General features: G+C 47.3%; 34 protein-coding genes and 1 tRNA gene. 31 read left to right on the top strand and 4 right to left on the bottom strand.

Annotated features, from left to right (window positions below; genetic code table 11):
* The first annotated feature begins 153 nt into the window (after positions 1-153).
* From tgt to WMO75_RS11270, 7 genes are all read left to right on the top strand, one after another.
* Positions 154-1,296 carry a tRNA guanosine(34) transglycosylase Tgt gene (gene tgt, locus WMO75_RS11300; RefSeq protein ID WP_303223352.1) on the top strand — a complete coding sequence of 381 codons (1,143 nt, stop codon included), beginning with the start codon at positions 154-156 and terminating at the stop codon, positions 1,294-1,296.
* A gap of 106 nt (positions 1,297-1,402) precedes the next feature.
* A complete protein-coding gene (yajC, locus tag WMO75_RS11295) occupies positions 1,403-1,708 on the top strand; it encodes a preprotein translocase subunit YajC (RefSeq protein ID WP_022214566.1) in 306 nt (101 codons plus the stop codon).
* Between the two features lie 197 nt (positions 1,709-1,905).
* Positions 1,906-2,991 carry a 3-isopropylmalate dehydrogenase gene (gene leuB, locus WMO75_RS11290; RefSeq protein WP_022214567.1) on the top strand — a complete coding sequence of 362 codons (1,086 nt, stop codon included), beginning with the start codon at positions 1,906-1,908 and terminating at the stop codon, positions 2,989-2,991.
* Positions 2,992-3,061: 70 nt separating this feature from the next.
* Positions 3,062-4,735: a dihydroxy-acid dehydratase gene (ilvD, locus tag WMO75_RS11285; RefSeq protein ID WP_022214568.1), complete on the top strand. Its 1,674-nt coding sequence runs from the start codon at positions 3,062-3,064 to the stop codon at positions 4,733-4,735.
* 38 nt (positions 4,736-4,773) lie between these two features.
* Positions 4,774-6,465, top strand: coding sequence for a biosynthetic-type acetolactate synthase large subunit (gene ilvB, locus WMO75_RS11280; RefSeq protein WP_118251357.1), 1,692 nt, complete (start codon positions 4,774-4,776; stop codon positions 6,463-6,465).
* Positions 6,449-7,531, top strand: coding sequence for a 3-phosphoserine/phosphohydroxythreonine transaminase (serC, locus tag WMO75_RS11275; protein ID WP_227221754.1), 1,083 nt, complete (start codon positions 6,449-6,451; stop codon positions 7,529-7,531). Before ilvB ends, serC begins: the two co-directional genes overlap by 17 nt.
* Entirely contained in the window at positions 7,531-8,694 is a 1,164-nt protein-coding gene (locus WMO75_RS11270; protein ID WP_022214571.1) for a phosphoglycerate dehydrogenase, read from the top strand. The genes serC and WMO75_RS11270 overlap by 1 nt, the downstream gene beginning before the upstream one ends.
* A 78-nt stretch (positions 8,695-8,772) precedes the next feature.
* Here the strand turns inward: WMO75_RS11270 and WMO75_RS11265 are convergent, their stop codons facing one another.
* Complete coding sequence (locus WMO75_RS11265; RefSeq protein ID WP_118698319.1) at positions 8,773-9,744, bottom strand: carbohydrate kinase family protein; 972 nt, start codon at positions 9,742-9,744, stop codon at positions 8,773-8,775.
* Positions 9,745-9,947: 203 nt separating this feature from the next.
* On the opposite strand from WMO75_RS11265, the gene glgB reads away from it, so the two are divergent.
* The 9 genes from glgB to WMO75_RS11220 all read left to right on the top strand — a co-directional run bounded on the left by glgB (position 9,948) and on the right by WMO75_RS11220 (position 20,637).
* Positions 9,948-12,239 carry a 1,4-alpha-glucan branching enzyme gene (gene glgB, locus WMO75_RS11260; protein WP_349078037.1) on the top strand — a complete coding sequence of 764 codons (2,292 nt, stop codon included), beginning with the start codon at positions 9,948-9,950 and terminating at the stop codon, positions 12,237-12,239.
* A gap of 100 nt (positions 12,240-12,339) precedes the next feature.
* Positions 12,340-12,412: transfer RNA gene (locus tag WMO75_RS11255), tRNA-Thr, on the top strand.
* Positions 12,413-12,656: 244 nt separating this feature from the next.
* Positions 12,657-13,964, top strand: a complete 1,308-nt coding sequence (locus WMO75_RS11250) for an amidohydrolase (protein ID WP_349078036.1) — start codon at positions 12,657-12,659, stop codon at positions 13,962-13,964.
* 24 nt (positions 13,965-13,988) lie between these two features.
* Positions 13,989-15,080: an ABC transporter ATP-binding protein gene (locus WMO75_RS11245; protein ID WP_349078035.1), complete on the top strand. Its 1,092-nt coding sequence runs from the start codon at positions 13,989-13,991 to the stop codon at positions 15,078-15,080.
* On the top strand, positions 15,077-15,931 hold the full coding sequence (locus tag WMO75_RS11240; RefSeq protein ID WP_022214578.1) for an ABC transporter permease: 855 nt from the start codon (positions 15,077-15,079) through the stop codon (positions 15,929-15,931). Before WMO75_RS11245 ends, WMO75_RS11240 begins: the two co-directional genes overlap by 4 nt.
* A complete protein-coding gene (locus tag WMO75_RS11235; protein ID WP_022214579.1) occupies positions 15,928-16,719 on the top strand; it encodes an ABC transporter permease in 792 nt (263 codons plus the stop codon). The genes WMO75_RS11240 and WMO75_RS11235 overlap by 4 nt, the downstream gene beginning before the upstream one ends.
* A 91-nt stretch (positions 16,720-16,810) precedes the next feature.
* Positions 16,811-17,845, top strand: a complete 1,035-nt coding sequence (locus WMO75_RS11230) for a polyamine ABC transporter substrate-binding protein (protein WP_302247311.1) — start codon at positions 16,811-16,813, stop codon at positions 17,843-17,845.
* A gap of 21 nt (positions 17,846-17,866) precedes the next feature.
* On the top strand, positions 17,867-19,495 hold the full coding sequence (ptsP, locus tag WMO75_RS11225) for a phosphoenolpyruvate--protein phosphotransferase (protein ID WP_022214581.1): 1,629 nt from the start codon (positions 17,867-17,869) through the stop codon (positions 19,493-19,495).
* 2 nt (positions 19,496-19,497) lie between these two features.
* Entirely contained in the window at positions 19,498-20,637 is a 1,140-nt protein-coding gene (locus WMO75_RS11220; RefSeq protein WP_022214582.1) for a DUF362 domain-containing protein, read from the top strand.
* A 284-nt stretch (positions 20,638-20,921) separates the two neighbouring features.
* Here WMO75_RS11220 and WMO75_RS11215 read toward each other — a convergent pair whose 3' ends face one another.
* Positions 20,922-21,791, bottom strand: a complete 870-nt coding sequence (locus tag WMO75_RS11215; RefSeq protein WP_302247306.1) for a homocysteine S-methyltransferase family protein — start codon at positions 21,789-21,791, stop codon at positions 20,922-20,924.
* Positions 21,792-22,198: 407 nt separating this feature from the next.
* Here WMO75_RS11215 and WMO75_RS11210 point away from each other — a divergent pair, with 407 nt between their 5' ends.
* The 11 genes from WMO75_RS11210 to WMO75_RS11160 all read left to right on the top strand — a co-directional run bounded on the left by WMO75_RS11210 (position 22,199) and on the right by WMO75_RS11160 (position 35,353).
* A complete protein-coding gene (locus WMO75_RS11210; protein ID WP_022213565.1) occupies positions 22,199-22,939 on the top strand; it encodes a DUF3825 domain-containing protein in 741 nt (246 codons plus the stop codon).
* Between the two features lie 221 nt (positions 22,940-23,160).
* A complete protein-coding gene (locus tag WMO75_RS11205) occupies positions 23,161-24,234 on the top strand; it encodes an ABC transporter ATP-binding protein (RefSeq protein WP_118251369.1) in 1,074 nt (357 codons plus the stop codon).
* Positions 24,224-25,039, top strand: coding sequence for an ABC transporter permease (locus WMO75_RS11200; protein WP_022215665.1), 816 nt, complete (start codon positions 24,224-24,226; stop codon positions 25,037-25,039). Before WMO75_RS11205 ends, WMO75_RS11200 begins: the two co-directional genes overlap by 11 nt.
* Complete coding sequence (locus tag WMO75_RS11195; RefSeq protein WP_349078033.1) at positions 25,036-26,916, top strand: extracellular solute-binding protein; 1,881 nt, start codon at positions 25,036-25,038, stop codon at positions 26,914-26,916. Before WMO75_RS11200 ends, WMO75_RS11195 begins: the two co-directional genes overlap by 4 nt.
* Positions 26,913-27,569 carry a DUF3786 domain-containing protein gene (locus WMO75_RS11190; protein WP_118698314.1) on the top strand — a complete coding sequence of 219 codons (657 nt, stop codon included), beginning with the start codon at positions 26,913-26,915 and terminating at the stop codon, positions 27,567-27,569. Before WMO75_RS11195 ends, WMO75_RS11190 begins: the two co-directional genes overlap by 4 nt.
* 273 nt (positions 27,570-27,842) lie before the next feature.
* Positions 27,843-28,325, top strand: a complete 483-nt coding sequence (locus tag WMO75_RS11185) for a complex I 24 kDa subunit family protein (protein WP_118698313.1) — start codon at positions 27,843-27,845, stop codon at positions 28,323-28,325.
* A complete protein-coding gene (locus tag WMO75_RS11180) occupies positions 28,325-30,193 on the top strand; it encodes an NADH-ubiquinone oxidoreductase-F iron-sulfur binding region domain-containing protein (RefSeq protein WP_118698312.1) in 1,869 nt (622 codons plus the stop codon). Before WMO75_RS11185 ends, WMO75_RS11180 begins: the two co-directional genes overlap by 1 nt.
* Before the next feature lie 26 nt (positions 30,194-30,219).
* The gene (gene fdhF / locus WMO75_RS11175; RefSeq protein ID WP_118698311.1) at positions 30,220-32,925 is read left to right on the top strand and encodes a formate dehydrogenase subunit alpha; all 2,706 of its coding nucleotides are present in this window, start codon (positions 30,220-30,222) and stop codon (positions 32,923-32,925) included.
* Positions 32,926-33,150: 225 nt separating this feature from the next.
* Positions 33,151-34,356, top strand: coding sequence for a molybdopterin molybdotransferase MoeA (locus WMO75_RS11170; protein WP_118698357.1), 1,206 nt, complete (start codon positions 33,151-33,153; stop codon positions 34,354-34,356).
* Between the two features lie 13 nt (positions 34,357-34,369).
* On the top strand, positions 34,370-34,915 hold the full coding sequence (gene mobB, locus WMO75_RS11165) for a molybdopterin-guanine dinucleotide biosynthesis protein B (protein WP_118698356.1): 546 nt from the start codon (positions 34,370-34,372) through the stop codon (positions 34,913-34,915).
* Positions 34,916-34,951: 36 nt separating this feature from the next.
* On the top strand, positions 34,952-35,353 hold the full coding sequence (locus WMO75_RS11160) for a winged helix-turn-helix domain-containing protein (protein ID WP_022215657.1): 402 nt from the start codon (positions 34,952-34,954) through the stop codon (positions 35,351-35,353).
* A gap of 73 nt (positions 35,354-35,426) precedes the next feature.
* Here the strand turns inward: WMO75_RS11160 and fdhD are convergent, their stop codons facing one another.
* Positions 35,427-36,230 (bottom strand): formate dehydrogenase accessory sulfurtransferase FdhD, encoded by an 804-nt coding sequence (fdhD, locus tag WMO75_RS11155; RefSeq protein WP_349078032.1) that lies wholly within the window; start codon positions 36,228-36,230, stop codon positions 35,427-35,429.
* 156 nt (positions 36,231-36,386) lie between these two features.
* Here fdhD and moaA point away from each other — a divergent pair, with 156 nt between their 5' ends.
* The 3 genes from moaA to WMO75_RS11140 are packed head-to-tail and all read left to right on the top strand — an operon-like array spanning position 36,387 to position 40,249.
* Positions 36,387-37,361, top strand: a complete 975-nt coding sequence (gene moaA / locus WMO75_RS11150; protein ID WP_349078031.1) for a GTP 3',8-cyclase MoaA — start codon at positions 36,387-36,389, stop codon at positions 37,359-37,361.
* Between the two features lie 21 nt (positions 37,362-37,382).
* Positions 37,383-37,976 carry a molybdenum cofactor guanylyltransferase gene (gene mobA / locus WMO75_RS11145; protein WP_298089462.1) on the top strand — a complete coding sequence of 198 codons (594 nt, stop codon included), beginning with the start codon at positions 37,383-37,385 and terminating at the stop codon, positions 37,974-37,976.
* Positions 37,977-37,999: 23 nt separating this feature from the next.
* Positions 38,000-40,249, top strand: coding sequence for a glycoside hydrolase family 95 protein (locus WMO75_RS11140; RefSeq protein WP_349078030.1), 2,250 nt, complete (start codon positions 38,000-38,002; stop codon positions 40,247-40,249).
* On the opposite strand, the gene WMO75_RS11135 is transcribed toward WMO75_RS11140, so the two are convergent.
* Complete coding sequence (locus tag WMO75_RS11135; protein ID WP_022215653.1) at positions 40,237-41,070, bottom strand: helix-turn-helix transcriptional regulator; 834 nt, start codon at positions 41,068-41,070, stop codon at positions 40,237-40,239. The two genes, WMO75_RS11140 and WMO75_RS11135, sit on opposite strands and share 13 nt — an antisense overlap.
* A 192-nt stretch (positions 41,071-41,262) precedes the next feature.
* Between WMO75_RS11135 and gnpA the strand changes: the two genes are divergently transcribed.
* On the top strand, positions 41,263-42,884 hold a 1,622-nt coding region (gene gnpA / locus WMO75_RS11130; protein ID WP_349078029.1), incomplete at its 3' end, for a 1,3-beta-galactosyl-N-acetylhexosamine phosphorylase.

The following is a 42,884-nucleotide window of genomic DNA, read 5'->3' as shown; positions in this document are numbered from 1 at the left end:
GAAAAGAGTTATGTCTTGAACCTCGCCCCACCCCGCACACCTCATCTCCGTAACATACATACCATCCACCCATCCAAACATTCCCCTTTACCATTTTCCTTCTGTCTGGTATACTTAAAATCAAATGCAAATCATACAGAAAGAGGAACAAAAATGGCAAAATATACATTAATGAAAACGGAGGGGCGTGCGAAGAGGGCTCAGTTTGAGACTGTGCATGGTACGATCCAGACACCGGTGTTTATGAATGTGGGTACGATCGGGGCGATCAAGGGAGCTGTTTCTACGCAGGATCTTTATGAGATCGGAACACAGGTGGAGCTTTCCAATACTTATCATCTCCATGTACGTCCTGGTGACAAGATCGTGAAGCAGCTTGGAGGACTTCATAAGTTTATGAACTGGGAGCGTCCGATTCTGACGGACTCCGGCGGATTCCAGGTGTTTTCCCTTGCAAAACTCCGCAAGATCAAAGAAGAAGGCGTACATTTCCAGTCACATATTGACGGACACAAGATCTTTATGGGACCGGAGGAGAGCATGCAGATCCAGTCCAATCTGGGATCTACGATCGCCATGGCATTCGACGAATGTCCGAGCAGCGTGGCAGACAGAGACTATGTACAGCAGTCTGTAGAGCGAACCACCCGCTGGCTTGCACGATGCAAGAAAGAAATGGACCGTCTCAACAGCCTGCCGGATACTATCAATAAAGAACAGTTACTGTTTGGAATCAACCAGGGAGCCGTATATGAAGATATCCGTATCGAACACGCCAAAGAAATTTCCAAAATGAATCTGGACGGCTATGCAGTCGGCGGACTTGCCGTAGGCGAGACCCATGAAGAGATGTACCGCATCCTTGATGCTGTTGTACCATATCTTCCACAGGATAAGCCGACTTACCTTATGGGTGTCGGAACACCGGCGAATATTCTTGAGGGCGTAGAGAGAGGAATTGATTTCTTTGACTGCGTATATCCGAGCCGTAACGGTCGTCATGGTCATGTATACACCAACCACGGCAAGATGAATATGTTCAATGCAAAGTATGAACTGGATACCCGTCCGATCGAGGAGGGCTGCGGCTGTCCGGCATGCCGCCATTACAGCAGAGCCTATATCCGCCATCTTCTCAAGGCAAAAGAAATGCTTGGAATGCGTCTCTGCGTTCTGCACAACCTGTACTTCTATAATCATATGATGGAAGAAATCCGCGATGCACTGGATGAAGGCAGATTTGCTGATTACAAAAAAATGCGTCTGGAAGGATTTGCAGCAGGAGAACAGAAATAACACACAAAATGCAGAAAAATACTTGAAGTAAAAGGCTTTTTTGTGTATGATAGTGTATAGTGTTCCTGAATAGCAGGAATGTAAGTTAGAACAGGAGGAATCATAAATGAGCAGCACAGCAAGCAGTACCGCAAGCATGGGTATGATGATTTTATGGATGGTTGTTATCTTTGGAGTAATGTATTTCCTGATGATCCGTCCTCAGAAGAAAGAGCAGAAGAGACTTCAGGCAATGCTCAACAGCATGGAAGTCGGTGACAGTATCGTTACCACAAGCGGCTTCTATGGAGTGATCATCGACATGACAGAAGAAGATGTGATTGTAGAATTCGGCAATAACAAGAACTGCCGTATCCCAATGAGAAAACAGGCTATTGCAGAGGTGGAGAAGGCAGAACAGGCATCCGCATAACTGCAAATAAGAAAGTAAGTGCTGCGTCAGATGCGGCACTTCTTTTTTTATAAAAATCGTTTACTTTTATAACACGTTCTAACTTTTACGTAGTAAAGGGTTGAAAAGTGCCAGAAAGTGCGTTATTATAATAACAATATCCATGAGGAAAGGACTCTGCGCAAGATTCGTGTGATGCAGAGAGAGGAAATGAAAAGATGGAATACAAGATTGCATTGATTCCAGGAGATGGAATCGGACCGGAAATTGTCAGTGAAGCCAAAAAAGTTCTCGATAAAGTATGTGAGAAATACAACCACACCTTTACTTATTCAGAGGTACTGCTTGGAGGCGCATCTATTGATGTCCACGGCGTACCGCTTACAGATGAGGCAATTGCTACAGCCAAAGCCTCTGACGCAGTTCTGATGGGCTCTATCGGCGGTGATGCAAAGACATCCCCATGGTACAAACTGGAGCCGTCCAAACGTCCGGAAGCAGGACTCCTTGCTATCCGTAAAGCACTGAACCTTTTTGCAAACCTTCGTCCGGCATACCTTTACAAAGAACTCGAAGAAGCCTGCCCGATCAAAAAAGAAGTGATCGGAGACAACGGATTTGACATGATCATCGTCCGTGAGCTGACCGGCGGTCTTTACTTCGGCGAAAGAAAGACCATTGAAGAAGACGGTGTAAAGAAAGCAATCGATACACTTTCCTACAATGAAAATGAGATCCGCCGTATCGCGATCAAAGCCTTTGACATCGCAATGAAGAGAAGAAAGAAAGTCACAAGCGTAGACAAGGCAAACGTTCTGGATTCTTCCAGACTCTGGAGAAAAGTCGTAGAAGAAGTTGCAAAGGATTACCCGGAAGTAACTCTGGAGCATATGCTGGTTGACAACTGTGCAATGCAGCTTGTACATGATCCGGCACAGTTCGACGTTATCCTGACAGAGAACATGTTTGGCGATATTTTATCTGATGAGGCAAGTATGGTGACAGGTTCCATCGGAATGCTTTCTTCTGCAAGCCTCAATGAGACCAAATTTGGTCTGTATGAGCCAAGCCACGGATCCGCACCGGATATCGCAGGACAGAATAAAGCAAACCCGATCGCAACGATCCTTTCCGCAGCAATGCTGCTCCGTTACTCACTCAACCTTGACGAAGAGGCAGACGCAGTAGAGGCAGCTGTACAGAAAGTCCTGACAGACGGATACCGTACAGGTGACATCATGTCCGAAGGATGCAAAGCTGTCGGAACAAAAGAAATGGGAGATCTGATCGCAGCAGCGGTGTAAGATACCAGGAGTGCTATGCACGGAACAATCCGTAGGTATCGTATAGATTGAATAAAGAGGAGATAATAAAATGAGAAGTGATTCAGTAAAAACAGGCTCACAGCAGGCACCTCACCGTTCCCTGTTTAATGCCCTTGGATTAACAAAAGAAGAGATGGAACGTCCGTTAGTCGGAATCGTAAGTTCCTACAATGAGATCGTACCTGGCCATATGAACCTTGACAAGATCGTAGCAGCCGTAAAACAGGGGGTTGCAATGGCTGGCGGTACACCGATCGTATTCCCGGCGATCGCTGTCTGTGACGGTATCGCAATGGGACACATCGGAATGAAATACTCTCTGGTAACAAGAGATCTGATTGCAGACTCTACAGAGGCAATGGCAATGGCTCATCAGTTTGATGCCCTTGTTATGGTTCCGAACTGTGACAAAAACGTACCTGGACTTCTGATGGCAGCAGCCAGGATCAACGTTCCGACTGTATTCGTAAGCGGCGGTCCGATGATGGCAGGTCATATCCACGGACACAAGACAAGCCTTTCCAGTATGTTCGAAGCTGTTGGATCTTATGCAGCAGGCAAGATCACAGAAGACGAACTGACAGAATTCGAGAACAAAACATGTCCTACATGTGGATCCTGTTCCGGTATGTACACTGCAAACTCCATGAACTGTCTGACTGAGGTTCTTGGTATGGGACTTCGTGGAAACGGAACCATTCCGGCAGTATATTCCGAACGTATCCGTCTTGCAAAACATGCAGGTATGCAGGTTATGGAAATGTACCGCAGAAACATCCGTCCGAGAGACATCATGACAAAGGAAGCAATTCTGAATGCCCTGACGGTAGATATGGCACTTGGATGTTCTACCAACAGTATGCTTCATCTTCCGGCGATCGCTCATGAAGTCGGAATGGACTTTGATATTAGTTTCGCAAACGAGATCAGTGCAAAGACACCGAACCTCTGCCACCTTGCACCGGCAGGCCCGACTTACATGGAAGATCTCAATGAAGCCGGCGGTGTTTACGCAGTCATGAACGAGCTGAACAAAAAAGGACTTCTCCATACAGAATGCATGACAGTAACAGGCAAAACAGTAGGCGAAAATATCAAAGACTGTGTAAACCTCAATCCTGAAGTTATCCGCCCGATCGACAATCCATACAGCCAGACCGGTGGACTTGCAGTCCTCAAAGGAAATATCGCTCCTGACGGCGGTGTCGTAAAACGTTCCGCAGTCGTAGAAGAAATGATGGTACACGAAGGACCGGCAAGAGTCTTTGACTGCGAAGAAGATGCGATCGCAGCGATCAAAGGCGGCAAGATCGTAGCCGGAGACGTTGTAGTCATCCGTTATGAAGGACCAAAAGGCGGTCCTGGAATGAGAGAGATGCTGAATCCGACATCTGCGATCGCAGGTATGGGACTTGGATCTTCTGTAGCTCTTATCACAGACGGACGTTTCAGTGGTGCATCCCGTGGAGCTTCCATCGGACATGTTTCACCGGAGGCAGCCGTAGGTGGACCAATCGCCCTGATCGAAGAAGGCGACATCATCAGCATCAACATTCCGGAACTCAAACTGGAAGTCAAAGTATCTGATGAAGAGATGGCAGCAAGAAAAGCAAAATGGCAGCCACGTGAACCAAGAGTCACAACCGGATATCTTGCAAGATATGCTGCAATGGTTACCTCAGGCAACAGAGGAGCGATCCTTGAAGTGCCGAAAGCAAAATAACTGAAATCATTCATTTTATATACACAGGAGGAAACACAATGCAGCTTACAGGTGCAGAGATCATCATTGAGTGCCTTAAGGAACAGAAAGTAGATACTGTTTTCGGTTATCCGGGAGGCGCGATCCTCAATGTCTATGATGCTCTCTATAAACACAGTGATGAGATCCACCACGTTCTGACTTCTCATGAACAGGGTGCATCTCATGCGGCAGACGGTTATGCCCGTGCTACAGGCAAAGTCGGAGTGTGCCTGGCAACCTCCGGACCTGGAGCTACAAACCTGGTTACCGGTATCGCGACCGCATACATGGATTCTGTTCCAGTCGTAGCGATCACCGCTAACGTAGGCAAACCACTTCTCGGAAGAGATTCTTTCCAGGAAGTTGATATTGCCGGTATTGTAATGCCGGTCACAAAACACAGTTTTATCGTAAAAGACATCTCCATGCTGGCAGACACACTCCGCAAGGCATTTTATATTGCCAAGAGCGGACGTCCGGGACCAGTACTGGTGGATGTGACCAAAGATGTAACAGCAGCAACTTATGAATATTCCCTGCGCCGTCCGGCTACGATCAACCGTGAGACTGAGACGATCCGCAGAGAAGATCTGGAAACTGCTGCACAGATGATCGAGGAAGCAAAGAAGCCGTATATTTTTGTCGGCGGCGGATGTGTGATCTCCGGAGCTTCCAAGGAGATTAGCGAACTGGCACATAAGATCCAGGCTCCGGTCTGCGATAGCCTTATGGGCAAGGGCGCTTTTTCCGGAGAAGATCCTCTGTATACAGGAATGCTTGGCATGCATGGAACCAAGACTTCCGACCTTGGCGTGACACAGTGCGACCTTCTGATCGTTCTGGGTGCACGTTTCAGTGACCGTGTCACAGGAAATGCCAAGACCTTTGCAAAACAGGCAAAGATCCTGCAGATCGATGTCGATGCGGCAGAAATTAACAAGAATGTTGTGGTAGATGCGTCTGTAATCGGAGATGTAAGAGAAGTTCTCCGCAGACTTCTGGAAATGATTCCGGAAAAACAGCATCCGGAGTGGATCGAGCATATTCAGGAGATGAAAGCCAAATATCCTCTGAGTTATGATCATTCCCAGCTCACAGGACCATACATTATAGAGAAACTCTACGAAATCACAGGTGGAGATGCAATTATCTCAACAGATGTCGGTCAGCACCAGATGTGGGCCGCACAGTACTTCAAGTACAAAGAACCTCGTACCTTCCTGACTTCCGGTGGTCTCGGAACGATGGGATACGGACTTGGAGCTGCAATCGGTGCCAAGATGGGAAGACCGGACAAAACAGTTGTCAACATCGCTGGAGACGGCTGTTTCCGAATGAACATGAATGAGATCGCGACAGCAGTACGCTGCCATAAACAGCTTTTACAGATTGTCATGAACAATCATGTACTGGGTATGGTACGTCAGTGGCAGACCTTATTCTATGAACACAGATATTCACACACCGTTCTTGACGATGCCGTGGATTTTGTGAAAATATCTGAGGGCATGGGAGCGAAAGCGATCCGTGTTACGAAGATGGAAGAAGTAGAGCCGGCGATCCGCGAGGCTCTCGCAACAGACGGACCTGTAGTACTGGACTGCTGGATCGATCAGGATCTCAGCGTGTTCCCGATGGTACCGGCAGGCGCAAGTCTGAATGAAGTTTTTGACGAGGAGGATATGAAGAACAATGAGCAGAGTGTATAATTTTTCTGCAGGACCGGCCGTACTGCCGGAACCTGTGCTGAAAGAAGTAGCAGATGAGATGATGGATTATCAGGGAACAGGCATGTCCGTAATGGAGATGAGCCACAGAAGTCCTGAATTCCAGAAGATCATCGATGATGCAGAGCAGGATCTCAGAGACCTGATGAACATCCCGGATAACTACAAGGTATTATTCCTTCAGGGTGGTGCTTCTCAGCAGTTTGCCATGATTCCGATGAACCTTATGAAAAACGGAGTAGCTGACTATATCGTTACCGGTCAGTGGGCAAAAAAAGCATATCAGGAAGCACAGAAATACGGAAAGGTAAACAAGATCGCCTCTTCCGAAGACAAAACCTTCTCTTATATCCCGGACTGCAGCGATCTTCCGATCAGCCCGGATGCAGATTACGTATACATTTGTGAAAATAATACAATTTACGGAACAAAATTCAAAACTCTTCCGAATACAAAGGGAAAAACTCTGGTAGCAGACGTTTCTTCCTGCTTCTTATCTGAGCCTGTAGATGTAACCAAATACGGCATCATCTACGGTGGTGTCCAGAAAAATATCGGACCTGCAGGTATGGTAATCGTCATCATCCGCGAAGACCTCATCACAGAGGATGCCCTTCCGGGAACACCAACCATGCTTACATATAAGACACATGCAGATGCAGGTTCCCTGTACAACACACCGAACGCTTACTGCATCTATGTATGCGGCAAAGTCTTCAAATGGCTCAAAGCTATGGGCGGACTGGAGGAAATGCAGAGAAGAAACATCGAGAAAGCCAAGATCCTCTATGATTTCCTGGATCAGAGCAAACTCTTCAAAGGCACAGTAGAGCCGGCTTCCCGTTCTCTGATGAATGTTCCTTTCGTTACAGGTGACAAAGACATGGATGCCAAATTCGTCAAAGAAGCAAAGGCAGCAGGTCTTGTAAACCTCAAAGGACACAGAACTGTAGGCGGTATGCGTGCAAGTATCTACAATGCAATGCCCAAAGAAGGCGTAGAAGCCCTTGTTGCATTCATGAAAAAATTCGAGGAGGAAAATGCATAATGTTCCAGTATAAATGCCTCAATCCAATCTCCCAGACAGGTCTCGGCCTGTTTGGAGATGATTACAAACAGACAGAAGAAATGAACGATGCCGATGCAGTCCTGGTAAGAAGTGCCAAAATGCATGACATGGAACTTCCGGAAAATGTCAAAGTCATCGCCCGTGCAGGTGCAGGTGTCAACAACATCCCGGTTGATGTATGCGCAGAAAAAGGTATCGTAGTATTCAACACACCAGGTGCAAACGCAAACGGTGTTAAGGAGCTTGTTCTTGCAGGAATGCTCCTTGCTTCCCGTGATATCGTTGGTGGTATCGAGTGGGTAGCACACGAAGAAGACAAAGAACACATCGACAAACTGGCTGAGAAACAGAAAAAACAGTTTGCAGGCTGTGAGATCAGTGGCAAGAAGCTTGGTATCATCGGACTTGGTGCGATCGGAGCCATGGTTGCGAACTCTGCAACACATCTGGGAATGGAAGTTTACGGATATGACCCATTCATCTCCATCGATGCAGCATGGAACCTTTCCAGAACCATCAAACACAGCAAATCCCTGGATGAGATCTACAGCCAGTGCGACTACATCACCATCCATGTACCGCTTACAGACAACACACGCAAGATGATCGACAAAGAAGCTTTCACAAAGATGAAAGACGGTGTCGTTCTTCTGAACTTCGCAAGAGACCTTCTCGTTGACGAGGATGCCCTTGTAGAAGCTCTTGACAGCGGCAAGGTTAAGAAATACGTAACAGACTTTGCAAATGCAACCGTAGCAGGCAGACCGGGAATCCTCGTAACACCACATCTTGGTGCATCCACAGAGGAATCTGAAGAAAACTGTGCAGTTATGGCAGTCAAAGAAGTCAGAGATTTCCTCGAAAACGGAAATATCAAAAACTCCGTAAACTTCCCGAACTGCGACATGGGAACCTGCGTGGCAGTCGGACGTATCACCATCGCTCACAAAAACATCCCGAATATGATCAGCCAGTTCACCAAGATCCTCGGAAGCGAGGGACTGAACATCGCGGATATGACCAACAAGAGCCGTGGTGGATATGCATACACCATCATCGACCTGGAAAGCGCAGCATCCAAAGAAGCTCTGGATGAACTCAGAGCAATCGAAGGCGTGTCCAAAGTACGTGTGATCAAATAAGAATATACAGACAAAAGAATCCCGGATGATCCGAAATGGACCGTCCGGGATTCTTTTGTATATAAATGGCGTTAAAAATTATTTACGGCTTGCGATAAAGCTTTCCACTTCCTCACGTGTCGGCATAACTCTCAGGGCACCTTTGCGTGTGGTGATGAGGGATGCGGCTGCGTTTGCGAAGGTGAGAAGTTCTTTGAGGTTTTCTTCTGTGAGGTTCTCAAGGCCGTGGTCGAGAACGTAGTTCAGGGTGCTTGCGCAGAAAGTATCTCCGGCACCGGTGGTCTCGATGGTGTTTTCCTGGAGGAAAGGAGCTGCCTCTACGATCATGTCCTTGTAGTATGCGCGGCTTCCGTCCTTGCCCATGGTGATGAGGATGAGCGGGATGTTGTATTTTTCCTGGATCATGGCAGCACCCTTGTCATAATCTGTGGTTCCGCACATGAACTCTACCTCATTGTCAGAAATCTTTAATACATCACATTTGGACATGCCATATTCGATCTCCGCACGGGCATCCTCGAGAGATTTCCAGAGAGGCGGACGCAGGTTCGGGTCAAAGGTGATGATGCATCCGGCTTCTTTCGCAAGATCGATCGCGTGGCGTGTAGCTTCACGTACACCCTCATGAGTAGAAGAAAGTGTTCCAAAGTGGAAGATACGGGAAGCTTCGATCAGATCCTTCTGAACTTCTTCTTTGGTGAGCATCATATCTGCGCCCGGATCACGATAGAAAGAAAAGTCACGGTCACCATCCGGATAAGTATGTACGAAAGCGAGCGTGGTGTGGCAGTTTTCATCCATGATAAGGTTACGGGTGTCAATGCCGACTTCCTCAACAGCAGTCTTTAACTGTGTACCAAACATGTCTTTGCCGACTTTGCCGATGAAAGCAGTCTTTTTGCCAAGACGTTCCAGCATGGCGAGCACGTTACATGGAGCACCGCCAGGGTTTGCTTCCATCAGGGGATTGCCCTGAGAACTGTTTCCGTTTTCTGTAAAGTCGATCAGTAATTCACCGAGAGCGGTTACGTCAAATGTTTTGTTTTCCATAACGAAAAACCTCCTTGGATTTCTGAAATTTGTTTCCTGGATATCAGAAAAACTCTAGTTTCAATTTATCGTACCAGAGCAGTTTTGTCAAACAAATTTCGTTCTATTCTTTATTTTTATTGGAAAAAATGATAAACTATTATCAAAGAGATGACATTTGCAGAAACGTTTGACAGCAGCATCTCAGAATGGAGGCAGTAGTTATGGAAAGCAAAGCATACGAATATATGGACTGGCCGAGAATTGAAGCAGTGGTTTACGGAGAGGAAGCATCTCCGAAGGATGTCATGGCTCCGCGTCTTACGACAGACGGCGTTCTGATCCAGGGATTTTTCCCGGAGGCAGATAAGGCAGAAGTTCTGGTCGGCTCCCGTAAATATGAAATGGAGCAGGAAGACGAAGCAGGCTATTTTGCAGCAATGATCCCGGGAAGAAAGATCCCGGATTATAAATATCGCGTCACCAAAGGAGAAGAAACAAAGGAATTTGCAGATCCTTATGCATTCTCCGGTCAGATCACAGAAGCAGAGGAAAAAGCTTTCTGCGCAGGCGTTTATTATCACGCGTATGAGAAACTGGGCGCACATCCGATGGAGATTAATGGCGTTAAAGGAACCAGCTTTGCAGTATGGGCACCGAACGCGATGCGTGTCAGTGTTGTAGGTGATTTCAATGCGTGGGACGGAAGATGCCATGCGATGCACAGAATGCCGATGTCCGGTATCTTTGAACTTTTTATCCCGGGTGTGAAAGCAGGGGATATCTACAAATATGAACTGAAACTCAAGGGAAACAGGATCGAGCTGAAATCTGATCCATACGCAGCATGCACCGAGGTTCCACCGGCAAATGCATCTGTTGTGGCAGACACCAGCGTATTCCAGTGGGAAGATGAGACCTGGATGAAGGAGCGTAAGAAATTCAGCGACCGCAAACAGCCGATCTCCATCTATGAAACTTCTCTGACAGAATGGAAGGATGCCGCAGAGCTCGCAGATTTTGTAAAGAAACTGAACTATACTCATGTAGAGCTGCATCCGGTCATGGAATACCTTGATGACGAAGCAGGAGAATACAGCACATTTGCTTATTATGCACCGACCAGAAGATTTGGCACACCAGAGGATTTTCAGAAGGTTGTCAATGAACTTCACAAGGCAGGGATCGGTCTGATCCTTGACTGGACACCGTCTCATTTCCCGAGAGTGGAGGGAGGTCTTGAGCTTTTTGACGGAACACCGTTGTATGAGAATCCAGATCCGTCCATGGCGATCCATCCGATCTGGGGAACCCTTCTTTACAATTTCGACAGCCCGATGGTTAAGGATTTCCTTCTGGCAAACGCTTTTTACTGGCTGGAAGTTTATCATGCAGACGGACTCCGCCTGGACGATGTAGATTCCATGCTGTATCTTGATTTCGGCAGGGAATACGGACAATGGAAGCCGAACATCTACGGAACAAATGAAAACCTGGAAGCAGTAGAATTCCTGAAACATCTGAATTCCATCCTTGATAAGAAACTTCCGGGAACCCTCACGATCGCACAGGAGGACGGCCTCTGGTCCGAACTCACCGGAAGCGTGGAGGATGACAACATCGGATTCGACTACAAATGGAACAACAACTGGGCAGGAGATTTTCTTGCTTACCTTTCCAAAGATCCGATCGAGAGAAAATATGTCCACGATCAGCTCACTCTGTCCATGATCTATGCTTACTGTGAGCATTATGTACTGCCGCTCGGAAACCGTGAGGCAGGAAATCTCGCTGAATTTATGGAGAAACTTCCGGGAGATGAGGCACAGAAATTAAGCCAGGTTCGTGCGGCATATGCCTATATGATGATGCATCCGGGCTGTACCATGATGGCTCCGGGCAAAGAACTTCCAGAGGAGATGGAGAAATTTATCCATGACCTCAATGAGCTGTACCGCACCCATCCGGCACTGATCCAGAAGGATGATGAGTACGATGGATTTGAATGGATCCAGCTTATGAAATATGAGGAAAACGTCCTGACTTTCATGAGAAAGACAGACAAGCCGGAAGAAACGCTTCTCGTTGTATGCAACTTCGCGGCTGTTCCATATACAGACTATAAAGTAGGCGTTCCGTTCTTCGGCAAATACAAAGAAATCTTCAACACCGACGCCAAAGAATATGGCGGACAGGGAACGGTAAATCCGAGAGGAAAGACTTGCAAGCAGGATGAGTGCGATGAGAGAGAGTATTCCATCAAACTCAAAGTTCCTGCACTTGGCGTGACAGTATTTTCCTGCACACCGACCAAGAAAAGAGAAGCAGTCTCTGCCCCGGTGAAGAAAACTGAGAAAAAACCTGTGGCAAAGAAACCTCGCGTTTCCAGAAAATCTTCCAGGGCCGCTGTCAAGGAACCGGCGGCTACAGTGAAAGAGGAGAAGAAAGTTCTTGTAAAAGAAGCAGTTACTGCACCAAAGAAAACCAGAAAAACTGTAGCGAAAGAAACAGCATAAAAAATAATTCGCTGTAAATGAAGTTACAGCATAAAAATTAAAATTTGTTCTTGATTTTTCTGAGAAATCAGGTATAATAATGGTTGTGTTTCAGGCACAGGCTGGAATAGCTCAGTCGGTAGAGCACTTCACTCGTAATGAAGGGGTCGTGAGTTCGAGTCTCATTTCCAGCTTGCCATTATTGAATCCGGATACTTTGAACAGAGTATCCGGATTTTTGCGTTATCCGGCGTTTTTTTTGTGATTTTTCAGTGCTTGCATTGCTGAAAATTTATGTTATCATAAGGGGATAAAGGTTTATTGCTTTTATAACGTATTAACTTATGAAAGTGAAGGCTTTTGATCCATGCTCTATACCTGAGAAAGCTGTACAGATTTTGATGGATATAGAGGATATCAAGAGAGGATGTTAAACAAATGTTAGATAAAATAGAAGAAAAGATTCTTCAGAGAATTGATGCATACAGAGAGCAGATCATAAATTTTGCAGAAGATATCGCTTCACATCCGGAACCGGGATTTGAAGAGATACGGACAGCACAAAAAACAGCAGAGTGTCTCAGACAGCTGGGATATGAGGTGACGGAGCATCTTGCACGGACTGGTGTACGTGGTGACAGTCATCCTGCAGAAGGCCCGCATCTGACGATCATCGGAGAGATGGATGCAATCGGCTGTAAGGCACATCCTGTGTCGGATCCTGTCACCGGTGTGGCACATGCCTGCGGGCATCACGCACAGATGGCAGCAATGATAGGCTGTGCAGCGGCACTGGCAGATACAGAAATCCAGAAAGAGCTTGGCGGAAGCCTTTCTTTTCTTGCAGTTCCTGCTGAGGAATATATTGATGCAGATAAACGTGTCCGTCTTCAGAAAGAAGGAACAGAATTCTGCTGCGGCAAGAGCGAGATGATCCGCACAGGAGTTTTTGATGATACGGATATTGCGCTGACGACCCATGTGCATATGGTTCCGGTCGAGGAGGATTTTTACCTGGGAAATCCGGCGTGCAACGGTTACAGTGCAGAACGGGTCACTGTCAGAGGCAAGGCCGCACACGGGGCGATCGATCCGTGGAACGGTGTCAACGCCCTCAGCATCACGACCAGCGCGATCCAGATGATGGGACTGATGCGAGAGACTTTCCGCGAGGAAGACCATGTACGCCTCCACAATGTGATCCGCAAGGCCGGCGATGTCATCAACAGTGTGCCGGATGAAGCTGTTATCGAGACGAAGGTGCGGGCGGCTTCCCTTGAGAAGATCGAGGAGATCACCGACATGGTCAACCGTGCTTACGACGGGGCTGCTTATGCATTCGGCGGCAGGATCGAGCGGGAAATACTCCAGGGCTATATGCCGATCCTTCCGAGAGAGGCAGATACGGCACTTCTGGAGGCGGCAGAGGATCTGGAACTTGAGTATCGCACTGTACAGAAGGGCGATTTCAACAATGCCTGCACGGATGTAGGCGATCTGAGCCACCTGATGCCGGTCGTGAATTTTACATTCAAGGGCTTTGAAGGCAAACTCCATGGGGCAGACTTCCGTATCACAGATCCGGAAAAGGCATACATCCTTCCGGCAAAACTGCTTGCCCTGACCGTGTACAAACTCTTAAGAAACGGCGGAGAGCAGGCCGGAAAGATCTGCACAGAGTTTACCCCGGTTTTTGACAGAGAAAGTTATACTGCTTATATCAGAAAGCAGACAGAGCAAAAATAAAACAGCAGGAGGACAGGCAGAAAAATGGCAGAAACATGTTTGGAATTAAAAAAGATCAAGAAATCTTTTTCAAAGGATGAAACCGTTCTCAAAGAGATCAGTCTTTCCATCGGAAAAGGCGAATTTATTACACTTCTGGGATCTTCCGGATGTGGCAAGACGACAACTTTGCGTATCATCGCGGGCCTTGAGACACCGGATTCCGGTCAGGTATTTCTGGACGGTAAAGATGTGACAGATCTTGCACCGGAAGCGAGAGACGTAAACACAGTATTTCAGAATTACGCCCTGTTTCCGCATATGACCGTTGCAGACAACATCGGCTACGGACTGAAACTTAAGAAAGTTCCGAAAGCCGAGATCAGAAAACGTGTCGCCGAAATGCTGGAACTGGTACAGCTTCCGGGATATGAGAAGCGTAAACCGTCAGAGCTCTCCGGTGGACAGAGACAGCGAGTTGCGATCGCACGTTCTCTGGTAAATAATCCGAAGGTCCTTCTTCTCGATGAGCCTCTGGGAGCATTGGATCTCCAGCTCCGCCGCGCGATGCAGCTGGAACTTAAGAAATTACAGAAAAAACTTGGCATCACGTTTGTCTACATCACACATGACCAGGAAGAAGCGATCAATATGTCAGACCGTATCGCAGTCATGAACCAGGGAAGATTTGAGCAGATCGGTTCCCCGGATGAGATCTACAATCATCCAAAGACCAGCTATGTGGCAACTTTTGTCGGAAATGCAAACATCCTTAAGGGAACTGTAGAAGCAATGGAAAGCGATCAGGTGCGCGTAAGCCTTGCAGGAGGAACTGTTCTAGCAGCGGCAGACGGCAATGTTTTACAGGCAGGAACACCGGTGACACTGGCAGTCCGGAGCGAAAATATCGTTCTTGACGAAACCTGTCAGAAAGGTCTTGACGCAGAAGTAGTCGAGAAGAGTTTTGCCGGAGGTCTTCTCCGCGTTGTACTGGAACTTACCGACGGAACAGAAGTGATCGCAAGCAGATACGGCATCGATGCGAGCGTGCAGCCAGGACAGAAAGTAACCTGTTTCTTTGAACCGGAGAATGCCGTTCTGGTAGATCTTGACACAGAAAGCGGGGCAGAATCATGAAAAAAAAGAAATCCGGCTCTGTCTGGATGATCCTGCCGTTATACATCTTTACGATCATTTTTGTGGCAGGACCGCTGCTTTATATGCTGGCACTGAGCTTTGCACAGCCAAAAGCAGGACACGGCGTGGAGTGGACATTTACACTTGCAAATTATAAAAAGATCCTTGACCCTGTCTACATGCAGACCTTTACAGGATCTTTCCAGCTTGCCCTGACCAGTACCCTGATTATCTGCCTGGTCGGATATCCGTTTGGATATTTTATGGCAAAACTTTCCGACAAATGGAAAAAACGCGCGATGATCTTTCTGATGCTGCCGTTTTGGGTAAACTCCCTGATCCGACTTTACGGATGGATGATCATCCTTCAGACCAAAGGGCTTCTGAACCATGTGCTCAAAAGCCTTGGGCTGATCGAGAAGCCGCTTCGTATCCTTTACAGCTATCCGGCGATCGTGATCGGTATGACCTATGTGCTGCTTCCGTTTATGATCCTTTCTGTCTATTCCAGCGCGGAGAAACTGGACTGGTCGCTCGTCGAGGCGGCAAGAGATCTCGGAGCGAGCCCGTTTAAGGCTTTTTGGACAGTATCTTTCAAACTGACTCTGCCAGGTCTTCTTTCCGGTGTGATCCTGACATTTATCCCGTCCATGGGACTGTTTTTCATCGCAGATATCCTGGGTGGAAACAAGATCGTGCTTGTTGGAAGTCTGATCCAGGAACAGATGACAAGAGGAAATAACTGGCCGTTCGCGGCGGCACTGGCTGTGGTATTGATGATCCTTACGACACTGATGATCATGCTGTACCGCAAAGTCACAAATGCAAAAGAATTGGAGGGTGTGGGATGAAAAAGAATTCAAAACTCTCCAGGTTTTACCTTGGATTGATTTTTGTACTGATGTATCTGCCGATCGCAGTCGTCATCGTATTTTCTTTTAATGAATCAAAACTTCCGGTGCGTTTTACCGGATTTTCCCTGAAATGGTATCAGGAGCTTTTTTCTGACAGCGCAATGATCGAGGCACTTGGAAATAGTTTGTTCCTTGGAGTGGTAAGCTGCTTTGTATCGGCGGTGATCGGAACTCTTGGGGCAGTCGGGCTTTCCAGGATCCACTGGAAGACAAAGGGAATCTTGGAATATATTTCCATCCTGCCGCTGATGATCCCGGAAATCATCCTTGGTATGGTCCTGATGGCTTTTTTCTATATGATGAATCTGCCGTTTGGTATGCTGACGCTCCTGATCGGACACACCGTTTTCTGCGTGCCGTATATTCTTATGGAAGTAAAAGCACGCCTTGCGGGAATGGACCCGTCGCTTGAGGAAGCGGCGAGGGACCTTGGTGCAGGACCGTTTCGGGCATTTTGGGATATTATCCTTCCGCTCATCATGCCGGCGGTAATGTCAGGTTCCCTTCTGGCATTTGCAATGTCCATGGATGATGTGGTCATCAGTATTTTTATTAACGGACCGCGTCTTTCTACTCTGCCGATCAAGGTCTACACACAGATCAAGACAGGCGTGACCCCGGAGGTCAATGCACTCTGTACGATCATGCTGGCGGTTACCCTTCTGATCCTGCTCGTTTATACCGCAATAGGAAAGTTTACAGGCAGAAATCAGAAAAAGAATTAAGAAAGTCTTTTCAATGAAACAAAAGTAAGATATACTAAACATGTCTGGAGTTTGTTAAAATCGAAACAAGACAAGAAGAGGAGAAAAAGTTATGAAAAAATTAGTGGTATGTGCATTATGTGCGGCACTCGTAGTTCCGACACTGGCAGTTTCTGTCTCGGCAGATGACTCCAAAGAACTTGTACTTTACACATGGGAGAATATGTTCCCACAGGAAGTTCTGGACGGCTTTGAAGAAGAAACAGGTATCAAGGTTGTCTATTCCAATTTTGATACAGATGAAAATATGCTGGAGAAGCTTTCCATGGCAAAGGGCGGAGATTATGATGTTATTGTAGCAGACGATTATATCATCCAGACAGCAATCGAGGAAGGTCTGGTAGAGAAGCTTGACACATCTAAGCTGACAGGCTGGAAAAACATCAATCCGCTTTATCAGGGACAGTTTTATGACCCGAACAATGAATATACAGCACCATACGGTGCAGGCATTCCGCTGATCGTTTACGATCCGGAGCTGGTGGACATCGATATCAAAGGCTATAATGACCTCTGGGATGCCTCTTTAGAGGACAGCATTGCCCTGACTGCCAATTACCGTGTGCTCAACGGTATCACAAATCTTGCTCTTGGCCAGGACTTTAATGACCAGAATACAGATGATATCGCCAAAACAGGGGAGAAGCTTCTGGAGTTAGCACCAAACGTGCGTCTGATTCAGGATGACAATACACAGGATGCGCTTCTTAATGGGGAAGCAAGTGTTGCCTTCCTTTATACATCTCAGGTAACAGCAGCCCTTCAGGAAAATCCGGATCTCAAAGTGGTATATCCGGAAGAGGGACTTGGCTTTGGCGTTATGGGAATGTTCATCCCGAGCCAGGCACCGGACAAGGATGAGGCTTATCAGTTCATGGACTACATCCTTCAGCCGGAAAACGCAGCAAAATGTTTCGATTATATCGGATATTACTGCACAAACAAAGCAGCAGATTCCCTGCTTGAGAATCAGGACCTTGTTGTTCCGGATTCTGTAACAGAAGGATCAGCAGTAGAAAACATCAGCGCGGAGGCAGATGAGGCCTACAATAAGAACTGGACGGAGTTCAAGGCTGCCTGCAACTGATAGAAACAAGGGGGAAGCAGGATGGAAATCTACAAAGGTATTGCTACCTTTTCGGGAATTGCCATCGGAAAAATCTTATATTACAGCAGAGGGGAATATCAGATACGTCAGTGTCTGGTAAGCAACATCAAAAAAGAGATCGAGGATTTTCGTAAAGCGAAGGAGCAGGCGGTAGCGAAGCTCAAAGAACTTTACGAAGCCAATAAATCTCTGAATGAGCAGGAGGCCAGGACTTTCCTTAATCAGGCAAAGCTCCTGGAATCCGGAAGCTTCCAGAATGCGATCGAGAGCAGCATTGCCAACGAAAAGGTCAATGCTGCTTATGCAGTTATGACAAACCGTGATGAGCTGGTAGAGACCTTCCGCAACCTGGAAGAACCGGTGATCCGTAAGAGGATTTCAGACATTCAGGAAATATCCAACCGTCTGATCCAGATCCTCGGCGGAGCGGCGATCCGGATCAATCTGGGAGAGGAACCGGTGATCCTGGTGGCAGAGGCTCTGTCACCGACTGAGATCATGGAGATGGACAAGGAGAAACTTCTTGCCGTTGTCATGCATCATGGATCAGCCGTTTCTCATGCCTCCATTATGACAAAGACAATGGAGATCCCAACTCTGGTAGACATTGCACCGGATGACGAGTGGGATGGTATGACCGCGATCGTGGATGGTTATACAGGAACCATGTATCTGAATCCGGATGCAGAGATCAAGAAAGAATACGAGATCCGTCTTGAGGCGGATCGAAGAGAACGAGAAGAACTTCTCAAACTCAAGACACAGAAGGATGAGACGAAGGATGGAACAAAGATCGGTCTGTACGCAAATATCGGCAACATGAGCGATCTGAGCAGTGTCCTTTTTTACGGGGCTTCCGGCATTGGGCTCCTTCGAAGTGAATTCCAGTATCTTGGAAGGGAAAACTATCCGAGGGAGAATGAGCTGTTTCATGCGTACAAGAAGCTGGCAGAGACGATGGGAGAGCGTACAGCAGTGATCCGTACCGCCGATCTCGGAGCTGACAAGCAGGCTTCTTATCTGGATATTCCGGCGGAGACCAACCCGATCATGGGAAACCGTGGCATCCGTCTCTGTCTTGACCGTAAGAAGATGTTCAAGGCACAGCTTCGTGCAATCTACCGTGCCAGTGCCTATGGTAATCTTGCGATGATGTATCCGATGATCGATTCCGAAGAAGAGATGGATCAGATCGAGGAGATCATTCAGGAGGTCAAGGCAGGACTCGATGAAAAAGAAATTCCTTACCGTAATATCAGGACAGGTATCATGATCGAGACACCGGCAGCGGTTATGATCAGCCAGGAACTGGCAAGGAGAGTCAACTTCCTGAGCATCGGAACAAATGACCTGACACAGTATACACTTGCTATGGATAGGCAGAATCCTCTGCTCAAGGACAAATACAACGATCATCACCCGGCGGTGCTCCGTATGATCAAGATGGTAGTGGAAGCTGCACATCAGGAGAACCGTCAGGCAGGGATCTGTGGTGAGATCGCAGCAGATACGGAACTGACAGAAACCTTCCTTCAGATGGGGGTTGATTTCTTGTCTGTAGTGCCGGCGTGCATCCTTCCGGTCAGAAAGGCGATCCGCGAGACAGATCTGAGTTCTCAGCGAGGGTGATTATGAATAAAAAAAGCAAAGTGATCCTTCTTCCCTGTAATTCTTACAGGGAAGAACTTGTTTATGAGAATCTGGAGACCGGCCTTGAACTTCTGGGCAGTCTCGAATCTATTGTCGGCAAAGAAGAATCGGTTCTTCTGAAACCTAACCTTCTCAAGAAAGCAGAAGTTGATAAAGCTGTTATCACACATCCTGTGATAGTTGGCATGTTTGCGAGGCTGATGCGGGAGAAGGGGTATCAGGATATTATTCTGGCAGATTCGTGCGGCAATGGAACAACAACGAAAGTCATTCACGGAACAGGTATGGATACCTATCTTGATAAATTTGATATTCCGGCGATCGACTATACCAAGGGGGTCCATGTGGAGAATCCGGATGGGATCCAGGCGAAAGAGTTTGTCCTTCCTGCGGAACTTCTGGAGAGGGACTGCGTGATCTCTCTGTGCAAGATGAAGACGCATGCACTGGAACGTATCACAGGGGCGGTCAAGAACAGTTATGGATTCATCTATGGATTTCACAAGGCGAAGGGGCATACTCTGTATCCGAGCGCGGACAGTTTCGCCAGAATGCTGGTGGATCTGAACCAGTATGTGAAACCACGGCTGTATATCATGGATGGAATTGTTGCGATGGAGGGGAACGGACCTGGCTCCGGCGATCCGGCTCCGATGAATGTGATATTGATGTCGCAAGACCCGGTCGCACTGGACAGTGTGTTTTGTCATCTGATCCATCTGAAACCGGAGATGGTCCCGACAAATTATCACGGTGAGAAGATGGGACTTGGAACCTGGAAGGAAGAAGAGATCGAGCTTCTGACACCCGGCGGTCCGATCCGTATGGAGGATGCGGTGGCACAGTACGGGAACCCATACTTTGATGTAGACAGGAGAGTGGCGCGTTCTGGTATGTGGGAGCGTCTGGCGAAGGCTCTGAATATTTTTCAGAAGAAGCCATATATCCAGTCAGACAAGTGTATCCGCTGCGGGATCTGCGTCAAGAGCTGCCCGGTCCCGGAGAAAGCTGTGAATTTCCGAAACGGCAGAGAAAACCCGCCGGTCTATGATTACAGGAAATGCATCCGCTGCTTCTGCTGCCAGGAAATGTGCCCGGAGAAAGCGATTCATGTGAAATGAGAGGCGTGGCTGGCATGAGGCATCGGGATGCGCGAGATACTTGTGTTCGATGCCGATTATTGTTGGAGACTGGGGTGTGTGGCATCGGAATTCCTAATGCCTCCTGAACTCGATGCTGAGTGTGGGGAAATGGATGGCACTAGACATCGGATTGTGGGAAATTAGAAACAGGGAACGGGGGCTTTTGGAGCTGCAAACCACGTTCCCTGTTGATTGTATTGAATATTGAGGAGGTGCTAGTGGCGCGTCCCCAGATAGGATGATGTCCTGTGAACAGGTGCGAGTTATCGGATGCTATCGTGCAGTGCCTTGATAAATGCCGGAGTTGTTCCGCAGCATCCACCGACGACGGATGCGCCGCTTTCAATCAGAACTTTCATATAAGATGCAAAATCTTCTGCATTCATGCTGTATACGGCCTGTCCTTTGTCATCGATGGTCGGCATGCCGGCGTTTGGTTTGGCGATGACTGGGATGGATACATTTTCTTTGATGCTTCGTACGACGGATACAAGCTGGTCCGGTCCGACGGAGCAGTTGATACCGACTGCGTCTGCACCGGCTGCTTCAAGAGAAACAGAAGCTTCGATAGCATTGCCGCCGCTGAAGATACTTCCATCCGCCTCTACAGTCATGGTGCACATGATCGGAAGATCACATACAGAACTTGCAGCGTCGACTGCGGCGAGAGTTTCTTCGATGTTGATCATGGTCTCTGCTGCGATCAGGTCAATGCCTGCATCGGCAAGGATACGAACCTGTTCCTGGTACATATCAAAAGCTTCTGTGTAGGTATAATTACCATCTGCAGTGATAAAAGAACCGGAAGTCGTGATATCACCGGCTACGTAGACACCATTTCCGGCGAGTTCTCTGGAATATCCGACGAGAGTACGGTTGATCTCCTCGATACGGTCTGTCAGTCCATGTTTGGCAAGATTCATACGGTTTCCGCCAAAAGTCGGAGTATAGATGACCTGGCTTCCAGCCTGGATATAGGCGCGCTGGAGATCCTGGATGACATCCTTATGGTCAATAACCCAGGTCTCGGTACAGATGCCGCGCGGCATGCCGCTCGCCATCAGATTGGAACCGGTAGCTCCATCCAGAATCAGGATATTTTCGGTCAGTTTACGGAATTCTTCTTTTGTCATGAGTTTGTTGCCTCCTTGATGAAAAATAAAATGTATAAGCAACTTACCTGGCAAGCTCCGCATTTCCGTCGGAAGGTGCTTATTTCAGTTTCCTATTATAGCATGGGATGTTTTGAATGTCGAGATGTGGTTCCTATTTACAGGTAATATCCCGCGAGGTGTTTTGCCATGAATATGACAAAATCCCGATAACGAGATGCGATATCTGTCGACATTTGTCGATGGAAAAAAGTTGCTGTTTTTATCAAAATATGGTAGCTTAAAAATATAATCTTTACCCGGCAGTTCTGTCGGTGAATTTCCCAAAATAATATTATATCAGGGTACAAAATTTCAGAGTCCATTCCTGCCTGCGGGAAATGGAAACTGGTTTTGCAGAAAAAATAAAAAGTTTATAAGGAGGCATCATGAATTTATTCGACTATACGTACTGCGGGAATTATAACCGGCAGATACAGAATCTCTCCAGGATCGTTCCGGAGAAATGGAGTTTTGGCAGCACAGAAGACAATGGAATCCTCAAAGGTTATCTGGAGCACACTTTTCAGAGGGTATATGAGGAAGGCAAAATACTGGAAACAGATAACTATGCAATTTTTAATACAGGATTATTTAATCGCTATTATCAGCCGGTCTATGTTTATTTTATCCCAAATCTTGTCCCGGACAGGCAGAGATGGTTCCTGGAGGGATTTTATACGGAATACAATCTTCTCAAAGCTGGAATTGTAGACCTTCCGGAACGTGCAGAATATGTGCAGAACCCAGCAGAGCTTGTCTTTGATATCGGACTGGATATTGTTCCACAGTATGAGCACATTTTTGAGGAAGCAGAGAATAGCCAGCGTCTTCCGGAAACGATCCGCAACAGCGTCATGAAAGTCCAGCTTTTTGACGGGGCACTGCGGCAGACGAAGCGGATGCTGGAAGCAGATTACCGCACTGCGATCCCTCAGTATTATAATCACGGCATTCAGTTTCTCATCCCTGTATGTCTGCAGGACCCTGCAAAAGCAGACCTCGCCCTCGCCTGCGTCAAGACAGAAGACGGCAACAAATACCTCGGCAGGACGTGCCTCACCCTCAAAATGGCCTATCACAACGCAAGACTTCTGGCAAAGATCCACAGCAGCTGGCTATGTCCGTAACTAAAGCAACACTGTAAAAACCACTCGTTCATAACGAACGTGGTGGCTTTTACAGTGTGCTGGCAAACAAGAGAAAGCACGTGTGAACTCCATATAAATAAAGGTTGTAAAAATATCGTAAAATCTATTGAAATCGAAATGTTTTTGTGATACAAAAGTAAAGTTACCATTCATATATTTTTCATTTCAAAAGAGGGGATATTTTTAGGGAGGAACAGCCAATGAGCAATAAGCTGATCGACTTGATCGACATTTCCAAATCCTACGGGATGCAGACAGTTCTGGATGAACTGAATCTTTATATCAGGGAGAATGAATTCCTGACACTTCTTGGACCGAGTGGATGTGGAAAAACTACCACACTTCGTATTTTGGGAGGCTTTGAGATGCCGGATAAGGGTCGTGTGATCTTTGACGGGCAGGATATCACTGATCTTCCGCCTAATAAGCGACAGCTGAATACCGTATTTCAGAAGTATGCGTTATTTACACATATGAATATTGCGGAGAATATTGCCTTTGGATTAAAGATAAAAAATAAAAGTAAACAATATATCCATGACAAGATCAAATACGCACTGAAACTCGTCAACCTGGACGGCTTCGAGAACCGTATGCCGGACTCCTTAAGTGGCGGCCAGCAGCAGCGTATCGCTATCGCAAGAGCAATCGTAAATGAGCCGAAGGTCCTTCTTCTGGATGAGCCTCTGGGCGCTCTGGACCTCAAGATGCGCCAGGATATGCAGTACGAGCTGATCCGTCTCAAGAATGAGCTGGGGATCACTTTCCTGTATGTAACACATGATCAGGAAGAAGCCCTTACCATGTCTGACACTATCGTAGTTATGAACCAGGGTTACATCCAGCAGATCGGAACTCCGGAGAAAATCTACAACGAGCCGGAGAATGCTTTCGTGGCAGATTTTATCGGTGAGAGTAATATCATTTCTGCAACGATGGTGCAGGATCGTCTTGTCAAGATCCTCGGAGTGAATTTCCCGTGCGTGGACGAAGGATTCGGACAGAACAAACCGGTTGACGTTGTTATCCGTCCGGAGGATATCGACCTTCTCAAACCGGGTGAAGGAAGCATCGACGGTGTTGTCACACACCTGATCTTTAAAGGTGTTCATTATGAGATGGAAGTCATGGCAAATAACTATGAATGGCTGGTACACAGCACAGATATGTTCCCGGTTGGAACGGAAGTCAGCATCCATGTAGATCCGTTTGACATCCAGATCATGAAAAAACCGGAATCAGAAGATGAGGAGGCGGTAAACATTGAAGAATAAGCGTCTGCTTGCCGGACCTTATCTTTTCTGGTCCGCATCTTTTGTCGTGATCCCGCTTCTGGTGATCGTTTATTATGCATTTACCAGCGATGAGGGAACTTTTACATTTTCAAACCTGGCACAGATCACGACACCGGAGAATCTGAAGGCTCTGGGAATGTCCATCCTTCTGTCTTTCTTAAGTACCGCGATCTGTCTGATCCTTGCCTATCCGCTGGCAATGATCCTGAGCCAGAATAAAGTCAGTCAGACAAGTTTTATCGTGCTGATCTTTATCCTGCCGATGTGGATGAACTTTCTTCTCCGCACCCTGGCATGGCAGACACTGCTTGAAAAAAACGGTGTCATCAACAGCGTGTTGAGTTTCCTGCATCTGTCGGCACTGGAGATCATCAATACACCGTATGCGATCATCCTTGGTATGGTGTACAACTTCCTGCCGTTCATGGTGCTTCCGATCTATAACGTACTGATCAAGATCGACAGCAATGTTATCAACGCGGCACGTGACCTGGGAGCAAATCCGGTACAGACTTTCTGCAAGGTTATTTTTCCGCTGAGTATCCCGGGCGTGATCAGCGGTATCACTATGGTATTTGTACCGGCACTGACAACATTCGTTATCTCCGACCTTCTGGGAGGCGGTAAGATTCTCCTGATCGGAAACGTGATCGAGCAGTCCTTTAAACAGAACAGCAACTGGCATGTCGGAAGTGGACTTTCTCTTGTGCTGATGGTATTCATCATTGCAAGTATGGCACTTGTGGCAAAATACGACAACGAAGACGGGGGTGCGACATTTTGATCAGAAAATACTTACAGAAAATATACCTGGCTCTTATTTTTATTTTGCTGTATGCACCGATCGTGACGCTGGTCGTGCTGTCCTTTAACCAGTCCAAGACGAGAGCGAAGTGGGGCGGATTTACCCTGAAATGGTACAAAGAACTGTTCCAGAACGAACAGATCATGAGTGCCTTTTATACGACACTGATCATTGCCTTTGTCTCAGCGGCGATCGCAACGATCATCGGAACGGCAGCAGCAATCGCCATTCAGGGAATGAAGCAGAAATGGAAGACCATGTACATGGGTCTTACCAACATCCCGATGATGAATGCAGAGATCGTTATGGGTGTGTCATTGATGCTTCTCTTTATTGCTTTTCACATGACACTTGGTTTCGGCACCATCCTGATCGCGCATATTACGTTCAATATTCCGTATGTGATCCTGAGTGTGTCACCGAAGCTGAAACAGACAAACCGTTATACATATGAAGCGGCAATGGACCTCGGGGCATCCCCGATCAAGGCTTTCTTCAAGGTGGTTTTCCCGGATATCGTGCCGGGAGTCCTCTCCGGATTTATGCTGGCGTTTACCATGTCCCTGGATGATTTCGTTATCACCCACTTTACCAAGGGACCTGGGATCGACACACTTTCCACCAAGATCTATACAGAGGTACGAAAGGGAATCAAACCGGAGATCTATGCACTTTCCACGATCATGTTCGTGACGGTGCTTGTCCTTCTGATCCTGGTCAACTATTCTCCGAAGGAAGAAGAGGAGACCACAGCCAGAAAGAAAGTCCGCAGACCATCCAAAGTCAAGAAGATCATCATCCGCCGTGTAATCCCGGTGACGATCTGCATCCTCTTTATCGGAGGCGGATTCTACTATGCGGAAGAAAGTGGTGTCGTGAATGATGATAAACTGGTTGTTTACAACTGGGGTGAATACATCGATCCGGAAGTCCTGACCATATTTGAGGAAGAGACAGGGATCAATGTTGTTTACGAAGAATTTGAGACAAACGAGATCCTTTATCCGAAGGTAAGTTCCGGTGCAATCGCATACGACGTGGTCTGCCCGAGTGATTATATGATCCAGCGAATGATCGAGAATGACCTGCTTACAGAGATCAACTTTGACAACATTCCGAATATCAAGAATATCGGCAAGCAGTATATGGAACAGTCCAGACAGTTTGACCCGGAGAATAAATATTCCGTACCATACTGCTGGGGAACTGTCGGTATCCTTTACAACAAGACTATGGTGGATGAGCCGGTCGACAGCTGGTCGATCCTCTGGAATCCAAAATACAAGGACAACATTCTGATGCAGGATTCTGTCCGCGATGCGTTTGGTGCGACACTGAAATATCTCGGATATTCTCTGAACTCCACCGACCTTGATGAGCTGACGGAAGCTAAGAACCTTCTGATCGAGCAGAAACCTCTGGTGCAGGCTTATGTCATCGACCAGGTGCGTGACAAGATGATCGGAAACGAGGCAGCTCTTGGCGTGATCTATTCCGGTGAGGCAATCTACACACAGAAAGAAAATCCGAACCTGGAATACGTGATCCCGAAGGAAGGCTCCAATATCTGGATCGATTCCTGGGTAATTCCGAAGAATGCAGAGCACAAGGAAAATGCAGAAAAATTCATCAACTTCCTCTGCAGACCGGACATTGCGCTGATGAACTTTGAATATATCACTTACTCCACACCGAATGAGGCCGCAAGAGAGCTGATCGAGGATGAATCCATCCGAAACAGTGAGATCGCTTTCCCGGATCTTTCCAAGTATGACAATCTGGAAACTTTCCAGTATCTTGGAACAGAGGCGGATCAGGTATACGGAGATCTGTGGAACAAGGTAAAATCATCATGAAAACAAACGAAAAAGTATCCAATTATATAAAACTCTGCAGCGAATGGGCAGAGAAATTCCTTCAGATGGACAAAGAAGAATTAAAGAAAAGACTTCCTGAACTGAAAGAAGAGGACGGTTATCTCAAGATCACACACTTCGGAGTCCCGTTTGGGATCCGCCTGGATGATGGCAGGATCGACCGCTTGGATGGAAAAGGCGAAGCAAATGCGACGGAGATGCTGAACATCTATACGCTTCTCGGCTATGTCAGGGAAAATGCTTTCTTCATGGACAAGTGGGTGCCGTTTGCGGATCTCCGTGATGCGAGACCTTTTGGACCCGCATACAAGATCGGTGTGACGGATGTGTTCGCGGCGACTTTTTCCGGCCATGCGAAGAAACTTAAGGAGGCTTTTCTTAAGCTGAACGGTACAGAACTTCCGCAAGGAGATGTCGGCTACCAGATCAATGCTTTTGAATGCGAACCAATGCGGTTCTATTTCTGGGACTGTGACGATGAATTTGAGGCACAGGGAAATATCCTGTTTGATTACAGCGCGACAGATTTTAACCATGTGGAGAGCGCTGTCTCCACGGCAGAGATGGGCGTAAAGAGACTGGCAGAGCTGGCGGGACTTCCGCTTCGTGGGAAATCCTTCGGTATGCAGTAAGCTGCCATAAAATCAAGAAATATCAACAGACAAAGACACTGGAATGAAAAAAGACATTTCAGTGTCTTTTTGTGCATTATTTTGAAAAAATGTCGAGTTAACTATAACTTACCGAGTTGTTTTGTAAAATTATACAAAAAGCAACTGCAAAATCAGGACTAAAATAAGCAAAATACACAAAAAATACTTGAAATATGAAAAAACATCTTCTATAATAAAAATATATGTGGGAGCAATGCAAAAACACAGTGAACGTGAAAAGGAGGGAACTGAATGTTAGACAAATCATACTATGATAAGGCAGATGAGGTCATTGCTGTTTATGGACGCAAGCCGGATTCTCTGATCCCGATCATGCAGGATATTCAGGCTGCGTATCGTTATCTGCCGAAAGAACTTCTGAACTATGTAGCAGATGAGATCGGGGTAACCCGTTCAAGAGCATATAGTGTGGCAACATTCTATGAGAATTTTTCATTCGAAGCAAAAGGTAAATATGTGATCAAGGTATGTGACGGAACTGCCTGTCATGTAAGGAAATCCGTACCGGTCAGAGAAGCCCTGATGAAGGAGCTTGGACTGAATGACAAGAAGCACACCACAGACGATATGCTTTTTACAGTAGAGATTGTATCCTGTCTGGGTGCGTGTGGACTTGCACCAGTCATGATGGTTAATGATGACGTTCATCCGAAGATGACCCCGGATCTGGCAGTAGAGCTGATCCACAAACTGCGAGAGGGAGGTGCCGAGTAATGTTTTTACATAACAGAGAAGAACTTCAGAATCTGCGCAAAGAAGCAGAGGAACGTCTGCATGCAGCGAAGCTCCGCGTCCTGGTCTGTGCAGGAACCGGATGTATTGCCAGCGGCTCCAAGGAAATTTATGACAAGATGGTAGAACTGTCCGAGGGAAACGGACAGGTTTCTGTAGAATTTGAAGGAGAAGTTCCGCATCCTGAGATCAGAAAGAGCGGATGCCACGGATTCTGTGAGATGGGACCTCTGATGAGGATCGAGCCTCTCGGAATCCTCTATATCAAAGTCAAAGTTGAGGACTGCGAAGAAATTTATGAGAAGACGATCTGCCAGGGACAGCCGATCGAGAGACTGCTGTATCATAAGGACGGACAGGTTTACCAGAGTGAGGAATCCATTCCGTTCTATGCTGGACAGATGCGTTTGGTACTTAAGAACTGCGGACATATCGACGCAGAGAATATCGAGGAGTATATCGCTGTAGGCGGCTATTCTGCACTGGAGAAGGTACTTTTTGACATAGACAAGGATACAGCACTGGATATGATGGAAGAATCCGGTCTCCGTGGACGAGGCGGCGGTGGATTCCCGGCCGGCAGGAAATGGAAACAGGTTGCCCGCCAGAAGGAAACCCAGCGTTACGTTGTATGTAATGGTGACGAGGGTGACCCGGGTGCATTCATGGATCGAAGCATCATGGAAGGTGACCCGCACAAGATGCTCGAGGGTATGCTGATCGGTTCTTATCTGACCGGTGCACAGAATGCATACATCTATGTACGTGCCGAGTATCCTCTGGCAGTAGAGCGTTTGCAGAAGGCAATCACACAGGCAGAGGAGCATGGTCTGATCGGTGACAATGTCCTCGGAACAGATTTCTGTATCCACTTCCACATCAACCGTGGAGCAGGAGCTTTCGTCTGTGGTGAGGGTAGTGCCCTGACAGCTTCTATCGAAGGTAAGAGAGGTATGCCGCGTGTGAAGCCGCCGCGTACAGTAGAGCAGGGACTTTTTGCAAAACCAACCGTATTAAACAACGTTGAGACTTATGCCAACGTACCGATGATCATCACCAATGGTGTTGAGTGGTACAGAAGCATTGGTACAGAAGGAAGCCCGGGAACCAAGGCATTCGCACTTACCGGTAACGTAAACAATACCGGTCTTATCGAAGTTCCGATGGGAACCACACTCCGTACCATCATTTATGATATCGGAGGCGGTCTCAAGGGCGGCGGTAAATTCAAAGGTGTTCAGATCGGTGGACCTTCCGGCGGATGTCTCGTAGAAGAGAATCTGGACGTTCCGCTTGATTTTGACCAGGTTAAGAAATACAATGCGATCATCGGTTCCGGCGGTCTGGTTGTTATGGACGAGAGCACCTGTATGGTCGATGTTGCGAAATTCTTCATGGGATTCACTCAGAGAGAATCCTGCGGGAAATGCGGTCCGTGCCGAATCGGAACGAAGCGTATGCTCGAACTCCTTGAGAAGATCACAGACGGCAAGGGCGAGATGGAAGACCTTGACAAACTGGAAGAAACAGCGAAATTCATCCAGGCGCGTTCTCTCTGCGGACTTGGCAAGAGTGCACCTCTTCCGGTCCTCAGTACGCTCAAGAACTTCCGTGACGAATATATCGAACATATCGTAGAGGGTAAATGCCGTGCCCATGTCTGCGAGGCAATGAAAGTTTACGAGATCGATCCTGAGAAATGTAAAGGATGTACGAAATGTGCACGTAACTGTCCGGTTGGTGCGATCGCAGGCGAGAAGAAACAGCCGCACAAGATTGATCCGTCCAAATGTATCAAATGCGGAAGTTGTATGGACAACTGCCCGTTTGGTGCGATCGGCGTGAAATAAACAGATGCAGAAAAGGAGGGAACGACATGATTCATTTGACGATTGATGGCAAGCCTGTTGAAGTCGAGAAGGGTACGACCATCCTTCACGCAGCCAAGAAGGTAGGGATTACGATTCCTACTCTGTGCTATATAGAAGATCTACTGCCGGACGGTTCCTGCCGTTTATGTGTAGTTGAAGTAAAGAATAATGGAAGAACAAAAATAGATACCGCCTGTACGATGCAGGTTTCTGAGGGTGACGAAGTTTTCACCATGTCAGAAAAAGTAGTCGAGTCAAGAAAACAGACACTGGATCTGCTTCTGTCCGACCACAACACTCACTGTTTCTCCTGTCCGGGCAACGGTGACTGTAAACTCCAGGACTATGCTTATGAGTATGGTGTAGAAACATCAAGTTATACAGGAGCGAAGAGCGGTGGAGAGATTGATGATTCCAACAAATTTTTTACCTATGATCCAAGCCTCTGTATCCTGTGCCACAGATGTGTCAACACCTGTAACCAGATCGTAGGAAGAGGCGCGATCGCAACTCTGGAACGTGGTTTCCAGTCCGTGATCGGAAACGGTGAAGGTCTCTGGGCAGACGGCACCTGCGAGTCCTGCGGAAACTGTGTACAGGCATGTCCGACCGGTGCGCTCACCATGAAACGAAGAAAGAAATACCGTGCATACCAAATCGACAAGAAAGTCCTTACTACCTGCCCGCACTGTGCGACAGGATGTCAGTATTACCTGCTTGTCAAGGACGGTAAGATCGTAGATACAGAAGCTTATGACGGACCGTCAAACAAAGGACTTCTCTGTGTTAAGGGACGAAGCGGAAGCTTTGACTTCGTACATCATCCGTCCAGGATCACAGATCCGCTGATCAAGAACAAAGAAACCGGTAAATTTGAGAAAGCAACCTGGGACGAGGCTCTTGATCTGGTTGCATCCAAATTTATGGAGATCAAGAAGAAATATGGTTCCGAATCTCTGGCTGGTTTTGCATGCTCCCGTTCACCGAACGAGGATATCTACATGGTCCAGAAGATGGTCCGTACCTGCTTCGGAACCAACAATACCGATAACTGTGCACGTGTATGCCACTCCGCATCTGTAGCAGGTCTGGCGATGACACTTGGTTCCGGTGCAATGACCAACCCAATCGAGGATATTACCAAGAAACCAGATGTGATCATGCTCGTAGGTTCCAACCCGGAAGAAGCACATCCGGTTGTAGGTATGCAGATCCGTCAGGCAGTACAGCGTGGCTGCAAGCTGATCGTTGTTGACCCGCGTGACATCGATCTTGCAAAACATGCAGACATCCATCTGAAACTGAAACCAGGTACCAACGTTGCATTTGCAAATGGTATCATGAACGTTATCATTTCCGAAGGACTCCAGGATGACAAATTCATCGCAGAGAGAACCGAAGGTTATGAGAAGATCAAAGAGATCGTTAAGGATTACACACCGGAGCGTGTAGCCCAGATCTGCCACATCGATGCAGACGACTTAAGAAAAGCTGCGATCATGTACGCAAAAGCCGACAAGGCTCCGATCATCTACTGTCTTGGTGTAACCGAGCATTCCACTGGTACAGAGGGCGTTATGTCCATGTCCAATATGGCACTTCTGGTTGGTAAACTTGGCCGTGAGGGCTGTGGTGTCAACCCGCTCCGTGGTCAGAACAACGTACAGGGAGCCTGCGATATGGGTGCATCTCCTGGAGACTTCCCGGGATATCAGAAAGTAGCCAACCCGGAAGTAATTGCCAAATTTGAAAAAGCATGGAACACCAAGCTGAACACGAATCCGGGACTTCATGCAACAGAGGTATTCCCGGCAGCGATCAAGGGCGACATCAAAGGCCTTTATATCTATGGAGAGGACCCGGTTGTTACCGACCCGGATACACATCATATCATCAAGGCACTGGAAAGCCTGGAATTCTTTGTGATCCAGGAACTCTTCATGACAGAGACCGCAGAATATGCAGATGTCATCCTTCCAGGTGTCAGCTATGCAGAAAAAGAGGGAACCTTTACAAATACAGAGCGTCGTGTACAGCGTGTGCGTAAAGCAGTGACAATTCCAGGAAATGCAAGATTGGATACCGATATCCTTATTGATCTGATGAACCGTATGGGATATCCGCAGCCGCACCTGACTTCCGCCCAGATCATGGATGAAATCGCATCTGTAACACCATCCTTCGGCGGAATCAGCCATGCACGTCTGGACAGCGAAGAAGTAGGCGGCAAGGGCCTCCAGTGGCCATGCCCGACCAAGGATCATCCTGGAACACCGATCATGCACGTCGGCAAATTTGCGAGAGGACTTGGATGGTTCTATCCGGCAGAGTACATTCCGTCAGCAGAGCTTCCGGATGAGGAATATCCGATCATCCTTATGACCGGACGAATCCTGTATCATTACACAACAAGAGCAATGACAGGAAAGACACCGGAACTGATGGAAATCGAGGGCAGATCCTTCATCGAAATGAATGAGCAGGATGCTGAGAAACTGGGAATCAAGAACGGCGACAGAGTACGTGTGACCTCCAGACGAGGACAGATCGAATCCACCGCCCGTGTGGGAACCAAAGTATCCAAGGGAGAATCCTGGATGCCATTCCACTTCCCGGATGGAAATGCAAACTGGCTGACAAATGCAGCACTTGATAAATATGCAAGAATCCCGGAATACAAAGTATGTGCGATCCGAATTGAAAAAGCATAAGATCAGATGTTATAAATGATTCAGAACAGAGGATATTTTCAGAGACCGGAGAGGTGTCGAAAATATCCTCTGCTTTTTTGTTCAAAAGAAGCGAAAAGGTTGAGCTTTTTTTGTCTATATGTTACAATAAATCGAAAACAGGATTGTGACATTTTGTTGAGAAAAAATATCATTAATCAGACACCAGTTTGGAAAACGATGTTTGAAGGACAGGGGAGAAATGTTTTGGAAAATCTCAGGGTAGAAGAAGCAATTGAGCAATTGCTGATGTATACGAAAGCGGTACAGGAAGCGGAAACTGTGTCTTTACTTTCAGCAAACGGCAGGATACTGGCAGAGGACATGAAAGCAGAGAGAGACAATCCTCCATTTGACCGTGCACCGGTAGATGGCTATGCCTGTAAGGCTGAGGATCTGGCGGGAGCACTGCCGGAAAAGCAGGTCACACTCAAAGTGATCCGGGAAGTTGATGCCGGAGAATATTTTGACGGAACCGTGCAGCACGGGGAAGCGGTACGTATTATGACAGGTGCGGCGATTCCGGCAGGATGTAACTGCTGCGTCAGACAGGAAAATACGGATTATGGAGAGGATACCGTACAGATCTACAAGAGCATGGAACAGTGGGAGGACTACTGTTTTCAGGGTGAAGACTTTAAGAAAGGTACAGTTTTACTGAAAAAGGGTACAAAACTCAGTTTTATAGAGATAGGAATCCTTGCCAGCATGGGTGTGGCAGAAGTTCCTGTTATAAGACGGGCGAGAGTTGCGGTCCTGACAACCGGTGATGAAGTGATGAAGCCGGGAGAAGAACTGAAACTGGGCAAGATCTATGACTGCAACCAGAGTCTCCTTGCAGCGAGACTGATGGATTTTGGCGCAGAACTGACACGGATCGATAAGATCCCGGACAACCCACAGGATATGGCAGAGGCAGTCAGAGAAGCGGCGGAGGTTTCAGATCTGATCATTACAACGGGCGCGGTATCCGTAGGCAAGAAGGATATCATGCACGAGGTAGTCCGGATCCTGGGAGCACAGAGGATTTTTTGGCGGCTTGAGATGAAGCCGGGAATGCCGACGCTTTTTTCTGTCTATGAAGGCACACCGATGCTCAGTCTTTCTGGAAATCCTTTTGGGGCGGCGGTATCTGTGGATCTTCTGATCCGTCCGATGATCCAGAAGCTGACACAGGACGACACACTTCGTCCGGTAAGGAAGAAATGTACTCTGACGAATGATTTTGGTAAGAGTGTCGGAGGACGCCGTTATGTACGTGCGGTCACAGACGGAGAAACCGTGACGATCCCTACCAAGATCCATTCGAATGGAATCCTTTCGACCATGGCAGGATGTAACTGTCTGATCGAGATGCAGAAGGGAAAGACCGGAAGTCATGCAGGAGAAGAAGCGGAAGTTCTTCTTCTGTGACAGGATGAGCGAAATGAAAGAACAGAAGGGTCAGCTGATACTGGCGGTAAGCGGAGTCAAAAATTCGGGAAAAACAACATTGATCGCATCACTTTTGTCGAAGCTGAAACAAAAAGGTCTTAAAGCTGCTGTGATCAAGCATGACGGGCATGAGTTTGAAGCGGATATACCGGGGACAGACACCTGGAGATTCGGGGAAGCCGGAGCCTGCGGGACGCTTGTTTTTTCCGGGACAAAATATATGATGGTCAAATATCAGCCGTCACCAGAGACGGACGAACTGATTGCCTGCTTTCCTGAGGCAGATGTGGTCTTGCTGGAGGGTTTTAAATATTCGGAATACCCCAAGATCGAGGTCATACGACGGGGAAATTCTTCGAGATCTGTCTGTGATCCGAGATTCCTTCTGGGAATCGTGACGGATCTTCGAAGGGAAGAACTGGATGCGGCGGGAAGCGCTTTGCTGGAAGAATTGCCATTTTTTGACCTGAATGAAACAGAAGTTCTGTCGGATTGGATTTATTGCTTATGGAGACAGAGACAGACCGGACGGCAATGACCAGCACAGCAAAAATGAGGAGTAACAAAACGCGGAATGAGTGAAAAAACAGAGAATATTACAACGGAGCAGCAGAACGAGGACGCAGTGCTTGGCATAAAGACCAAGATCGTTCTGTCGAAGAATATCGATTTTTTTGGACCGGGGCTTTTTCATCTTCTTCAGTATATTGATGAAGAAGGGACGATCCATGCGGCATCCAAGAAGATGGGAATGTCCTATTCCAAATGCTGGAAGCTTCTGAACCGGGCGGAGGAACAGATGGAATTTACTTTTCTTGACCGCTATAACGGCGGACCGCACGGAGGAAATTCAAGGATCACGGAAGAAGGCCGTGAGTTTATGAGACGCTATGAAGCATTACTGGAAGAAATGAAAGAAATAAGCCAGAAGGCTTTTGAGAAATATTTTAAGGAATATTTTAAGGAATATTTGTAGCTATGAGGATGCGGCAGGATGTTTCGTTTCGAACAGAAGCATCCTGTCGCAGTTTCTGCACAGATAAGAAAGATCAGACCTGACTGAAGACTTTCATCCGGTCTCTTCTGGCGGCACAGACGAGGGTCAGGCGATAGGCTTTGGCAAGTTCGATCGCCTCTGTGGTAGGAGATGCCTTGCTGGAAAGCACCGGAATTCCGGCATAGATCGCTTTCATTGCCATATCGGTCGGGATCCTTCCGCTGGAATAGACCATGCATTCCGTAAGGTCGATCTGATGACGGAGAGCATAGCCGATCACTTTGTCAAGTGCGTTATGCCGTCCGATGTCCTCACAGGAAAAAAGAATCTCGTCTCTGCGGGCAAGGAGACAGCTGTGGGTGGCGAAGGTGACACCGTGAAGCGGCATCCCATCGGCAAAGGTGTCTGCCATGTGGAAGATCCATTCCGGTTTCCATTCGATCGGGGTGACAGGAACCGGCGGATAGTCAGATGAGAAATAATCATTCAGGATGTGGTTGCCGGTGCAGCAGGTAGGGGTGGTCTCTACGAAGGAAGTGTTTTTCTTTGCATCGGTTGTTTGAGACTGTTTGAGATAAACCTTGGCGCGCTTGCCGTACTCGCAGATGTAGAACTGCTCGACATCGTCGATGGACTGGATGATATGTTCCGTCAGGAGCCGTCCTAGGACGAGTTCTGTGAGATGCTGCGGGAGACAGATCAGTTTCATGGTAAGCTGGTCATTGAGATAGACATCGATCAGATGCTCATTGAGGACCTGTTCTTCTTTGGTAAGGATCTCACCTTCCCTGCCGATGAACTGATAGGTTTGTGTTTCCAGTAATGGAAGATCGTGGTATTGTTCGTTAATATGCATAATTTCTCCAATGCTAAAAAGTTTTTATTGTATATATTTATAGATAAGTATAGCAGAAGTCAGAGGATTTCAAAAGAACAAATTAAGATATAAAACAATAAAAGCCTTTTTAAAGTGGGGTAGACAAAATAAAAAAGGAACGGAGAAAATTTAACTATGAAAGACAGATATGGACGTGAGATCGATTATCTTCGGATTTCGATCACCGACAGGTGCAATCTCAGATGCATTTACTGTATGCCGGAAGAGGGAATCTGCCAGATCTCACATGGAGAGATCCTGACCTACGATGAGATCCAGAGAGTCTGCCGCTGTATGACAACTCTGGGGATCAAAAAAATAAAACTGACCGGCGGCGAGCCTCTGACAAGAAAGAACAGTGCCGCACTGGTACGGATGCTCAAAGAACTTCCGGGAATAGAGAAAGTAACGCTGACGACAAATGGTGTCCTTCTGGGGGAGCAGATCAGTGAACTGGCAGAGGCAGGGATCGACAATATCAATATCAGCCTGGATACGCTGAATGAAGAGGCATTCGGAAAGATCACGCGAAGAGAGGGCCTTCCTAAAGTTCTGGAGAGCATGAAGGAGGCTCTGAAATATCCACAGATCGGTCTCAAGATCAACTGTGTACCGGTGATCGATGATCCGCAGAATCTGGTGGAAGTCGCCAGGATTGCGAGAGACCATCCGATCCATGTGCGCTTTATCGAGATGATGCCGATCGGATACGGCAAAGAGTTCCGTTTCCGGGGAGAAGATGAGATCTGTTCGATCCTTGAGAGTGCTTATGGCAAGATGACACCGGTTATAGAGCACTACGGAAATGGTCCGTGCCATTATTACGAAATCGAAGGCTTTCAGGGAAAAATCGGTTTTATCAGTGCGATGACACACAAATTCTGTTCGCAGTGCAACCGTGTCAGAATGACCGCGGAGGGCTATCTCAAAGCCTGTCTGCAGTATCAGACCGGAATAAGCCTCAAGGCACTGATGAGAAACGGATGCACCGACGAAGAACTGACCGAGGCGATCCGCAGAGTGATCTGGGAAAAACCGGGTGAGCATCATTTTACTTCACAGGCGATTGACGAGGATGAACTTAAGCTGATGTCACAGATCGGTGGCTGAAAAGGAAACAGGGGGATGTATATGGGCGAAAACAAACTAGCAATGATCGTTCTGGCAGGAGGAGCCAGCAGTCGTATGGGAAAAGAAAAGAGCGATCTTAAGCTTGACGGGAAATCTTTTCTGGAGATCCAGATCCAGAAGGGAAGAGAACTGGGTGTTGACAGGATCTACGTCTCAGGCTATCGCGGCGCACACTGCACAGAAGAGATCGTTATGGACAGGATCAAAGAAAGAGGACCTCTCGGCGGCCTCGAAGCCTGCCTTAATAAAGCAGCCCAGGATGGAGCGGACCGGTGTATTGTCCTTGGCGTAGACACCCCGCTGGTGCCGGTATCTGAACTTCAGAACCTCATTCAGAGCGCCGATGCAGATGATCAGAACTGCGTCACCCTTCTCCGCCACAATGGTAAAGAAGAATCTCTGATGGCAGTTTACGAAACCAGTTTGTCAAGTGACATCCGCGCCTTTCTGGAACGCGGGCAATCTTCGGTTTTCCGTTTTCTCAATGAGATCGGCTATTCCTGCTATGATACACAGGAAGATGACCGGTATTTTACAAATATTAATGATCCGAAGGTTTATGAAGAAGTATCTAAAGAAAATTTTCAGGCATAAAAGATATCTGGGAGAATAATAAAATGAATGAGTTATCATTGGTTTTTAACGGACCGGCAGGAGCATGGAATGAGGCTCTTCCTCTGGGGAACGGTTCTATGGGAGCGATGTCATATGGATGGCTTCGGGAGGAAAAGATCGAGCTGAATCTGGATACACTCTGGTCCGGGACCGGAAGAAGCAAAGAAAACAAAAATACAGATGTGGACTGGGATCTTTTGCGCCAGAAGATCTTTGCCGGAGAGTATGAAGAGGCGGAATCCTATTGCAAAGAGAACATCCTTGGCGACTGGACAGAGAGCTATCTTCCGGCAGGAAATCTGCATATTGATGCAAACATACCTGAGTTAAAAGAGCATGGGTCATACCAGAGACAGCTTTCACTTAAGGATGCGCTGGAACAGGTTGTATATTGTCAGGACGGGCAGGGATATCAAAGAGAATTTTTTGTAAGTATGTCAGAACCGGTCATGGCGCTTCATTATAAGGCCGACGCAGGCAGCAGTCTGGAACTGCGTATTTCTCTGGACAGTCAGATAAGGCATGCATGTTCTGCTTTTGGGACAAGTGGACTTGTGCTGGAGGGACAGGCTCCGGTCTATACGGCACCGTCGTATTATTCCTGTGAGCATCCGATCGTCTATGAAGAGGGAAAAGGAACACGGTTTGCGATCGCTATTTCCGTGCAGGCACCGAACGGCTGCATCCGTCAAAAAGACAACACGCTTCTCGTGACTGCAGATAATGATGTGTATATTTATCTGTCCGGGATAACGGACTTTCAGGCACAGGATTCTTATTTATCCAGAAAGAAACAGATGCTGGAACAGATCTGTGACCTTTCATATCCACAATTAAAGGAAGTTCACAAGAAGGCATATGCAGCCTATTTTGACCGGATGGATTTTACACTGACTCCCGGTGTGCAGAATGATCTTATAACAAAAATGTTTCACTATGCCCGTTATCTTATGATCTCTTCCTCTAAGCCTGGCACACAGTGTGCAAACCTTCAGGGAATCTGGAACCATGACTTAAGAGCTCCGTGGAGCAGCAACTATACGGTAAACATCAATACAGAAATGAATTACTGGATGGCAGAGAAGGCGAACTTAAGCGACTGCCATGAGCCGCTGTTTGATCTGATCGAACGGACTGCCTCGCGTGGAAAAAAGACGGCAAAAGAAGTCTATTATCTGGATGGATGGGTGAGCCATCATAATGTGGATATCTGGGGACATTCCAGCCCGGTCGGATATTTCGGGCAGGATGAAAATCCCTGTACCTACTCTATGTGGCCGATGAGTTCCGGGTGGCTCTGCAGTCATCTGTGGGAGCATTACCGCTACACACTGGACAGAGAGTTTCTGAGAGAAAAAGCCTTTCCACTTATCCGGGGAGCAGTGGAATTTTATCTGGGATATCTGGTGCCTTATGACGGATACCTCGTCACAGCACCATCTACGTCGCCGGAAAATACATTTACAGCCTCGGATCACAGTGTCCATAGTGTGACCTTTGGTTCGACAATGGATTGCAGTATCCTGAAGGAATTGTTTAGAAATTATCTGAAAGCCTGTGAGATCCTCGATATCACAGATCTTATGAATGAAGTAAAAGCTGCACTCAAAAAACTACCGCCATTTAAGATCGGGAAAGAAGGACAGCTTCAGGAGTGGTATCTGGATTATCCGGAAGTGGATGTGCACCACAGACATGTTTCGCAGCTATACGGGCTTTATCCGGGAAATTTGATCCACAGAGAGGACGAAGAACTTCTGGTTGCCTGCCGCGTGGCACTGGACAGAAGAGGAGACGAGGGAACCGGCTGGTGCATGGCATGGAAGGCATGTCTCTGGGCGCGGCTCGGAGATGGAGAGCGTGCGTTGAAGCTTTTGAAAAATCAGCTTCGCGTTACAAAAGAAGAAACTTGCAGTCTGGTCGGCGGCGGGATCTACCCGAATATGCTCTGTGCACATCCGCCATTTCAGATCGACGGGAATTTCGGGTTTGCGGCTGCTGTCCTGGAAATGCTGGTACAGTATCAGGATGACAGGATCTTCTTTCTTCCGGCACTTCCGACGGAGTGGAAGGATGGAAAGATAAGCGGCCTTAGGGTACCGGGCGGCATTACCATTGACTTTGTCTGGAAAGACAGATGCATTACCGAATGCAGTCTGCGATCACAGACAGATACGGTACGCACACTTTTGTACAATGGAACCGAGAAGAAAGTAATGCTGAAAACAGATGTCATCTGTCATATTGTCTGATTCTTTTTGCTGCGGCGGTACTCCCCGGCGGTCATGCCGCAGTATTTCCGGAAACTCTGTGCCAGATAACTCTGCGAGGAAAATCCGGCAAGATGAGCAATATCAGAAATTTCATGGTCTGTATTCTCCAGGAGATTTTTGCATACTTCGATCCGGCGGTGGGTCAGATAGCTGATTGGGGAGATGCCGTAGTAGCGTGTGAATTCGTGACTCAGATAATATTTATTCAGATGACTTAAGCTGGCAAGCTGTTCCAGGTTGATGTCATCGCTGTAGTGGGAATCCAGATAACGCTTGACGAGGGCACATTCTTTGCTTGGATGAAAGGATGGAAACAACTGGAAATCAGAGACGGCAAAGCGGCGGAGCTGGGCGATCAGAATGGCAAGCGTATGTTTGCAGATCTCTTCATAACCATCGTTTTTTTCATCCAGTTCCTGAAAAAGGGAATGAAAATAAAACAAAAGGTCGGCATGTTTCTGGCGGCAGTGAAAGATCTGGAATTCTTTCTGATCCTGGAAGGAAAAACTGATCCCGTCCACACCGACCGTATAATAAGAAAGCGGCGAGGCACTTAGGGAAGTTTCCGTATGCTGGATATGAGGGTTGACGATGATCAGGTCATCTTTTTTAATAGAAAAACGCTGGTTTTCGATCAGGAATTCCCCGCTTCCCTCACTGACGTAAAAGAGTTCCGTGAATGCATGGGTATGTGGGATACTGGGCCAGTCTTCCTCATAGTGGGAAGAAGAGGCGTTCACCAGGGCAGCTTCCGTTGAAAAAGGAGTATCGTCCGAAAAAGAAAAAAACCGTGTGCTCATGTGTACCTCCCGGGTCCGAAATATTTTTCAACTGTCAGGATAGCACAAAAGATAAAATACCGCAAGATTTCTAAAAAGCATAGCAAGAACAACGTTGAAAAACAGAGAAAAAGGACGTATTCTGATAGTATCTGAAAGAGAACAGAAACAGATGATAAACCAAATACATAAATATAAAACGGAGGTACACCTATGAGCCAGAACAAAGGCAGAGTTACGATCCCGACAAACCTGGATGTGGTAAAGGAAACACTGGATATCGTAGAGGAATGGGGCGCAGATGCGATCCGTGACTGCGATGGAACAGAGTTCCCGGCAGAACTCAAAGACACAGGCGCAAAGATCTACGCTACTTATTATACAACAAGAAAAGACAATGCATGGGCAAAGGCAAACCCGGATGAGATCCAGCAGATGTACATCATGAGTTCTTTCCATACAGCAACGGAGGAGAAGCTTGAGATCCACCTTATGGATCACCTTTACCCGGACATGCTGAAAGTAAATACCCGTGACGACATCACCAGATGGTGGGAAGTCATTGACCGTACCACAGGCGAAGTCGTTCCGACAGATCAGTGGTCTTATGACGAAGAGAGAGGAAATGTCGTGATCACACCGGCGAAGCTTTTTCATGAATATACGGTCAGCTTTCTGGCATATATCATGTGGGACCCGGTTCATATGTACAATGCTGTTGTAAACGACTGGAAGGACGTAGAGCCGCAGATCACTTTTGATGTGCGCCAGCCGAAGACAAGGGCACATTCTCTGGAGCGTCTCCGTCGTTTCCTTGATACGCATCAATATGTGGATGTAGTACGTTTTACGACATTTTTCCATCAGTTTACCCTGATCTTTGATGAGCTTGCGAGAGAAAAATATGTAGACTGGTTCGGCTACTCCGCATCTGTCAGCCCGTATATCCTTGAGCAGTTTGAAAAAGAAGTAGGATATGCATTCCGTCCGGAATACATTATCGACCAGGGCTACATGAATAATACATACCGTATTCCGTCCAAAGAATTTAAGGACTTCCTGGCTTTCCAGAGAAGAGAAGTTGCGAAGCTTGCCAAAGAGATGGTAGACATTGTCCATGAATATGGCAAGGAAGCCATGATGTTCATGGGCGATCACTGGATCGGCATGGAGCCGTTTATGGACGAGTTTGCCTCCATCGGACTGGATGCTGTCGTTGGAAGTGTCGGAAACGGTGCGACCTTACGTCTGTTCAGCGATATCAAGAACGTAAAATATACAGAAGGACGTTTCCTTCCGTACTTTTTCCCGGATACCTTCCATGAGGGCGGCGATCCGGTCAAGGAAGCCAAAGTAAACTGGGTAACAGCAAGACGTGCGATCCTTCGAAGCCCGATTCAGAGGATCGGTTACGGCGGATACCTGAAACTTGCTCTGGAATTCCCGGATTTTGTACAGTATATCAAAGAGGTATGTCAGGAATTCCGTACACTCTATGACAATATCCAGGGCGTGACCCCATACTGTGTGAAGCGTGTAGCTGTCCTGAACTGCTGGGGAAAAATGCGTTCCTGGGGCAACCACATGGTACATCACGCAATTTATTACAAACAGAATTATTCTTACTTTGGGATCATCGAGGCTTTGAGCGGTGCACCGTTTGATGTTTCTTTCATCAGTTTTGATGATATCCTGGAAAATAAGGATCTGCTGAAAAACTTTGATGTTGTGATCAACGTAGGCGATGCAGATACCGCACAGAGCGGCGGCGAGTACTGGGTAAACGAAACGATCATCACTGCCGTAAAAGAATTTGTCTACAACGGCGCCGGCTT

This window comes from Blautia intestinihominis (assembly GCF_040096655.1).
Taxonomy (GTDB): Bacteria; Bacillota; Clostridia; order Lachnospirales; family Lachnospiraceae; genus Blautia_A; species Blautia_A intestinihominis.
The sequence above is the reverse complement of the archived record's forward strand: the minus strand, read 5'-3'. Positions and strand labels throughout refer to the sequence as shown.

What these genes read in the sequence shown, in the direction of transcription:
- mobB (WP_118698356.1), top strand. Translation starts at nt 34,370, where the DNA reads ATGAAAGAACAGAAGGGTCAGCTGATACTGGCGGTAAGCGGAGTCAAA.
- tgt (WP_303223352.1), top strand. Translation starts at nt 154, where the DNA reads ATGGCAAAATATACATTAATGAAAACGGAGGGGCGTGCGAAGAGGGCT.
- WMO75_RS11190 (WP_118698314.1), top strand. Translation starts at nt 26,913, where the DNA reads ATGAAAACAAACGAAAAAGTATCCAATTATATAAAACTCTGCAGCGAA.
- WMO75_RS11270 (WP_022214571.1), top strand. Translation starts at nt 7,531, where the DNA reads ATGTTCCAGTATAAATGCCTCAATCCAATCTCCCAGACAGGTCTCGGC.
- WMO75_RS11230 (WP_302247311.1), top strand. Translation starts at nt 16,811, where the DNA reads ATGAAAAAATTAGTGGTATGTGCATTATGTGCGGCACTCGTAGTTCCG.
- WMO75_RS11220 (WP_022214582.1), top strand. Translation starts at nt 19,498, where the DNA reads ATGAATAAAAAAAGCAAAGTGATCCTTCTTCCCTGTAATTCTTACAGG.
- serC (WP_227221754.1), top strand. Translation starts at nt 6,449, where the DNA reads ATGAGCAGAGTGTATAATTTTTCTGCAGGACCGGCCGTACTGCCGGAA.
- WMO75_RS11250 (WP_349078036.1), top strand. Translation starts at nt 12,657, where the DNA reads ATGTTAGATAAAATAGAAGAAAAGATTCTTCAGAGAATTGATGCATAC.
- WMO75_RS11245 (WP_349078035.1), top strand. Translation starts at nt 13,989, where the DNA reads ATGGCAGAAACATGTTTGGAATTAAAAAAGATCAAGAAATCTTTTTCA.
- WMO75_RS11140 (WP_349078030.1), top strand. Translation starts at nt 38,000, where the DNA reads ATGAATGAGTTATCATTGGTTTTTAACGGACCGGCAGGAGCATGGAAT.
- moaA (WP_349078031.1), top strand. Translation starts at nt 36,387, where the DNA reads ATGAAAGACAGATATGGACGTGAGATCGATTATCTTCGGATTTCGATC.
- WMO75_RS11135 (WP_022215653.1), bottom strand. Translation starts at nt 41,070, where the DNA reads ATGAGCACACGGTTTTTTTCTTTTTCGGACGATACTCCTTTTTCAACG.
- WMO75_RS11210 (WP_022213565.1), top strand. Translation starts at nt 22,199, where the DNA reads ATGAATTTATTCGACTATACGTACTGCGGGAATTATAACCGGCAGATA.
- WMO75_RS11205 (WP_118251369.1), top strand. Translation starts at nt 23,161, where the DNA reads ATGAGCAATAAGCTGATCGACTTGATCGACATTTCCAAATCCTACGGG.
- WMO75_RS11185 (WP_118698313.1), top strand. Translation starts at nt 27,843, where the DNA reads ATGTTAGACAAATCATACTATGATAAGGCAGATGAGGTCATTGCTGTT.
- WMO75_RS11240 (WP_022214578.1), top strand. Translation starts at nt 15,077, where the DNA reads ATGAAAAAAAAGAAATCCGGCTCTGTCTGGATGATCCTGCCGTTATAC.
- WMO75_RS11160 (WP_022215657.1), top strand. Translation starts at nt 34,952, where the DNA reads ATGAGTGAAAAAACAGAGAATATTACAACGGAGCAGCAGAACGAGGAC.
- ilvB (WP_118251357.1), top strand. Translation starts at nt 4,774, where the DNA reads ATGCAGCTTACAGGTGCAGAGATCATCATTGAGTGCCTTAAGGAACAG.
- WMO75_RS11265 (WP_118698319.1), bottom strand. Translation starts at nt 9,744, where the DNA reads ATGGAAAACAAAACATTTGACGTAACCGCTCTCGGTGAATTACTGATC.
- mobA (WP_298089462.1), top strand. Translation starts at nt 37,383, where the DNA reads ATGGGCGAAAACAAACTAGCAATGATCGTTCTGGCAGGAGGAGCCAGC.
- WMO75_RS11215 (WP_302247306.1), bottom strand. Translation starts at nt 21,791, where the DNA reads ATGACAAAAGAAGAATTCCGTAAACTGACCGAAAATATCCTGATTCTG.
- fdhF (WP_118698311.1), top strand. Translation starts at nt 30,220, where the DNA reads ATGATTCATTTGACGATTGATGGCAAGCCTGTTGAAGTCGAGAAGGGT.
- glgB (WP_349078037.1), top strand. Translation starts at nt 9,948, where the DNA reads ATGGAAAGCAAAGCATACGAATATATGGACTGGCCGAGAATTGAAGCA.
- ilvD (WP_022214568.1), top strand. Translation starts at nt 3,062, where the DNA reads ATGAGAAGTGATTCAGTAAAAACAGGCTCACAGCAGGCACCTCACCGT.
- WMO75_RS11235 (WP_022214579.1), top strand. Translation starts at nt 15,928, where the DNA reads ATGAAAAAGAATTCAAAACTCTCCAGGTTTTACCTTGGATTGATTTTT.
- fdhD (WP_349078032.1), bottom strand. Translation starts at nt 36,230, where the DNA reads ATGCATATTAACGAACAATACCACGATCTTCCATTACTGGAAACACAA.
- yajC (WP_022214566.1), top strand. Translation starts at nt 1,403, where the DNA reads ATGAGCAGCACAGCAAGCAGTACCGCAAGCATGGGTATGATGATTTTA.
- ptsP (WP_022214581.1), top strand. Translation starts at nt 17,867, where the DNA reads ATGGAAATCTACAAAGGTATTGCTACCTTTTCGGGAATTGCCATCGGA.
- leuB (WP_022214567.1), top strand. Translation starts at nt 1,906, where the DNA reads ATGGAATACAAGATTGCATTGATTCCAGGAGATGGAATCGGACCGGAA.
- WMO75_RS11180 (WP_118698312.1), top strand. Translation starts at nt 28,325, where the DNA reads ATGTTTTTACATAACAGAGAAGAACTTCAGAATCTGCGCAAAGAAGCA.